Here is a 57,671-nt window from a genome sequence, read left to right as displayed (position 1 = left end):
TCCCTGGCATATAGCCTTCAATATTTACAAATTTCTGTGCACACCCTACAGTATAAATACCTGCACATCTGCTACCTGGCAGATTTGAAAATCCTCTTGGCCTCTCTCTGCATCCTGTAGCAATTATTATAGTTTTCGCACAAATTTTGAAAGTTCCAATTTCAGAGTTCACAACATTAATTTCTTTAGTATCACTTAAATTTAAAACAGTAGTGTTTAATTTATATGAAATATTTAGTTCCTTAATTTTATCTATGAACTTCTGTACAAATTCTGGCCCCGTCAAATCCTCACTAAAAATATTCTTACCAAATCCATTATGAATACACTGATTTAAGATTCCACCTAATTGTTTTTCTCTTTCTAAAATCAAAACTTTACCTTCATAATGTTCTTTAGCTGAAATAGCAGCTGCAAGGCCTGCGAGGCCTCCTCCAATTACTACTATGTCATATTGTTGCATTGTATACCTCCAGTTGCAGGCATCTTAACCTGTTTCTTATTTTTGTATAACTAATATTAAATTTAATAATTCATGTCATTAAAACGTAAAAACCCGTGAAAATAATTTCACAGGTTTTATCTGGCAGGGGTAGTAGGACTCGAACCTACAACCAATGGTTTTGGAGACCACTACTCTACCAATTGAGCCATACCCCTTTATTAACTTTTAAGACGAAAAACATAAAACCTAAAACATAAAAATGGCAGGGGTAGTAGGGCTCGAACCTACAACCAATGGTTTTGGAGACCACTACTCTACCAACTGAGCTATACCCCTAAAATACATTCAAATCATACCATGTTCTATAATAAAATGCAAGAGTTTTTTATATCTTTAGCCCTTTTCTTTTTTTATGTTTTAGGATAAAATATTTAATGAGGTGAAACTTATGGAATACATAGTAACTACAGTTGACGAAACTTATAAAATAGGAGAGTTAATAGGATCACTTGTGAATTCAGGTGACATAATTTGCTTAATTGGTGACTTAGGCACTGGAAAAACTCATTTAACTAAAGGAATTGCAAAAGGCTTAGATATTAAAGACAATATTACAAGTCCTACTTTTACTATAGTAAATGAATATACTGGAAGATTAAAATTATATCATTTTGATGTCTACAGAGTAAATGACCCCGATGAAATAGAAGCTATAGGCTTTGATGAGTATATATTTAGTGATGGAGTTAGTGTTATTGAATGGGCTAATTACATTGAAGAAATAATTCCGCCAAACAAATTAACCATAACTATAGAAAAGCTCCCTGAGCTTTGCGATAATTATAGAAAAATCAGTATTGAGTATTCTGATAAAAGATACGATTATGTAAAGGAGATAATACTATGAAAATTTTAAGTTTAGATTCTGCTACGCAATCTGCAACTTGTGCAATTCTCGACGATAACAAAGTCCTTGGTGAAATAACCTTTAATTATAAAAAACAACATTCCCAAATACTCATGCCTATAATTGATGAATTATTCAAAAATACGCAAATGAGCATAGATGACATTGACGCCTTTGTAGCCTCAAAAGGACCTGGTTCTTTTACAGGCCTTAGAATAGGTATGGCTACCATAAAAGGATTAAGCCAAGGCACAAATAAGCCGTTTGTGACCGTATCTACATTGGATTCTCTAGCATATAACTTAGCTTATACAGATGGAATTATTTGTCCTATACTAGATGCATTAAGAGATAATGTTTATACCGCCCTTTATACCTTTGAGGATAAAAAACTTAATCGTATCAGTGACTACATTAATATATCAATAGACGAATTAATAACTATGCTTAAAGATAAGGATTGTAATATATCTTTTGTAGGAGATGGTACCTTAAAATTCAAAGAAAAACTTATAACAAATTTACCTAATGTAAGTTTTGCACCAGATCATTTAAATCTAGCTAAGGCAACCTCTCTTGGAGAATTAGGCCTTAAACTTTTATCTAACGGAACTTTTGATGACATATATGCATCTGTCCCTATTTACCTACGTAAACCTCAAGCTGAGCGTGAGTATGAAGAAAAAATGAGGCAAAATAAAAATGAATAACAACTTTAAAATTTACCCAATGGATGAATCATCTATTAAATCCATACTCAATATTAGTGAGTTAAGCTTTCCTATTTCCTGGAGCTTAGACTCACTCCAAAGTGAACTAGATAATAAATTTGCTAAATATGTTGTATTAAAAAAAGGCAATACAATAGTAGGTTATGGTGGAATGTGGGTAATTATAGATGAGGCTCATGTAACTAATATTGCAGTTCACCCCGAGGCCCGTGGCATTGGCGCTGGCAATATTATTGTTGAGGCTTTATTTAGGATTTGCAGGAAACATAAAGTCACTGCAATAACCCTAGAAGTTAGAAGTTCAAATTTTATTGCTATAAACTTATATGAAAAATATGGTTTTGAACAAGAAGGTTTAAGACGTCATTATTACGAAGATAACGGTGAGGATGCTGTAATCATGTGGAATCGTAACCTATGAGTAGATAAAATATACAAAAGACTAGCAAATAAATGCTAGTCTTTTGTATTTCTATTAATAATTCTGTTGTTTACTCCTGTATTTACTTTCTATATGCTCTTTATGAAGCATAGGAGAAACACTCTTATATAAGGCTAAAGTCATTCCCGATAATACTATACCTTTAAAAATATTAAAAGGAAGAATCATCCAGACAACAAAAGAATTTAAATTTGTAATGTTATGGTTTATTTTTGATCCCGCCGCTATAATTCCAGTTATTGGAAATTTCAATACCGACTCATATAAAGGTAATATAACAAAATAGTTTAATATCGATGCAAAGATTGACATAACAATTGTTCCTATTAGTAATCCAACAATAGCTCCACCCTTACTTTTACGAATCTTATATATATACCCAGAAACTAATACTAAACATGAACCTACTAGGAAATTTGCGAATTCTCCTACTAGCGCAGTACTACTTGCAAACACTCCATGTAATATATTTTTAACAAGTTCAATAATAACTCCTGCTATTGGTCCTAATGCAAATGCCCCTAAAAGCGCTGGCAAGTCACTAATGTCGATTTTTAGGAATGTAGGAAATATAGGTATTGGTAATTCAATGTACATTAAAAGGAAAGCTATAACAGCTAAAAGTGAAATTTTGATCATTTTAATAAGTTTTTCGTCTCTCATTTTTATACCCCCTATTTAAATATATCTTTAAGGTATGGATATAATAAAAGCCCTGATATATAACTATATCAGGGCAAATTCACATATATCACATCTTCTTTTATCCAGACTTTACTGTCGGCTTCGGGATCTAACCGAATCTGCCTTTACGGCTCGCGGGCTTTACCGCCGGTGGGGAAATTCGCCCCGCCCTGAAGATTATTAAATTTTATTTTATAATTTGATTATATACACGTTTTACAAAAAAAGCAAGATATTCATTATTAATTTTTCATTGATAATGATATTCTTTTTCTTTTTTCATCAACTTCAATTACGCTAACTTCTACTATATCTCCAACACTAACCACATCTAATGGATGTTTTACAAATTTATCTGATAGTTGACTTATATGCACTAATCCATCTTGATGAACTCCAATATCAACGAAAGCACCAAAATCAGATACATTCCTAACTGTCCCCATAAGTTTCATGCCTGGTTTAAGATCCTTCATTTGAACTACGCCCGTCTTTAATATTGGTTTTGGTAATTCCTCTCTTGGATCTCTACCCGGCTTTTTAATTTCTTTAATAATATCTCTAAGAGTTGGAGCACCTGTTTCTAATTTTAATGCAAGTTCATTAAAATTAATGTCTTTTATCCTCTCATCCATATCCTTGAAATTTAAAGATTTAAGATCTTCTTTTGTATAGTTTAGAAAATCCAATAATTTTTTAGTAGCATTATAAGACTCAGGATGAATTGAAGTGTTATCTAAAAATTCATTACTCTCCATAACTCTTAGAAAGCCTGCACATTGTTCATATGCCTTTGCCCCAAGTCTTTTAACCTTTAACAATTCTTTCCTAGCCTTGAACTTACCATTTTCCTCTCTATATGCTACAATATTTTGAGCAATAGCAGCATTTATTCCTGATATGTATGCAAGGAGTGCAGGCGTTGCAATATTAAGATCTACACCAACAGCATTAACACAATCCTCAACAACTCCTTTTAAGGATTCATCAAGTTTCTTAGGCGCTACATCATGTTGATATTGACCAACCCCAATTGCTTTAGGATCAATTTTTACAAGTTCTACTAGTGGATCTTGAAGCCTTCGCCCAATGGAAATAGCTCCTCGAATTGATACATCTATGTCTGGATATTCTTTAGATGCAAGCTCTGACGCTGAATACACTGATGCTCCTGCTTCTGATACTATAACATAATACAAATCTCTTGAACATTCCTGCTTAAGTTCTGTAATAATTTGAGCTAATATTTCTTCTGACTCACGACTAGCAGTTCCATTACCAAGTGACACTACTTCTACATTATGCTTAATTACTAAATCCTTAATAATAGCTATAGATTTTTTAACACCATCCTGACTACCAGCAGTCGCATATACCGTAGCAATATCTAAAACCTTACCTGTATCATCAAGCACTGCTATTTTACACCCAGTTCTAAATCCAGGATCAAAACCCAGCACTACTTTTCCTTTTATAGGTGACTGCATTAATAAAGCTTTCAAATTAGCTTTAAATATATCTATTGCGCCTATTTCACCCTTTTCTGTTAATTCAGATCTTATTTCTCTCTCAATTGATGGGAATATAAGTCTTTTTACAGAATCAATTATACTTAGTTCTATAAATTTATCTGTTTCACTATTACCCTTTAAGCATTTATTTCTTAAATAATCAATAATTTTATCATTATCAGCCTTAATTTTAACAGAAAGTATCTTACTTTTCTCCCCTCTGTTAATAGCAAGAATTCTATGCGGCGGTATAGTTTTAATTCCTTCTTTATACTCATAATACATTTCAAATGGAGTAGTGTCCTCAGAACTTCCCTTAGTTTCTACGCTTCCAAAGTTATGTACTTGGCCCCTAATCCACTTTCTGTAATCAGCTTCATCTGAAATCATTTCACTTATTATGTCACCAGCACCCGCAAGTGCATCTAAAGCATTGCTCACTAATTTATCTTCGCATACGAACCCTTGTGCATAATCATTTATATCACCTTTAAATCCACCACTAAAAATAGTTTCTGCCAGTGGCTTAAGACCCTTTTCTATTGCAATTATGGCTCTTGTTCTTTTCTTAGGCTTATATGGTCTATATATATCCTCTATTTCTGTAAGCGTCTCAGATTTATTTATTGATTTTTCAATTTCTTCAGTCAGTTTTTCTTGTTCACCAATAAGACGTATTACATCCGCTTTTCTTTCCTCTAAATTTCTAAGATATATTAATCTCTCTGTGAAATTTCTAAGTATTATATCATCAAGTCCACCAGTTCTCTCTTTTCTATATCTAGCTATAAAAGGAACTGTATTCCCTTCATCTAATAATTGAATTACACTTTCCGCCTGCTCCATAGTTATTGCAAACTCTTTAATTAATCTACTATTTATATTCTCCATATTTTTTGGCTACCTACAAATCATCATAAACAAAATAAATATCAATATGTATGTTAGTTTATTTATTATCTTATGACTAATAGCCAATCCTCCTCACATAATTTATATTTTTAAGCTTAAACAACTAAAATTAACTTATTTAATCATACCACGATTTCTACCCACATATCTATATAGAATATAGAAATTTTTAGGAGAAATGTATGAAGAAACTAATTAGTTCAATTCTTTTAATATTTTGTCTTTTATTATTATTTTATAGTGCGCATATGTATTATACCTTATACAGGTTCAATCCTACAAATGTAGACCAAAATATAAAGTATATTTCATCCGACCAATTTAAAGGTAGATTGCCCGGTACTTTAGAAAATCAAGAAATCGCTACATACATTAACACCGAATTGAAAAAGAGCGGATTAAAACCTTATAAAGGTAATGAATTTCAAAATTTTAAAGTAAAGTATCCTAAAACAATTAAAGGTAGTCCATATTTAAAAGTATCCGGTAACGACGGGATTTTAATAAAAGATTTTGTTTATAGCAAGGATTTCAAAGAAGATATGGTAAACTTTCGAACAAATCATTTAACCTTTAACAAAAGTAATGTTACCGCAATAAATGATAACTACATAAAAGTAAGTACCGCAGACGGCCCGTTCATATTGTTTGTTCCACCTAACAATGATTTGTCTTTTAGAAGTTCTTTTATTAGTGGATCAAAGTACAACATGTATATTATGGTTACTAATCAATCCCTTACAAGACTTAAAGATTTAATAGCCAAAAATAATACAGTCGATTGCTTTGTTCCATATGAGGTCTCAGAAACCACTGTAAGTAATGTTATGGGATATCTAGAAGGCACGGACACATCTAGTTCTCCAATAATCATCTCAGCCCACTTTGATCATATAGGCACAGATTTAAATGGCACTATATATAATGGTGCTCTAGATAATGCATCCGGACTTTCTTTTATGTTAGAAATGAGCAAGTACTTAACTTCACTCGGCAAACCAAATCGCAGCATTCTTTTCATAGGATTTAATGCAGAAGAATTCGGTTGCCTAGGTTCATCTCAATTTATCACAAAATATAAAGCTTATATAAAAAATAGTAAAGTTTTTAATTTCGACATGATTGGAAGTAACAATCCTATACCTCTATGCATCATGGGGGCAAAAAATGATACAACTAAAACGCCTTTTATAAAATCAATTTCAAAGATATGTGAAAGCGAAAAAATATTTTTCAATTATCTTTTTGAAGATGCAAGTGACCACGAAAGTTTTAGAAAACAAAATATTGACGCTATAACATTTTGTGACAATGATATGACACGTATACACAAACCAAAAGATACTTATGACCATATAAGTTTAACTGCCATAGAAAGATGTTATAATGTAGCATCTAATGCGATAGTTAAATGTACATTTAAAGGAGACTTCATTGTCTTATATTATAAAGAATGTTTTCTCATTTCTATAATTGGGATTCTAATATTTCCTTTGCTTTATAAGAGGAACAATAAAAACACTTAATAGATATTAAGAATAATCACGAATTGTTTCTTGACATATGATTATTTTTATTCTATGATTAATTTTAAAGTACCCTATTATTAGAAGTAACTATGCCCAATAGAACGAAAAGTATTAATAGAAATTAGATCTTTTCGTAGCTATTTTTTTATATCAACTAGGGTGGTGCCGCAGGTAATACTCGGTCCCTTTTCGGGATGCGGGTTTTTTTGTATTTATTTTAAATTTTTTATTAAACAGGAGGAAAATAATTATGGCAAAAGGAAAGAAATTCGTAGAATCTATTACCTCTATGGAAGAAGATTTTGCAAAATGGTATACCGACATTGTAAAAAAAGCAGAACTTGCTGATTATGCTAGCGTTAGAGGTTGCATGGTAATCAGGCCTTATGGTTATGCAATATGGGAAAACATTCAAAAAATATTGGATCAAATGTTTAAAGATACAGGACATGAAAATGTATATATGCCAATGTTCATTCCTGAGAGCTTACTTGAAAAGGAAAAAGACCACGTTAAGGGCTTTGCTCCAGAGGTTGCTTGGGTAACACACGGAGGTAATGAACTACTCGCAGAAAGGCTTTGCGTAAGACCTACTTCCGAAACATTATTTTGTGATCACTATTCAAAAATAATTCAATCGTACAACGATCTTCCTAAATTATATAATCAATGGTGTTCTGTAGTACGCTGGGAAAAAACCACAAGACCTTTCCTTAGAAGTTCAGAATTTTTATGGCAAGAAGGCCATACCGCACATGCAACTGAGGAAGAAGCAAAAGAAGAAACTCTTAAAATGCTTAATATATACGCTAAATTTTGTGAAGAAACCCTTGCTATTCCAGTTATAAAAGGTAAAAAGACAGAAAAAGAAAAATTTGCTGGAGCAAATGAAACTTACACAATTGAAAGTTTAATGCATGATGGTAAAGCACTACAATGTGGAACCTCTCATAATTTTGGCGATGGTTTTGCAAAAGCTTTTAACATCCAGTATTCAGATAAAACTGGTAAACTTGCTTATGTTCACCAAACTTCTTGGGGAATGTCTACAAGACTTATAGGTGCTTTAATTATGGTTCATGGTGACGATAACGGCCTAATACTTCCACCAGCTATAGCTCCAATTCAACTTATGATCGTTCCAGTTGCACAACATAAAGAAGGCGTAATTGAAAAAGCAACAGAACTTAAGAATATGTTATCAAAAGTTGCTAGAGTAAAAATAGATATTAGCGATAAAATGCCTGGATGGAAATTCAGTGAATATGAAATGAAAGGTGTTCCACTTAGGCTTGAAGTTGGACCAAAAGATATTGAAAAAAATCAAGTAGTCCTAGTAAGACGAGATACCCGTGAAAAATTATTTGTTCCTATGGATGAACTAGAATCAAAAATTCCAGAACTTCTAATTGATATTCAAAAATCTCTCTTTGAAAAAGCTAGCGATGCACAAAATATTAGAACCTTTAGTGCAAAAACTGTTGAAGAATTAAAAGAAATTCTTGATAAAACTTTAGGTTTTGTTAATGCTCCTTGGTGTGGAGACCTCGCTTGCGAGGAAAAAGTAAAAGAAGTTGCTGGCGCATCATCTAGATGTATGCCATTTGACCAACCAGAGGATGCAGGTGTTTGCTTATGTTGTGGTAAACCAGCTAAAGCGAATGTTATCTGGGGAAGAGCTTATTAAATACCACGCTTAAATTTAAAATGCAAATAAGAATCGTCTCACTTTTAAAAAGTGAGACGATTCTTATTTGCATTTCCTTTTAAACTTGATTCCATTACAACTATTTAGAACTTTTTATAACTTCATTAGGTGCTTCTACTTTTTGTGTTTGTTGTGTACCATTAATTAGTTCAGTATAATTAAACGAATTTTTCGTAGTAATTTTTGGTAACTTAACATTAACCTTTTTGTTAATGTTTTTGTTATTTACTTCAAATTTTATATCTGCTGTATATATACCCTTTAAAGCACTTTGACTTGTTGTTTTACCAAAAGCTTTCTCTAACTTCGCTGCATCTATAACAATTTCTATGTTACCTTTTGTACTTGTTACATATCCATTTTTATCTATAGTATATGCAATTTCAATTCCTTTATTTCCAAGTATCTTAATATTATCAAGTTTGTCCATGTTTTTATTAAATGCATCTAAAAACTTTTGTGATTGAAGTTTAGTAAACATCTGTTCCATTTGAATTTTTGTATTGTTAATATCTTTAGTTGATGCTCCACTATTCTTCATTGATGTAACCACATAATTTTTTATAAGACTCTGTATTTCTTTATTTTCTGCAGTTATGTTAACTACTTTTCTTATGATTTCTTTGAACTTAGCATCATCAATTTTAACTTTATATACATTACCGTCCTTAGTTACAACACCTTTTAAATTTAATTGTGATGAATACTTTTGAGTAATAGTTAAAATCAATTTTTGTAATTCTTTGTTTCCACTCATCATTTTCTTAAAATCAATACTACCATTTTCTCCTTGAGGGAAATCCATAATCATGTATTTATTTATATTTTTAGATTGAGAAATCATTTTAAATAATTGTGGTGATTTTACAATTTCCTTGGCTACGACATTTTTACCTTTTACGTTCATGTCACTCCATACCTCAGCGTTGTAAGGAGTTCCTCCTACATTTGCTATTGTTTTAATATATTGTTTCGAGACTTTACCATCTTTGCTTCCATCTGTTTTCGCATTGAAAACTACTTGTAAATTATTCAACAATTTACTTACTTGTGTAAATTGTTGTTGTTCACTTTTTGAAAGTCCTTCACCATTTAATTTAAGACTTAGTTTTCCATTACTTTCCGATGACGTTGCCATACTTGTCTTTACTAATGCATCTGAAAGTGTTTTTGCTTGTAACGTTTGAGCGCTCACCGCAGAAGTTGGTAATATAAAAGCTAACATCGATATGCTCACTATAAAGGAATAAACCCTTGATTTTAATCTTGTCATGTAATGTACCTCCCTAAATTTTTTTAATAATTTCACTATATACCATATTTATATATATTTCAACATTTTATTCATTTTTTTCTTATATTAATGTTAAAAGTAAATATTTAAGCTTATTTTTTACATTGTTATCTAGTTTTATTTTTGTAAATTTAATTTAAAACAATTTTAAGCGAAAAATAAATCGTTATTCATTGCGTAAACGATATCAAAACAGCATATCAATAGTCTAAAAACATGTACTTATCTTTTTTCTTGAATGCACGTATTCCTTTTGTTATAATAAAGTTAGTAAAAGTTAGTATTATTATTTGCTTTTATTAATTCATATGTTTGTAGGTGATACTAATGTCGGGATCCCAAATAACTAAAAAAGCTCTTGCTCTATCAATTAAGAAATTAATGGAGACAATACCACTCGCAAAAATTTCAATTCGTCAGATCGCAGATAATTGTGGCGTTAACAGACAAACCTTTTATTATCATTTCAAAGATAAATTCGATCTTGTAAACTGGATTTATTATACTGAGGCCATAGAAAATTTAGCCGGCGGCACAAACTATGAACATTGGACTGATGCCATGTATAAAACTTTAACATATTTAATGAACAATAAATCCTTTTATACTAATGCTCTTAATACTCCTGGTCAAAATGCATTTGATGGGTATCTTTTTAAAAAAACCTATGATCTTATTATGGGAGTAGTAAACGATGTTTCCTCTGGAATAAAAGTTTCAACTACTGATAAAAGTTTTATTGCAGATTTTTACACTCATGCTTTTGTAGGTATAACAGTACAGTGGATAAAAAATAGTATGAAGGAACATCCAAAGGTAATGGTAAATAAATTAAACGAGGTAGTCGAAGGAAGTATGTTAGGTGCTTTAACTAGATATACTATTTCATCACTATAAACATAAACACTTTATAGACAAAAAAAAGGTTGAATCAATTTATTTTGACACAACCTTTTATAATACAAAAAATATAATAACCTTATTAAATACAATTCCTTTTCCATGTTATCACCTCCGAATAATTTAACTATATAACTTCACACAGTGGCAATGTCAAGTGCATTTTGTTTTATGTATTCTTTGTAATTGTCTTATGTGCCTTTTTCTTTTTAGTTGTCTTATGACCAACCCCTCCAGACATTACACTTATATTTCCGTCTACCTCTAATACTGCCAAATCCACCTGTTCTAACACTGACACTCCATGTTCGCGAATAACTTCCATGATTTCATCCATTGGAATCTTAGCTTTGATAATATTTTTTTTGTTGATTTTACCGTTATAAATTAATAGTAATGGTTCTCCTTGTATTAATTTGTTAAATCTAGGAAAACGATACATTATATTTTTAAATAAATAGTCTACGGCAAATAATGATGTTGCTGCTACTATTCCGCCTCCTAAAGTTGAATTCGTACCTACCATTGCATTCTGAACGGCATTACTTATAAGTAAAATGAAAACTAAGTCAATTACCGATAATTGAGCTAATTCGTTTTTACCAAACAATCTTATGGCAAATACAATAAAAATATATACACTTGTAGAACTTAAAACGATTTTTAAATATGGCAATATTATTGCTATCATAATCCACCTCGATTTAACAAATTATTATTTAATATAATAATGACTATATTTGAGTATTATTTTACCATAACTAAAACATCATAGCCAGTATATAAGTAATCCCTTGCTTACAGTTTGAAACAAAGCTTTCTTTTTAGCACTATTATCTACAGCAGTTTCCTATATAATAGAAAAGCAGTAGAATATTTAAAATATTCTACTGCTTTTCTTATTTATAACTATCTTTTTCTATTATCCATCAAAATAAGTTATTTATTACTTTGTCTTAAATACTCTTCAATAAAAACATCAATATCGCCATCCATAACTGCATCTACATTTCCTACTTCTATATTAGTTCTATGATCCTTAACCATACTATATGGATGAAAAACATATGATCTAATTTGACTCCCCCAACCATTTTCTTTCAAATCTCCGGTTAAGTCTTCTATCCGATCCTTTTTCTCACTTTCCTTTAAAATCAAGAGTTTTGCCATAAGCATCTTCATTGCAGTTTGTTTATTACTATGCTGACTTCTCTCATTTTGACATTGCACTACAATGCCCGTAGGAATATGCGTAATCCTTATAGCTGAGTCAGTTTTGTTTACATGTTGACCTCCTGCACCTCCGGACCTATATGTGTCTATTCTAAGGTCATCAGGCTTTATATCAATATCTTGATCCTCAGTAAGTTCAGGAAGAACTTCACAAGATGCAAATGAAGTTTGCCTCTTGCCATTTGCATTAAAAGGCGAAATTCTTACTAGTCTGTGCACGCCCTTTTCAGCCATTAAATATCCATAAGCATACTCACCCGTTATTTTTAATGTAACTGCTTTAATACCTGCCTCATCCGATGGTTGATAGTCTAAAACTTCAACTTTATATCCTTTTTTTTCGCACCATCTTGAGTACATCCTATAAAGCATTTCTGTCCAATCTTGAGCATCACTTCCACCCGCACCGGTATGGAGTGTTAAAATAGCATTATTTTTATCATATTTTCCAGACAATAAAATTTCTAACCTAAACTGATCAGCAATATGCGCTAAATCTTTAAGTTCAACTTTTATTTCCGCTAAAGAGGAATCATCCTCTTCATCGGAGCTCAACTGCGTTAACATTTCTAAATCTTCTATCCTACTAATCAATAAATTAAATCTATCAATTCTATCCTTAATTCCCTTAGCTAACTTAGTGATTTGTTGAGCTTTTTTAATATCTTCCCAAAAACTGGGTTCCTGCATTTTAAACTCGTATTCCTTTAGCTCTTTTTCCATAGATGTTACGTCAAAGAGACACCCTTATTTCTTCGACATTGCCCTTTAATATGTTTAAATCACTCCATATTTCTTCAACTAATATTACCAATATTAACACCCCTTTTATAATATTAAAAAGAGGCATGCAACGTAAATTGTATGCCTCTTTTTTAACTTCTAATTAAATCATCATATTATAACTATTATCTGCCACAACAGTTTTTATATTTTTTCCCTGAACCACAAGGACATTCATCATTTCTTCCTGTTTTAGCTTCTTTTATAGTTGGTTCTTGTTTAACAGAATCATCATGATTGGTTGATGTTATTTGCGCAACCATTTCTCTCTCTGGGGCTCTTTCTATTTGAACATGGAATAAGTATTTAATAGTTTCTGTCTTTATGTTATAAATCATTTCAGCAAACATGTCGCTACCTTCCATTTGGTACGCTTGTGTTGGATCTTGCTGCTTATAAGCTCTAAGTCCAATACCTTGCTTTAAATGTTCCATATCATCAATATGATCCATCCATTTACTATCTACTACTCTTAAAAGAATAACTCTTTCAACTTCTCTTATTTGTTCATCACCAAAATCTTCTCCTCTTTGGGTATAGATTCTCTGAGCAATTTCTAAGAGTTTTTCCTTGATTTCTTCATTAGTTAATTTACCAAGTTCATCTACTGTAACCATATCTTTTGGAAGAAATATTTCCTCAAAATAGCTAATTAATTTTGCAAGTTCTTCGTCAAGTTCTTCTTCAACATCAGTAATATGCGAATCAACTGTGGTAAAAATAACATCTTTTATCATATCTTCAATTTCATCTTTAGTATCTTCACCTTGAAGAACTTCTGTTCTTTGTTTATAGATTATTTCTCTTTGTTGGTTCATTACATCATCATATTGAACAACATTTTTTCTTATATCAAAGTTATTTCCTTCAACCTTCTTTTGAGCACTTTCTATAGCACCACTTACCATTTTGCTTTCAATAGCATCTTCATCAGTTAATCCTAATTTTCCTACAACCCCTTGAAGTCTTTCTGAACCAAATATTCTCATTAAATCATCTTCTAGTGATATGTAAAATCTTGTACTTCCTGGATCGCCTTGACGACCAGCACGACCTCTAAGCTGATTATCAATACGCCTAGATTCATGTCTTTCAGTTCCAATTATCTTAAGTCCACCAACTTCAATAACGCCATCGAAAAGTTTAATGTCCGTACCACGCCCTGCCATATTAGTTGCTATAGTAACCATACCAAGTGACCCTGCATGAGCTATTATTTCCGCTTCTTTTTCATGGTATTTAGCATTAAGTACTTGATGAGGAACCCCTTTTCTCTTAAGCATTTCAGATAATAATTCTGATTTCTCTATACTTACAGTACCTACAAGTACAGGTTGATTTATCTTATGAGTTTCAACTATTTCATCTATTATCGCTTTATACTTTCCTCTTACAGTCTTAAAAACTAAATCTGCATTATCGATTCTTGCTAAAGGTTTATTTGTAGGTATTACTAGTACATCAAGTCCATATATTTCTCTAAACTCATTTTCTTCTGTAAGCGCAGTACCAGTCATACCTGCTATCTTTGTATACATTCTAAAATAGTTTTGAAAAGTAATTGTTGCAAGAGTTTTTGACTCTTTCTCGATTTTCACGCCCTCTTTTGCTTCAATCGCTTGGTGAAGTCCATCACTATATCTTCTACCTTCCATAAGTCTTCCAGTAAATTCATCTACAATAACTACTTCTCCGTCTTTTTCCATATAATCTTTATCTTTTCTCATAATATAGTTTGCTTTCAAAGCTTGAACTACGTGATGCTGTATATTCATGTTTGCTGCGTCAGCATAGTTATCTAAACTGAAAAACTTTTCAGCCTTATCTATACCTTCATCAGACATTATAACAGCACTGGCTTTTTCATCTATAGTGTAATCTTCTTCTTTTACTAATGTCTTTACAAAATGATCTGCCACTTTATAAAAGTCTGTAGATTTTTCTCCTTCTCCAGATATTATAAGTGGTGTTCTAGCTTCATCTATTAATATAGAGTCAACCTCATCCACGATTACAAAGTTTAATTTCCTTTGAACTCTTTCTTCTTTATAAACAACCATATTATCTCTTAGATAATCAAATCCGAATTCATTATTTGTACCATATGTTATATCTGCATTATAAGCCGCTTGCCTTTGAGTTTGATCTATATCATGAATAATTACGCCCACAGTAAGACCCAAAAACTCATGTATTCTACCCATCTCTTCTTTATCTCTTTTTGCAAGATAATCATTAACTGTAATTACGTGAACACCTTTTCCTTCTAGGGCATTCAAATATGATGGAAGCGTAGCCACAAGAGTCTTTCCTTCACCAGTTTTCATTTCTGTTATTCTTCCTTGGTGAAGTATTATTCCCCCAATTAGTTGCACTCTAAAATGCTTCATTTTAAGAACTCTCCAAGAAGCTTCCCTAACTACTGCAAATGCTTCAGGCAAAATATCTTCTAATGTCTTTCCATTACTTAAACTAGTCTTAAATTCTTCTGTTTTTGCTTTAAGTTCTTCATCGCTTAAGTTAGTCATCATTGAATCTAATGCTTCTATTTTATCAACTGTTGAAATTATTCTTTTTATTTCTCTATCACTATAACTACCAAATAATTTTTTAATTAAACTCATATTTTTTCATCCTCACTATTCTTTTTAATACTTCCAAAATATACACTTGTAAAGTATAACACTTAATTTAATTCTATTCAACTTATACAATTGTATACTTTCTATTAATTTTTTATTTTTAATTTTTTATTTTTAATTTTTTATTTTTAAAGTTAAAGCTAAAAAAGGATTAAAGTAAACATGATTACTTTAATCCTTTAAATTTTAAAACTGTGGTTCTATCAGACCATAATTTCCATCTTTTCTTTTATATACTACATTTACTTCTGAATTACCATTCACTTCTGTACTACCATCACTCATATATACAAAGAAACTATGTCCAACTAACTCCATTTGAAGCACTGCTTCTTCTGCAGACATTGGTTTAAATGCGAATTTCTTTGTTTTTACTATTTTAGGTTCTAAACCATTATCTTCACTATTATCATATTGTGGTATACCCTGAAATTTAAGAGATGTTCCTTTATTTCTTTTTTCTAATTTCGTTTTGTTCTTTCTAATTTGTCTTTCTAATTTGTCAACAACAAGATCTAAAGACGTATACATATCATCGTTTACTTCTTCTGATCTCAAAACAACTCCATTAAAAGGTATTGTAATTTCTATAGTATGTCTATTCTTATGGACACTCATGGTTGTCTGAGCTTCCACATCCGGATTAAAATACTTATCTAATCTAGATACTTTCTTGTCTATCATATTTTTTAATGCTTCTGTTACTTCCATGTTTTTTCCTACTATTTTAATTTTCATACGTACAACCCCTTTCTAATATCCACATAACGTTTTATATCTAATCATGCTATATGTTTTGTACCTTAATTCTATTACACTTAACACTAAATAGCAACCTTAAATTCAGAATTTACGTAATATTAAAGCAATTTAAATAACATTCCCTTAATATTCCTAATTATTACTCTATTTCTTTATGTGAATTGTTAATAAACTATAGTTTTTTTGTTTTTCAATCGTTTACACAAACAAAAATATAAAAACTCCTAACATAATATTAGGAGTTTTTATATAGTAAGTTAGTTGACCTGGTCTTTGCCCCCACACTCGCCTGCTGGAGCTTTTGCTACCCAGAATTACCTTCTCACTACTAACACTCTCGCTCGTTAAAACGGCAGGACTAACCTCTAAGCCGCACCATGCTCACTAAACTTTGTTTAACTTACGTGGATCGTTTCGCCTGCGACTGGCCTCGACTTTCAACCACAAACCTAACTTACTACAATCAGTATTATACATTACTTTTGGCTATAGTCAATATAAAAATATTATTTGCTCCGTTCTCTTTTAGCATATGCGCGCAATGAAACGCTGTAGCTCCAGTGGTTATAACGTCATCTAAAAGTAAAATATTTTTATTTTTTATAAACTCACTCCCTTTAATTGCAAAGCATTTTTTCATATTGTCCCACCTTTGATCGCCACTTAGACCTATTTGATCTTTAGTATCTTCTGTTTTAACCAAATTGCATATAACCGGAACACTTAAAAATTGTGATAAGTATTTTGCCAAAAACTCACTTTGATTATATCCTCTATTTTTTTGAGCTTTTTTAGTCATAGGTACATAAGATATTAAATCAAACTGCAATTCATTGTTTTTAACATATTCTAACATATATTTAGCCAAAATTTCGCCACATATAAAATCATTTTTATATTTAAGTCTAATAATCAGTTCTTTAACAATACTCGAATAATAAAACACTGACCTTGCAATGTATTCTTCTTCGCTACTACCTATATAAAAGCTTTCCTCAGAGCGTCTAAGTTTTTTTCTACATACAGTGCACAGTGCCTCACTTTCTTCACTATATCCACTACATATTACGCATGACTCATCACCTGAATATATAATTTGAACTAAACAGTAAAGTATCTTTTTTATATATTTAATAATCCTCTTTCCCACGCTTTCTCATTAAATTTACTAGCCATACTTTTAGCTTTATCCATTTGAACAGTTTGGACATTAGCTAAAAATATAGCCTCACCCCTTTGTATATTCTCAAATCTTCCAACTTTGCTTGATAAACAAAACAATTGTTTATAATCAAATTTCACGTTATCAGCAAAGTAAACTATAACATCAATCGAATGGAATTCTAAATAGTTTTCTTCAAAGTCATTTGTTACGAGTATTCCCTTATCTTTATTCATAAAGTTTACTTTAATATTATTATCGCTTCTACTTTTAATAAATAAAACTATATTTTCACTTAACTTTTTTTTAAAATTACTAAGGTACGCGAATACTGACATAGCCTTTTGTGCATCCGGCACAAATATTATTACCTTTCTGTTAGATATTATTGACCAATTTAAATATTCATAAACTACTAAAGGTATATCCAGACTAAGATTTATTCTAGTAGTTATAATTCTAGGCTCAATAATTGGGATATTAGCATTTTTTATCGGAAACATAATTGTATTATCTTCACTTAAAACATTTTCTACACAGTATGCTATAGCTAAACCGCCTATGTTTCGCATTTTTAGTAATATATTTTTTATTTGTTCTTTATTAAACTTTGGGAAACTCCTAATATCATTATAAATAACCAAATCAAATCTCTCTTGTAATTTTAATGCATTCTCATGGTTGCATATATATAAGTAACCACTTTCACTCCTATAATTTATCGTAGATGAATACACATATTGACCTAGATTGCTAAATTTATTAATATAATAAAGAATATCAATGTTACGTTCATCTTCATTAGTTATATATAATATTTTTTTGTTTTCATTTGCATATGTTACTATAGTTTTTAAGAATATATCAGAGGAATTGTAAAATACAGATACAATATCAATATTATTTTCACCATTTATATAAGCTTTAAAAATCCCCTTACTAATTTCATCTTTTTCCTTACTAAGGTTTAATTTTGCGTAGTAAACCATGTAAAATCTCCTTTATAATAAAATAATCACCTGCGGTGTCGTAATATTAATCTAGACTCAAATTTGCATCTACTATTTGTTTTATTCTAAAGCCCAGTGCGGAATATCTCTCGAAACTTCTGTTATTATCTTTCATGAAACTAATAGCTTTTCTCTCTCCCACTAAAACAACCATATTTTTAGCTCTAGTTATACCTGTATAAAGTAAATTTCTATTCATTAAAAGTGGTGGTCCCATGAACATAGGCATAATTACAACTTCAAACTCACTTCCTTGACTCTTATGTATTGTTATAGCATAAGCAAGCATTAGTTCATCTAAATTTACGCCCTCATATTCTACACGCTTATCATCATCGAAAATGACAACAACATTCTCGTTATCCTCATTAATATCTTCTACATAACCTACATCCCCATTAAATATCCCAGTGCCATCTTCTGCTTTTGCATTCATTTTATGCCACTTCATGGAGTAATTGTTTTTTATTTGCATAACCTTGTCCCCAACCCTAAATATAGTGTTTCTAAATTCTTTTTCTTTTTTACCTTTAATTTTAGGATTTAATATTTTCTGAAGCTCGATATTTAAATTTTCTATGCCCAGTATACCTTTCCTCATGGGTGATAATATTTGAATGTTCTTCATTTTATCCCATTCTTTGTTGAAATTAGGTAGTCTTGTATTTATTAAGGCTATTATGTTATTTAAAATTTTCTCCGGTTCATTGTTTTCAATAAAATAAAAATCTTTACCCTTTTTATTTAGAATAGGCATTTCACCATTATTAATTTTATGGGCATTTACAATAATCATGCTTTCCTGTGCTTGCCTAAAAATCTCTTTAAGTTTAACCACCTTAACACTTTTGCTATCAATAAGGTCTCTCAAAACATTACCCGGTCCCACTGATGGCAACTGGTCAACGTCACCAACTATTATAAGTCTAGTCCCTATTGTAATCGCATTTAACAAACTATTCATAAGCATTATGTCTATCATAGATGCTTCATCAACAATTAATACATCACAATCAAGTGGAGATTCCTCGCTTTTAGTAAACTGTGAACTGTCATCTCCGCCTATCCCAAGCTCTAGCAGTCTATGTATTGTTTTCGCTTCGCGTCCAGTAGCTTCAGTCATTCTTTTCGCAGCGCGTCCTGTAGGTGCAGCCATATACACTTTAAGTCCTGCTTTTTCAAACATTTCTATAATGCAATTGATTATAGTTGTTTTACCTGTACCTGGCCCTCCTGTTATAATTTCAATACTATTTTCCATAGCCCCGCAAATTGCACTCCTTTGAGAAGTCGCAAATTGTATGTTTTTTTCGTTCTCAAAATCATTAATTTTTTCTTCTATATCTATTTCTAATTCTTCATACTCTTCTATAGATAAGGTTATAATTTTTTTAGTTATGCTTAATTCACAATAATAAAAAGGCATAGTAAAAACGCAGTCTTCTTCATCTATATTCTCAATTTTCAATTTCCCGTTCAATACATTATCATAAATATTTTTCTCGATTTCTTCATCAGTAACCCCAAGAATGTTTTTAGATTGCTTATACAATTTTAAAAGAGGCATATATGTGTTTCCCATAGCACAAAATTCATTAACCACATAATTAATCCCACTTTGTATTCTAAAAGGTGATTCTTTGTCAATCCCTAAACTTCGCGCTATCTTATCTGCAATTTTAAATCCTACACCAGAAATAGTTTCAGTTAATACATAAGGGTTATCTTGAACTACTTTTATCGATTCTGCCCCATACTTTTTATATATTTTCACACATTGGCTAGGTGTTACTCCATATGTTTGAAGAAATATCATAATATTTTTCACTTCTCGTTGCTTTGCGTAAGATTCAAATATTAATTGAATTTTTTTTTGTCCTATACCATCAATTTCTTTTAATTTTTCTATTTCATTATCTAATATATTCATAGTCTCTTCGCCAAAGCGCTGTACAATTTTTTTAGCAGTTACAGGTCCAATTCCCTGGATAACTCCTGAAGATAAATATTTTTCTATACCCATAAGTGAACTAGGTATAATTTCCTCACACTGAATTATCTTAAATTGTTTACCAAATTGAGGATGATTAACCCACTCTCCAATTAACTTCAGATTCTGACCTTCACTTATATATGGCACAACTCCAACCACGGTTATTTGTTTTTTATTATCATTTAAATGAGCAATTATATATCCATTGTCTTCATTATGAAATACTATATCTTCGATTGTTCCTTGTATTTCTGACATAAAATCTCCCCTATTTATAAATTTATATAATAATATTATTATATCATATGTGTTATACAACTTTTATCAATAGTATACCTCTATCTTAAGTTTTATCAAAATTCTAATTAATAATCCATAAATTGTATAATAAATATGGTTTTATAATTATCTTACTTTGAAATTAATGATTATATAAGTAAAAAAGGATAACAATTATTAATTGTCATCCTTTTTTACTTATATTATAAATATTTTTTTATTTCATCAACCTTATTTAATTTTTCCCAACTTAAATCCAGATCATTTCTTCCAAAATGTCCATAAGCTGCTACTTGTTTATAAATAGGTTTTCTAAGATCTAATTCTCTTATAATAACAGCTGGTCTTAAATCAAATACTTTTTCAATTATTGCAACTATTTTATCGTCAGAAATTTTTCCTGTTCCAAAAGTTTCTGCTTCTATAGATACTGGCTTGGCTACACCTATAGCATAAGCTAACTGAATTTCTAATTTATCTGAAACCCCTGCAGCTACTAAGTTTTTAGCAACCCATCTTGCAGCATATGCAGCTGATCTATCAACTTTCGTTGGATCTTTTCCTGAGAAACATCCACCGCCATGTCTACCAGATCCTCCATAAGTATCAACTATTATTTTTCTTCCTGTTAAACCAGAATCACCTTGAGGTCCTCCGATTACAAATCTACCTGTAGGATTTATATAATATTTCGTATTTTCATCTAATAATTCACTTGGAACTATTGGTTTTATTACGTTTTCTATTAAATCTTTTTGAATTTGATCATGAGTTGCTTCTTTTCCATGTTGAGTTGAAATAACAATAGTATCTATTCTTACTGGTCTATTGTCTTCATACTCTACAGTAACCTGAGTTTTTCCATCTGGTCTCAAGTATTTTAATGTACCATCTTTCCTTACTTCACTTAATCTTCTTGCTAATCTATGTGCCATAGAAATTGGAAGAGGCATATACTCTGGTGTCTCATTAGTGGCAAACCCAAACATCATACCTTGATCTCCAGCGCCTATTGAATCAACTTTCGATGTACGACCTTCCTTAGACTCTAAATCTTCATCAACACCCATAGCTATATCTGATGATTGTTCATTAATAGATGTAATTACTGCGCATGTACTAGCATCGAAACCATATTTCGCTCTAGTATATCCTATACCTTCAATAGTATTTCTAACAACTTTAGGAACATCTACATAACAATTAGTTGTTATCTCTCCCATAACCAATACCATTCCAGTAGTAACTGCAGTTTCACAAGCAACTCTAGCGTAAGGATCTTGTTCTAATATAGCATCAAGTACAGCATCTGAAATTTGGTCACAAATTTTATCTGGATGTCCTTCTGTAACTGATTCTGATGTGAATAATCTTTTCATATTAATTCTCCTTTCTAATGCTAAATAATAATTTTTATAAAAATAAAACCCCTTCCAAAAATAAGAAGAGGTGTTTTATCCATCTCCCTTATCTTGCAGATTATAACTGCAGGAATTGGCACCATGGTGCATAGCACCGGTTGCCGGGTTTCATAGGGCCTTTTTCCCTCCACCTCTCTTGATAAGAGTTATCAATATTAAGTTTTCATTATACTACCACATGCAATCAGCAGTGTCAATATAGCTTAATCATTTTTAAATTAAATAAGTAAAAAAAGACATCTATTGATGTCTTTTGGTGGAGGAGGATGGATTCGAACCATCGAAACATTACGTAACAGATTTACAGTCTGCCCCCTTTGGCCACTCGGGAACTCCTCCATACGTGGAGCTAGCAATAGGAATTGAACCTACAACCTGCTGATTACAAGTCAGCTGCTCTACCGTTGAGCCATGCTAGCATATACTTATTTGATTATAAAAAATTGTTATGGTGGGAACAACAGGGTTCGAACCTGTGACCCTCTGCTTGTAAGGCAGATGCTCTCCCAGCTGAGCTATGCTCCCAGAATTAAATAAACACAATAAATGGTGGAGGAGGATGGATTCGAACCATCGAAACATTACGTAACAGATTTACAGTCTGCCCCCTTTGGCCACTCGGGAACTCCTCCATATGTGGAGCTAGCAATAGGAATTGAACCTACAACCTGCTGATTACAAGTCAGCTGCTCTACCGTTGAGCCATGCTAGCATATTATTAATATATCGTTTTGCCATGTCGACAAGGATTATTATACAACTTAAAATAATAAAATACAAATTTATTTTCCTTAAATAAACAACTTCTTCTCTATATTACTATATCATTCTCATATTTACTCAGTATTAAACGCTAATACAACTTTTTATTTTTTAAAAGTTTTTTTCATATAACTCGCTTAAATATAGTTAATTCAGTTCTTCTGCCAAGTTCATATCTATAAACCTTCCAGCTACTTTCCGAACTTTGTCATATTCTTTTTCTGATAAATCCTTTTTCAATAATTTAAGCGCTTTAAGAACACCCCCCTCAGCATCTTTAGCATATAGATATTCCTGCACTTTCTTATACTCCTCTTTATCTAACTTCATGCTTACATATAATAGCTTGATTTTGTCAGAAGCAGTTAAATTTTCTTCTATTTTTGATGCGGATACTTTAAATACTGCTTTTTCATTTTTTTCTATATAATTATAATAATTTTCTAGACTATCCTTCTCCTCCTCATTTTTTTTAGTATCTAGATCTGATGAAATTACATTTGAACTACTACCACTCACCTTTTCTTCTGCGTTTTTATAATTACTACTCATTTTTTTATCCTGCATATCATCCTTTATCAGTACTTTAACCCCATCATTATTAGCTGTTCTTGAATTAGAATGTTTTGTATACTCAACCACCTTAGGTTTATGCAAATTATTAACATAGTAATGATATGAACACATGCTAATCACACTTATTAAAGTAGAGAATATAATAATGAATAATGAATTAATTCTTTTCATAACAATATCACCCCAAATAATTATATATATATAGATTATTTGCCAATTAATGATTTTTTTATTCTTTATCATAATAATGCTCGGAGTTTATTCATATAAATGATTCATAGGAAAATAAATAAGAATTGTTTTTCAAAGGCAGAAATGCAAGGAGGTATATTTCTTGAGCAAAGCTAAAACCCATTATAAAGATCCTTTAGCATACTATACAATTTCTAATTTTCTAAAAGACTATATTGACAAAAATACTCTAGTCGTTTGCATAGGTACCGATAGATGTATAGGTGATTGTCTTGGACCCTTGGTTGGTACCTTTTTAAAGAATAGTTCCTTTCCATTGCCCGTTTATGGCACTATAGATAATCCGATTCATGCCTTAAACATAGATAGTAAGTTATCTGAAATAAACGCAAAACATCCAAACTGTACTATCATAGGTGTTGATGCATGTCTTGGCGATATTGCAAATATCGGTGAAATCCAAGCTAGGAATTATCCAATTCATCCCGGTAAAGGTGTAGGTAAGAACCTTCCTAAAGTAGGCAACGTCTCATTAGTTGGTATAGTAGATTCAAGTGATGATAGTGAATTATTCACTAATAGAAACATAAGACTTAGTTTAGTAATGGAAATTGCTAATGTTTTAAGTAGATCCCTTATACATTCATATTATTTATATTCACTTAGCACTGATCAAGATAATTTAATTCCTATTAACATGCCCTAATTAATTTATCTATAGTAATTAATGATGTCTTAATTTTTTTCAAAATATATAAAAATAAGCAATACAATTATTTTAATAATTGTATTGCTTATTTTTATAGCTTGTTTACACAATTTACTTTGATAAATAATTGTTATATCCACCAAATGAATTACCTAACTTATCCACATAATCCAATACTTTACCTGTTCCGAGTGCTACACATGATATCGGATCCTCAGCCAAATATACCGGAACTTTAGTAACCTCTTGTATTAATTTGTCGAGTCCCTTTAACAATGAACCTCCACCAGTCATAATTATACCTTTATCAGCTATATCCGCCGATAACTCAGGTGGTGTTTTTTCTAACACTGAATGTGCACATCCCGCTATTTGCGATACTGCCTCTTTTAAAGCTTCTCTCATTTCCTCAGATGTTACTGCCAGATTTTTCGGAAGACCTGTAACTAAGTCCCTTCCTCTTATCTCCATACTTTCCTCTTCATCTTGTCTATAAGCGCAACCTATGTTGATTTTTAAATCCTCTGCAGTTCTCTCTCCAATCATTAACTTATGCTTTTTCCTAATATATTTTATGATATTTTCATCAAACCTATCTCCAGCTACTTTAATAGATTCACGTACAACCATGCCTCCTAAAGAAATAACTGCAATATCAGTAGTCCCTCCACCAATATCAATAACCATATTACCACTTGCTTTACTAATGTCGAGTCCAGCTCCTATCGCCGCCGCTAAAGGTTCTTCTATAAGTTGAACTTTTTTAGCTCCTGCATTTCTAGCTGCATCTTCCACCGCTCTTCTTTCCACTTCAGTTGACTCACAGGGGACGCAAATCACAACCCTTGGGGCAGATAATCTTCTTTTACCACAAGCCTTCTTTATAAAGTGCTTTAACATTTTTTCAGTTATATCATAATCTGAAATAACACCGTCCCTCATAGGACGTATTGCCACAATATTTCCTGGCGTTCTTCCTATCATTTGCCTAGCTTCTTCTCCAACTGCTAGTACCCTATTATTATTTCTATCTATGGCAACAACAGAAGGTTCTTTTAAAATAACGCCTTTTCCTTTGATATATACAAGTACTGTTGCTGTTCCTAAATCAATTCCCATGTCTGTGCCCATTTTTAAAAAAAACATCTCAAAACTCACTCCTGCTCTTTAGTATATTAGATAATATAAATTATACTAAACTCTATTACATAAAGCCATAAAAATATCCTTTTTTACCAATAATATTTTTTATAGTTTTTAGTTTGAAATGTTTTATCCTTCAATTGCCTTATATTTAAGCCTAGTTGCATCTCCACCTCTAATATGTCTTTCAGCTTTATTTAAATCTAAAATTGTTTTTGCCTGACTAGCAATTTTAGGATTTAATGTTGGTAATCTCTCCGTCATATCCTTGTGGATAGTACTCTTGCTAACTCCAAACACCTTGGCGGTTCTTCTTATTGTGGATTTCGACTCAATAATATACTTAGCAACTTCTAATACTCTGTCTTCAATATAGTCTTTCAAAGTGTTACCTCCTAAACCCTTCTATATTAATAAATATGCAATACCTTGCTTTTAAATTCCATTCCAATTAGTCATCTGACCATATATTTCGGAAAAACAACTAATTGAGATGGACATTGGTTTTTATTTTGTTTTTGCAGGTTGGTATTTATCATATTTTATATATTTAGCAGGATCAATATTCGTATTATTTTGCGAAACTTCAAAATGCAAATGAGAACCATATACTTCTTTATATGAATTTAAACTAGAGTTTCCCACTGTACCAATTTGCTGTTTTTTATTTACTTTATCGCCCTTTTTTACTAATATTTTTTCACTTAAGCTAGTATATTTAGTAACAAGGCCATTTTGATGATCTATTACAACCATATTTCCATTTTGACCTGCAACATCAGTACCAACTTCTTTAACTATTCCATCCATTACCGCAACCACCGGCTCGCCCATTTTAGCTTGAATGTCAACTCCTAAATTTGTTCTATAGCTTCCATCAGTCTTGAACACTACTGAATCAATTTCTTTTGAATATGCCCTTGCGAGTAGCCCATTAGCCACTGGATTTGCAAATTGAGCATTAACTGAGCTAGAAACTGCAGCAGCTGCTACGCTTTTTACGTTAGGCACTGGTTTAAGTTCTTTAGTCTTCGCTATATTTTCTTTTTTCACTTGAAGAGCACCATCGTATTCCTTTTGATTCCCTCCAGTTACATTACCTGCATTAGCTTGTTCCTTTTGTACTGCTTCCTGATTGCTTGCAATTTTACTTTTATTATTTGCTGTTATAGATGCCACTGTAGCTACTATACATAAACAAACAAATAAAATTACGTAGAAGCCCTCCTTCTTGAAAAAGTTTAATGCCTTATTGTTTGCGTTTTTATTCATACAAACACCTCCATTTGTATTTTTGTCCATAATTTAATAAAACATACATTTTTATTAAATTATTTTACTTTTTTTCAAAATTTTAGGCCGGTTATACCTCTATATAGGATAACCAGCCTTATTTATATGGTTTTTATTTAGCTATGGAGGTGCCTTGATAATAATGAGTTAAAATATCAACATATTTTTTCCCATTTTTGGCCATAACCTCTGCTCCATATTGACTCATTCCGACATCATGACCATATCCACTACAATCCATTTCTACACTACTTGAATTAAATTTCATTTTAAAATTAGCTGATTTTAAACCGAGCATTGTTCTAAATTTACTTCCTGTCATAGTTATGCTTCCTACCTTAATGTTCTTAACACTTCCAGCCTGGGTTCTATCAATTATTGTTATTTGGTTTCTAATGTTAAAAGAGGATACCCTAGCATTATCGTAATTTTTATTTATAATTTGACTTAACTCTTTATAATTAAAAGTTTTACTACTTTTACTATTTTTTAATTTTTCCTCACCCGGGCTTGCTACACTCCTTAAATAAGGTACACTCGTACTAAATACATCCTCAGAATTTTCTGTTTCCCCACTACTTGTAGAAAAATAATATGGCTCCATTACCAAATTATCATTATATGTTAAAACTTCACCCGCTGTTGCTTCAACTGCGTTCTTAATCTTATTCCAGTATTCCTCGCCTTTAACTCTACCCCATAGTTTTACACGTTCATCTTTAGTCATATAAACTTGGCAGTGAACTGTATCGCATACATTAGCTCCTTTTCCGTTCTTACATCCCACTCCACCTAATAAAGTAACATGGGCTAAAGCATACGTCCTAGCAGCTACCGCTTGAGCTTTTATAGCTTCTATCTCAAATTCAACAGGCATTTCTGATGCTACAACTCCAGTAACATAATCTTCTAAATTAAGTTCTTTTATAGTATTTTCTTTTGTCATAAACACCCTGATCTTAGTAACCTTTGGCATTAAATCATATTTCATAACACTTTTATTATCTCCTGATTTAGATATATTGCTTTTATTATCTCCTGATTTAACTACAGTGCTTTTATTTTTATCTTTCTGTATATTTATATATTTATTATTTCCAACCCCCACTATTAACACAGACGTAATCACTACAAATGCAACAAACGCAATGATTAATAGAATAATGCTCTTTAAATGTATTTCACTAAAATCCCTTCTCATTTTTTCCTCCCCCTCGTTATAAACAAGTTTTACTTTATACATATTAATTAAACGTAAAAATTATTACTTTTTTAGGACTATTGAGCCTATGTTAGATAATAAAACTTGTACACTTTTAAAAAACATTATAAAAAAATCGGAATATATTGTTATTTAATATATTCCAATTGTTTAGTTTTTATGCTATATTTTTTTATTTTTTATTATTATTTAAAGTTCACCAAAACTTATATTACTTATCATAATGCACTCTTTCTATATCTGCTCCTAATCCTCTTAATTTCTTTTCAATCGACACATACCCCCTATCAATATGATATATGTCCTTTATTGTAGTTGTGCCCTCTGCTGTAAGCCCTGCGAGTATTAGTGCTGCCCCCGCTCTTAAATCTGTAGCTGTCACCTCTGAGCCTGTAAATGTATCTATACCTTCAATTACGGCACTTCTACCGTCTATTTTTATATTTGCTCCCATTCTCTTAAGCTCTACAGCATGCATAAACCTATTTTCAAAAATGGTTTCCGTGATTATACTTGTCCCTTTTACTGTACATAATAAACTCATCATCTGTGCTTGCATGTCGGTGGGAAATCCTGGGTATGGCATTGTTTTTAGATCTATAGGATTTAACTTTTGCCTACCATCTACTATTACACTATTTTTATTAATTTCTATTGCTACCCCCATTTCTGTAAGTTTTGCTATTATTGGCTTTGAATGAATTTCGTCAACTCCATTAATTTTAATTAAACTTTTTGTTATTGCAGCAGTTATCATAAATGTACCTGCCTCTATCCTGTCGTATATCGGCTTATGGACAACTTCTTTAAAATCTTTTACGCCTAGTATCCTTATAGTGTCTGTTCCTTCTCCATCAATTTTTGCTCCCATTTCCCTTAAAAATATTGCTAAATCAACAATTTCTGGTTCTTCTGCTGCATTTCCTATTATAGTTTCACCCTGTGCAAGAGTTGCCGCCATCATTATATTTTCCGTAGCACCAACCGACGGGTAATCTAAATATATGTTGCTTCCTATTAATTTTTTTGCTTTTGCTTCCACATATCCATGACCTACCGACACTTCTGCACCTAGTGCTGACAATCCCTTTAAATGAAGGTCAATTGGCCTAGTTCCAATATTACATCCGCCAGGTAGAGATATCTTAAAACTTCCGAATCTTCCAAGCATTGGCCCCATTATTAAGAAAGATGCTCTCATCTTCCTTACCAATTCATCGTTAGCTCCATTATCAAATATATTAGCAGTATTTATTTTAACCCTTTTATTAATTTTATCTATACTAATATCAGCTCTAAGAGATTTTAATACATCACAAATTACAAATACATCTTCAAGCATCGGAGTATTTTCAATAGTACAATTATTACCATTTAATATAGTTGCTGCAAGTATAGGAAGGACCGAATTTTTAGCTGCACTTATATTCACTTCACCCTCTAATTTTTTCCCACCCTTTATAATCAATCTATCCATTCATTTCCTCCATATTATTGATAATTTTTAATAAGTTGTAATTATTTCAGGCGTACCTATGATAATGTACTTTCCTGATGAATAACTACATACAGCATAATTAAAATCAATTAACTTGTTATTAATTACCTTCTCATCAAATTTTCTGGTATATGCCATAGTACTTAATCCATTATTTAAATTTACCGTCTCAATATTTTCAGTTCCATAAGATTTTAGTATTTTTATTATTTTTTGATTAATAACATTAGTATTATTTGATCCACCATTTTCATTAGTCTCTTCAACTTTTGCCTTTAAGTATTGAAAATGCTTAACATTTTTGCCTCTACAGCCAATGCTAGCACTAACCTTGTTTTTAAGAGATGCTAATCCATTTTCATTACTTACGTTAGTTATATTTATAGTTATAATACTCTCATTTTTGTATTTCCGAGCCTCTACATATCCCTTTGCATTCTCACTTGAAAAATCTACGTTATAGGAATCTTTATTTTCAGTTCTAGTTAATATTGTTTTTTTATTATCAAGATCTAATGTTGAAATTAAATAGTTACAAATCTCTTTCGAATCCTCTTGAGTTTCGAAGCATGTCTTTAACCCATATTCTACCGTTTTGCTTTTAGTTTGGATTAATATTTCATTAAATAAATTAAGATTTTCATGTGCACTAGTTAATTTAATATTAATTTGCATAATAGCCATGCTTAATACTATACATAAAAGCGTTATACCTTTTTTTCTCATTTTAATCCCCCTACCCTTTGATTAAATTGCTGGCAACAATTAAATTCTTGACAATAATTTATCTTTTTATTCTACAACTAGCAGTTTTTATTTTTTTGTCCTATTAATAAAATTATCCCCCAGCACAAATGTGAAGAGGGCTATTTTATTTAAAATATAGGTAGGGTATATAAGATTATATCAAACTTTATATATATCTTTTCTTTATACTACTAATATATAAAATTTCAATTAAAATGTGCTTAAAATAATTTAATACTACTCACTTAGATTATTAAATCAAGTTTAGTTTATTTTTGGGCATAAAAAAATGAAGATAAATTAATATCTTCATTCTTTAGTTTCTATCCTTTTGTCTTAAGTCTCATAATTGACCTTAAAACAGCACCTTCAGCTCGTTTTAAACTGACTTCATCATCAGTATCTAGTCTTTTTTCTGCTCTTTTTTTAGCCTCGTTTGCTCTTTCAACATCTATATCTTCTGGCCATTCACAGGCGCTACACAACATTTCTACTTCACCCTTAAGAACTCTTAAGACACCTGTTGATGTAAAAGCTTTTAACTCTTTCCCATCAACCTGTATAAATGTTGTAACTGTTGGTTTTAATTGAGATATCATAGGAACATGATTCGCAAGAATACCAAATACACCGTCATCACTCTGTGTGTTAAGGCTCAGAATATCACCACTATAAAACTGCTTCTCAGGAGTAATCATAGTAAGCTTTATATGATTTTTCATAAAATAACACCGACCTTTCTATGTACATATCCTTAAAGAATAATTAATAATTTTTACTAGTTATCTTAAATAAAATAAGTAACATAATGGCTAACTGCTATCTAAAAAACATTATTGATTAGCCAAAGTCTTCGCTTTCTCTACTGCTTCTTCTATAGAACCAACAAACATAAATGCAGCTTCAGGTAATTCATCATGTTTTCCTTCAAGAATTTCTTTAAAACCTCTAACGGTTTCTTTTACTGGTACAAATTTACCTTTCATTCCAGTAAACTGCTCAGCTACCGTAAATGGTTGAGATAAGAATCTTTGTACTTTTCTTGCTCTTGTTACTACTAATTTATCTTCTTCAGATAATTCATCCATACCAAGTATTGCAATAATATCTTGAAGTTCTTTATATCTTTCAAGTATATGTTTAACCTCTATTGTAACATCATAATGTTCCCTACCAACTATTCTAGGATCAAGCATTGTTGATGTAGATTCTAATGGATCTACTGCCGGATATATACCAAGTTCAACTATTCCTCTCGAGAGTACTGTAGTAGCATCGAGATGTGTAAATGTAGTTGCCGGAGCAGGATCTGTAAAATCATCTGCTGGTACATACACTGCCTGAACAGATGTAATTGAACCTTGCTTTGTAGATGTAATTCTCTCTTGTAATTGTCCCATTTCTGTAGCAAGTGTTGGTTGGTAACCAACAGCACTTGGTATTCTTCCAAGTAGTGCAGAAACCTCAGAACCAGCTTGCGTAAATCTAAAAATGTTATCTATAAACAATAGTACATCCTTACCTTGATCTCTAAAATTTTCGCACATAGTAAGACCAGTTAACGCAACTCTCATCCTAGCGCCTGGCGGTTCATTCATTTGTCCAAAAACCAAAGCAGTTTTAGAAATAACTCCTGACTCCTTCATTTCATTATAAAGATCGTTTCCTTCTCTTGTTCTCTCACCAACGCCGGTAAATACTGAAAGACCATTATGTTCTTTTGCAATATTATTCATAAGCTCCTGTATAAGAACTGTTTTACCAACTCCTGCTCCGCCCAAAAGGCCAATTTTTCCGCCCTTTTGATATGGTGCTATAAGATCTATTACCTTAATTCCTGTTTCAAACATTTCCGGTTCAACAGTTTGTTCTGCAAAGGTTGGGGCTAATCTGTGAATAGGCATATATTTATCTACCTTAACTTCACCCATCTCATCCACAGTTTTTCCAAGAACATTAAATAACCTTCCAAGAACCACATCTCCAACTGGTACCAATATTGGACTTTCTGTATCAATAGCATCAAGTCCTCGTCTTAAACCCTCTGTACCTTCCATAGCTATCGTTCTTACAATATCATCACCAATATGTTGTTCAACCTCAGCTACAATTACTCTATCTTCCATCTGAATTTCAATACTATTATAAATGTTAGGAAGACTGTCTGAGTCAAACTTTATATCTATAACCGGCCCTATTACTTGAACGACTTTGCCTATATGTCCTGCCATTAATCTCTCTCCTTTCTACTTTAGAGCCTCCGCTCCTCCGACTATTTCTGAAATTTCTTGTGTAATTGAATATTGTCTACTTCTATTATATTTTAAATTAAGTTTATCAAGTATGTCATTAGCATTTTCAGTGGCTGATCCCATGGATTCCATTCTAGATTTATGCTCACTTGCTTTTGAGTGTAACATTGCATTTAGTGTTTTAGCGCCTAAAAACAAGGTCGTTATTTCACATAATGCGTTTTCATCTATTGCTTCAATATTTACATACTCTTTATTCCTATTTTCTTCATCCTCAAAATTTAGAGGAAGTAACTTTTCAATTTTAACTTCATTTTTCATTGCTGAAACGAGTTTTTTATAAACAATATAAACCTCACCTATTTCATCATTATTATACATGTTTAAAGCATGATTAATAACAGTAGTGGCTTCTTTTTGAGTAGGAACATCCGAGATATCGACATATTCAGCCACAGTTTCAATATTAATCTTTTTAAGTATAACTCTTCCTTTATGGCCTACTATAATTATATCGTATTCCTCTTTATTGCCTTTAAGTTTACTTGTCAACTCATTTACTATTGACCAATTAAAGCCGCCACAAAGACCTGTATCCGAAGTCAAAACAACATACATTTTCTTACTACTTTTATTCCCTTTTATATAGATACTATCCTCGTCGTAATTATCTTTAACTTGTTTAATAACTTCCTCAAGCTTATCTACATAATTATTATTAGTATCCAAGTTTTTTCTTATCTTTTGGTATTTAGAAGTCGAAACTAATCCCATTGCTTTTGTAATTTTTGTAGTATTTGTTATGGATTTCATTCTTCGTTTAATTGCAACAAGCCCTGCACCTGCCATGTTTCACCTCTCTTTAGTCTTGACTATATATTATCAATGCCATTTAGCTCTAATAATACATATTCAAGACAAATTAATTATAGCTTAAAGGTGCTATATTAATTGATTCCTTATATTTTTTAATTAAATGCTTATCTTTAAATTTAATTTTTCTTTTTACTTATCATCAATAGAGAATATTTTTTTAAATTCATCTATCGCCTCAGTAAGTTGTTGTTTTAATTTATCATCTAACACTTTGTTTGTAATTATTGTTTTACCAATTTCTGCATGATGTGTATCCATAAACTCAAAAAATTCTTTTTCAAATCGTGTTATTTGAGATACTGGAATATCCGCAAGATGGTTACCAGATCCAGCAAAGAAAATCATAACTTGTTTTTCTACCGGTACTGGAGCATATTGATCCTGCCTTAATATCTCCATTAATCTTTTACCCTTTTCAAGCCTCATTTTAGCATCTTTATCAAGATCCGTTCCAAATTGAGCAAAAGCCGCAAGTTCTCTATATTGAGCAAGTTCAAGTCTTAAAGTTCCTGTAACTTGTTTCATGGCTTTTATTTGAGCATTTCCACCAACCCTAGATACAGATATTCCAGCATTAATTGCTGGTCTTTGTCCAGAATGGAACAATTCAGCTTCAAGGAATATTTGTCCATCTGTTATAGAAATAACATTAGTTGGTATATATGCCGTAACATCTCCTGCAAGAGTTTCTATTATAGGAAGTGCAGTTAATGATCCTCCACCCAATTCATCTGAAAGTTTTGCTGCTCTTTCTAGCAATCTTGAATGGATATAAAATATATCTCCAGGATATGCCTCTCTGCCTGGCGGTCTACGAAGTAATAATGACATAGCTCTATAAGCTACAGCATGTTTAGATAAATCATCATACACAATTAATACATTTTTACCATTATGCATAAAAAATTCACCCATTGTACATCCAGCATAAGGTGCTAGATATTGAAGTGGTGCTGTATGCGAAGCTGTAGAAGCTACAACTATTGTATAATCCATAGCTCCCTCTTCAGATAAAGTGTTAACAATTTGTGCAACTGTAGATTGTTTTTGACCAATCGCAACATATATACATATAACATCTTTGCCCTTTTGATTAATAATAGTATCTGTAGTTAAAGCAGTTTTACCTGTTTGTCTATCTCCAATTATAAGTTCTCTTTGTCCTCTTCCAATTGGTACCATAGAGTCTATTGCTTTAATACCAGTTTGAAGTGGTTCCTTAACTGATTGTCTTTTAATGATTCCAGGTGCTATTACCTCAACTGGTCTCTTCTCTGTAGTTTTAATTGGTCCTTTACCGTCTATTGGTACACCTAATGCATCAACAACTCTTCCTATTAAAGCCTCACCTACAGGAACTTCTACCACTCTACCAGTTCTTTTTACTATATCGCCTTCTTTGATTCCTTCTTCTGGTCCTAAAAGCACACAGCCTACATTATCTTGTTCTAAATTTAACGCCATACCAAATATGCCGCCTGGAAACTCTAAAAGTTCATTTTCCATGCATTCATCTAATCCATAAACCCTCGCAATTCCATCACCTATCTGAATTATTGTTCCAGAGTCAACAGTTTCAATTGTTTTTTTATAACCTTCGATTTCTTTTTTAATTATAGATGTTATTTCTTCTGGTTTTATATTCATAAACTCACCTCTTTTCCTATTTAAACATTAATTTTTTCATTTCATCTAATTTGCTTTGTATTGTACCATCGATAACATCATCACCGATTCTTATATATACTCCACCAATTACTTTTTTATCTAATTTTTCATCAAAAATGATCTTTTTATCATACATCTTTGCTAGTTTAAGCCGTAGATTCTCCCTTTCAGTTTCTACAAGAGGAATTACCGTCTTAACTTCTGCCAGTAGCGTATTTGTACGCTCTAGGTGTATTTTTTCCATTTCTTTAAGGTTTGCTTCAAGGAACAATATTCTATCTTTTTCTATAAGTATAAGCAAAAATGATAACAATCCATCATCAATTTTACCTTTGAAAATTTCAGTAAAGAGTTCCTTTTTTTTAGATGTACCTACTTTAGGATGTTTAATAACTTTTAGAAAATCAACATCATTTTCCATAAGTGAAACAATTTCTCTTAAGTCCTCTAGATATTCTTCTACTTTATTTTTTCCCTCTGCAACTTCATATAGTGCTAATGCGTATCTTTTATATAAGTATTCATACATTTTAGCTACCTACCTTAACAATAAAATCTTCTATTAATTTTCTATGCTCTTTTTCATCAATATGTTTTTCTAGAGCTTTTTCAGATAATATTAAAGATAAATCTATAACTTGCTTTTGAATTTCACTTGTTGCCTTGTCTTTTTCTCTTTCAATTTCAACTCTTGATCTCTCCATTAAAATAGTTGACTCTTTTTTTGCATCATCAATAATTTCCTGAGAAATGTTTTGAGCTTTGACTTTATACTCTTCTACTATTTCTCTTCCTTTTGTCTTTGACTCATGTAATAATTTATCTTTTTCTATTCTTGAAATTTCTGCTTTTTGTTCATTATCTTTAGCATTTTTAATAGATGTATTTATTCCATTTTTTCTATCATCCATTATCTTATTTACTGGCTTACTAAAAAAGTGCTTTAAGACAAATAACAATACAATAAAATTTATTATAGTGAATATAATTGTATTCCAATTTATAGTCAAATTCATAATCTATTAAAGCCCCCTTTAGGCCTAATTTCAAAATTTTTCATTTTGATATGTACCATTTTACTTAAATGCTAAAATTAGTGCTATTAAGAATGCATAAATAGCTGTAGCTTCTGAGAATGCTGCACCTATTACTAATGTACTAATTATAGATCCTCTAGCTTCTGGTTGTCTTGCTACTCCCTCTACAGCTTTAGCTGCAGCATTACCTGTTCCTATTCCTCCGCCAATACATCCTATTGCTGCAAGACCTGCGCCTATTGCAGATGCTCCTGTGATTATTGTTGCTGAATCTATAGCCATAATATATTCCTCCTTAATTTTTAAAAACTAAATTTAATGCTCTGCTATTACTTTTATGTTAATCATAGTTAACATAACAAAAATAATCATTTGAATAAGTCCATCGAACAAATCAAAATAAAAATGCAACGGTATAGGTATTAAAAATTGGGCAAATCCATTTAAACTAGCTAAGCCTGTATATGCCAAATCTATTATCACAACCCCTGCAGTTATATTTCCAAATAATCGAAAGCTTAATGATACTGGTAACATTACTCTTTCCATTAGATTGATAGGTAATATAAATGCATATGGCTCAACATAGCCTTTAAAATAGTGCCCTATACCTATCTTCTTTATAGCAAACCATTGAACAACAAAGAATGTTATTAATGCTAATGCCAACGACACACTATAATCTGATGTTGCAGGTGTAATACCTACCATTCCTGAGATATTTACAATACTAAGGAAGACAACTATTGTTGCTACATAAGGTACAAACCCCATATATTCTTCTCCCATATTGTCTTTGACAAGATTGTTAATAAAGTCCATAATCATTTCTATTATATTCTGCTTCTTATCGGGGATTATTTTCAAGTTTCTTGTAAAGATTGCACATAATATAGCTATTAAGGCTATCATGCACCACTGAACAAATATGCTTCCTGCAATCCCAATACTGTACCCAAAGAATTTAATATGAAATAACGGCGGTATTTTATCCATTAAATCACTTCCTTTCACTGTTCTTGTTGTTTATTCCGTAATACACTAAAGCTATGAACTGCGCACTATATCCGAAGATATATGCAATTATATTGAACATATTGTGTCTGCCAATAGCAAACCCAATAACACTCACTAATAAAACTCTTATAAAAGACCCTATTACTATAATGCCCTTACCTTTTAAATTTTTACTCTCAAGAGAATACTCTACTGCAATACCATTAACATAAAGATTCATTAGTGCTATTATTATCCCTAATAAAAAAAATAATGCATATGATTTAGCTGTAAAATAAATTATTGTAATAAAAATCAAAGAAATAAAGAAATCATATATAGCAATTTTTTTAAACATGTTCCTAAAATCACTATTCACTTTTACTTCTCCTTACTTTCTAACAGTATTGTAATTATAGTCTACTAATTTTCATAAATAAAACTCCAAATTTCTTGATATCTTATGTTTTAAAGCCAAATTAATGATTTTTTTCATCTAAATACCACTATTCCTCTATATAACTCCTTATTATGGTTTAATACGTCTAAATAACTAATTATAAATCTATATTATTCAATTAAACTACATTTTAATAACATTGTGAACTTTCTTAACATTCATAATATTACATTGTACATTCCACTGTCAATGGGTTTTATTAACTTTAGTATGTACATTTCATTCGGGTAAACATTTACAAAACGTTTATATTTTCATATATTACCAGTTAAGTATATTGTTTCTTAGAAACAATTGCAAGTTATAGTTTGTAATATTTCACTTTTTTCTTTTAAGCATTCTCATTTCGTGTTATTATCACCCGATATACTTGTGAATATACATATACCTAATGATATTTTTAAGTATATAGGCTCTTAGATACCTTATACCTTGATAGTTAATATACTCAGACCTAATATCTCGTTACTCATGATTATGAATTTTATAATCTTCACTGCTGTTATTTTAGACTGCTTTATTTATTAGAATTAAAAAAAGATAAATTTAAGAATTTAATTCTTAAATTTATCCACGCAACTTCAAATTGAAACGTTGTTAAAATATTTAATCAGTGCATCCACTATCTTAACCGAACCATTACCATCGCCATAAGGGTTAATTGATTTACTCATATTACTATACTCTTCTACATTTCTAATTAACTTATTAGCTTCGAGTACTATTTTATCTATATCTATTCCAACTAGCCTTACTGTACCAGCACTCAGGGCTTCTACCCTCTCCGTAACATCTCTAAGCACTAAAACTGGTTTGCCCAAATGAGGTGCTTCTTCTTGGATTCCTCCTGAATCGGTCATTACAAGATAACATTTTTTCATTAAATTATGGATTTCCCTAGTATCTATAGGTCTAAGCAGGTGTATTCTAGAAACATCCTTTAAAATACTGTAAACCACATCTTTAACTACTGGATTTGGATGAACAAGATACAATACTTCTACATCTAGATTTTCTTCAACAATTATTTTTAAAGCTTTGCATATATTTTCAATTCCAATTCCCCAATTTTCTCTTCTATGCGCCGTAACCATTATAATTTTTTTGTTTTTAAAATCAATTAAATTTAACTCATGATTTTCAAAAACATAATTTTCTTTTATTGTATACTTCATAGCATCTATAACTGTATTTCCTGTAACAAAAATATTATTTTTGTCTATTCCCTCTCGCAATAAATTTTCTCTGGAGATAGTTGTAGGTGCAAAATGTAGATCTGTTAAGGCACCAGTCAATTTTCTATTAATCTCTTCAGGATAAGGTGAATATTTATTATGACTTCTAAGACCTGCTTCTACATGTCCTACTGGTATCTTTCTATAAAACGCTGCAAGTGCTGCCGCAAAAGTAGTAGTAGTATCTCCATGTACTAAAACCATATCCGGCTTTTCTTTATCAAAAATTTCCTCAAGTCCAGAAAGCACAGAACATGTTATCCCTGTTAAACTTTGTTTTGTTTTCATTATGTTTAAATCATACTCAGGTTTTATGTTAAAGATTTCAAGAACTTGGTCCAATATTTCTCTATGCTGTGCGGTAACACATACTTTACATTTTATTTGAGGAACTTTTTCTAGTTCCTTAATTAGAGGTGCCATTTTTATGGCCTCAGGCCTCGTACCAAATATAACCATAATTTTAATATTTTCCACCAGATACCTCCTATATAAATTAAATTTATTATCACCTATAAGCTACAAAATTACACAATAATATATAACCTACTCCTTTTGATCAAATATACCATATTTCCATGCTACTAAAACAGTAACAACTCCTACCGTTGCTAATAAAAAATATGCCCTTTGTGTGCTCATTTGCATAGCTATGATAGCAATTCCACCTAGAATAGCACTTATAAAGTACATGATAATAACTGCTTGTTTTTGGCTGAGGCCCATAGCCAATAGCCTGTGATGCAAGTGTCCTTTATCTGCTTGCATCATAGGCTTTCCATGAACTTTTCGTCTTATCATAGCAAAAAGTGTATCATAAATAGGTAATGCAAACGCCAAAATTGGCACCGCAATTACAAAAGCCGTCGCAGATTTAATAGCCCCCTCAATTGAAATAGCAGCTAAAAGAAACCCTAATAATTGAGATCCAGTATCCCCCATAAATATAGATGCCGGATTAAAATTATATGGTAAAAAGCCTAAAATCGCGCCACTTAAGACTGCTGTTAAAAATGCAGCTTCGAGCCTTCCACTAAGTATAGAAACTATCATCAGAGTAACACATGATATGAATGCTATACCTGCCGCTAAACCATCTAATCCATCAATTAAGTTAAATGCATTAGTAACACCTACAATCCATATTATAGTCACTGGTATGTTAATCCATCCCATGCTTATAAAAGGATAAAAATCCCTAAAAGGATTGGTTATCATTGATATTTTCACACCTGACATCAATAAACATATAGCCGCTATAATTTGTATAAGGAGTTTATATCTAGGTCTTAAATCTTTAATATCATCAATAATTCCGCCAATAACAATTACAGTCGCGCCAATGATTATACCCGTTTGAGAGGTCGTTAAAATTCCATTATATAAAATCACTCCTAAAACAAAAGCTATATATATGGCGAGTCCACCCATAACTGGTACAGGTTTTGTATGAACTCTTCTTGCATCTTTGGGGATATCAATGGCATTAACCCTTATTGCTAATTTCTTAACTAAAGGTGTAAATACAGCAGAAATTAAAGCTGTAATAATTGCTAAAACATATCTATCACTCATAAAAAGACCTTTCTTTCACAAAAACGGTGTTTTTATTTGATAAATATAAACTAAAACTTATGAAATTAATAGTTAACTTTACTTTACAAGATTTCATAATTAATATCCACCATCACCTTGAATTGAGTCGTCGTTTTCTATCCATTCCTGTACAAATACTATTTTATATTGTATTTTATCTTCTCTAATTATAACTTTCTCTATACCTGCATTAATTATAAATCTTTTACATAAAGAACATGGGGATGCATTTTCAACTAATTCACCGCTACTTACCTCTTTACCTACCAAATAAAGCGTTGCTCCTAACATATCGCTTCGTCTTGATGATATAATTGCATTCTGCTCTGCATGTACCGATCTACAAAGTTCATATCTTGTCCCTCTTGGAACTTTTAACTCTTCTCTTCTACATACGCCTAAATCACAACAATTTTTTCTTCCTCTAGGTGCTCCCGAATATCCGGTAGACATAATCTCATCATTTTTCACTATAATAGCTGCAAAATTCCTACGCAAACAAGTTCCTCGCTCAGATATTGTTTCGCATATATCCAAATAATAATTATGCTTGTCAATTCTTTTCATAATTATACCTCATATAATATATTTTAATTATTTAGATAAAAAATCAAATATAAAATTTATAATCTAATAATCAATCACTATTATTTTACACTAAAACAATAAAAATTTAAAGTGTTTGATAAACTATATATGTTAATTTACTATAAAGTAAAAAAAAGCATATATTATTACAGTTGTGTAATATATGCTTTTCTAAGCGGGCTTAAGCCTATATTAGTTATGATTTTATAATTAATTAAAACCAAACTATATTATTACTCCGTTTATACCAATAGTTATCTCTTTGTATGGAACTATTACTCTAGCTTTAAGCATAGCTTCCTTTACAGAAAAAACAATACCAGCACAACAGGGCACTTCCATTCTAATAACCGTAATACTCTTAATTTCATTATTTTCTAATATTTCAGCAATTTTATCTCTATAATAGTCATTATCATCAAGTTTCGGGCAACCTATTAAAGTTATTCTCCCTTTAATAAACTCCTTATGGAAATTTCCATAAGCATATGCAGTACAATCTGCAGCAATTAATATATCTGCCCCTTTTAGAAATTCCGCATTTGAGTTAACTAACTTTAGCTGTACCGGCCATTGATTTAACATTGAAGTTGCTGATTCTTCTACATTCGTGTTTACTCTAACTTTTGCTTGTACCAAATTAGAACTTGTATTTCTTTTTATAGACTTTTCCATTGTACCAGGGCATCCACAAGGTAAATCACTCTTCTTACCTTCTTTGTTATCACTTTGCTCCTTTTTAATTAAAACAGCCTCAACATCATAACTCATAGCGTCTCTCTGAATTATTTTAATAGCATCAACTGGGCATTCCGGCAGGCAATCACCTAATCCATCACAATATTCATCACTTATTAATTTAGCCTTACCACCCACGAGCTCCATAGCTCCTTCATGACATGCATTTATACACAATCCACAACCATTACATTTACTCTCATCTATATTAATGATATTTCTTTTCATTTTAAAACCTCCTAAATTTCTAAATATATATTTGCTTACTAATTAACTTTTCGATTGACTGTATAGGCTAATTATATTAAAATTACCTATAATAATATGTAACTCATGTTACCAAAATAAAAATTTAAGGGTGATTCGATGGATAATTTAGTAAACAATTTAAAACACTGTATTTTATTTAAAGGTTTAACTTCTCTAGAGCTTCAAAATTTAATTATAAGTATAAACTATTCAATTTCCGATAACACTAAAAATAGTGATGATTATCACACATCTATAGTAGCACTCGAGGGAGATATCTGTGACTCACTAGGAATTGTGATTGAAGGTGAACTAGAGGTTCAAAAACATTACGCTAGTGGAAAGATTGTTACCCTAGCAAAATTAAATAAAGGAAAAATTTTTGGTGAAGCAATAGCTTTCTCAGAGACAAATATATATCCCGCTACTATAATCTCATCCATTGGTTCAACAATACTCTATATTTCAAAAAAAGATGTTATATCTATGTGTAGCTCCTATCCCATAGTATTGAATAATTTCATGCAATTATTATCTAGCAAAATACTTCTGTTAAATCGAAAAATTAAAGAACTATCTTTTGAAACTTTAAGACAAAAAATATCTAACTATTTATTATCTCAATATGAAATTCAAAAAAATTTAGAACTAGTACTGCCAATGTCAAGGAAAAATCTCGCTGAGCATCTTGGCGTACAACGCCCATCTCTCTCAAGAGAACTTGTTAATATGAAAAATGATGGGTTAATAGATTTTAATAAGAATCTATTTCAAATAAAAGATTTAAACGGCATTGAAGATATTCTAATTTAACCTAATTGTCGAATATTCCCGAACTGTTTTTTAAAAGATATTAAATTTTACTTGATAATTGTTATCCGTTGATGTATAGTTGTAATTGTAGCAAAGATAAACACTAATTTTGATTCTACTTAGTAAATTATATAACTAATATATGAGGGAATACAATTTATAATTGTAGTCTTACTCAAAAAAATACGAGGAGGAAATATATATGAAAAAATTTGTTTGTACAGTATGTGGATATATCTATGAAGGGGAAGTTGCACCTGATGTCTGTCCTGTTTGTGGAGCTAAAAGTGATAAATTTATAGAAAAAACTGAAGGTGAGATGGAATGGGCAGATGAGCATAAAGTTGGAGTTTCCAAAGGAGTAGACGCTGAAGTTGTTGAAGGATTAAGAGCTAACTTCGTTGGAGAATGCACTGAGGTCGGTATGTACTTAGCAATGAGTCGTCAAGCTGATAGAGAAGGTTTCCCCGAAGTCGCAGAAGCTTATAAAAGAATTGCCTTTGAGGAAGCTGATCATGCTTCAAAATTCGCAGAAATGCTTGGAGAAGTAGTAACAGGTGATACTAAGAAGAATCTTGAAATGAGAGTTGATGCAGAACATGGCGCTTGTCAAGGTAAAAAAGATTTAGCTACTTTAGCTAAAAAACTTAACTATGATGCTATACATGATACAGTACATGAAATGTGTAAAGATGAAGCTCGTCATGGTCGCGCATTCCAAGGATTACTTACTAGATATTTCAAATAAGATAATATCATATGACTTTTCCCTTCATCACTCCAAATAAGAGCTTGGAACGTGAAAGTTGATTAAAAAATTCTAATGTTTTGCAAATATAAAATTATCTAACACTCACATTCGGCTTACAGCCGGTTCGCTAGACTTCCTTCCAGGAAGTCTCACGAGAATTTTATATTTGCCAAACAAGAATTTCTAAATCAACTTTCAATGTTTCTGCACTTCTTATTTGGAATCACTTCCGAGAAAAGTCATACTGTTATATATACCAAAATAAAAAGCAACTTACAGAAAATTTTCTGTAAGTTGCTTTTTATTTTTACCTTTTGTTTATTTGCCTAAAACTGATTATTTAGTTCCAAATAATCTGTCTCCAGCATCTCCAAGACCTGGTACAATATATCCTTGTTCATTTAATTTTTCATCAATTGAAGCTGCGTATATATCTACATCTGGATGTGCGTCACTAATAGCTTTAATTCCTTCAGGTGCTGCTATAAGACACATAAGTCTTATGTTCTTTGCTCCTCTTTTCTTAAGAGCTGAAATTGCATCCATTGCAGATCCTCCTGTAGCAATCATAGGGTCCGTGATAATTACATCTCTTTCACTAATGTCCTGAGGCAATTTACAAAAATATTCAACTGGTTGAAGTGTTTCTTCATCTCTATACATTCCTATATGTCCAACCTTAGCTGCTGGTATAAGTTTAAGAACACCATCAACCATTCCAAGACCTGCTCTAAGTATAGGTACTATAGCCATTTTCTTTCCAGATAGAACTTTACATTTAGTAGTACAAATAGGAGTTTCGATTTCTACTTCTTCTAATTGTATATCACGTGTAACTTCGTAAGCCATAAGCATAGCAACCTCTTCAACTAATTCTCTAAAATACTTTGAACCTGTGTTTTTGTCCCTTATGTATGCCAATTTATGTTGTATAAGTGGGTGTGTAATTTGTGTTACTTTACTCATATGTGTTTCCTCCTAATATTTTATTTACAGTATTTTTTTTCAATTTCAGTAATTTTGTCAATTCTTCTTTGATGTCTTTCACCTAAGAATTTAGCATTAATAAAAGTATCTACTATGTCTAAGGCTAATCCTATTCCTGTAGTTCGTTCTCCAAGTGTAAGTATATTAGCATTATTATGCTCTCGCGTAGCATGGGCACTAAAAGTATCAGCGCACAGCGCAGCCCGTATTCCAGGTACTTTATTAGCACAAATGCTTACTCCAATTCCTGTACCACATACGAGTATTCCTAATTCAAAGTTTCCTGCTACTACTTCTTGTGCAACCTTTAGTGCATAATCCGGATAATCACAAGAATCTTCAGTATGAGTACCAAAGTCTGTTACCTCAATATTTTTACTCTTCAAATGTTTAATTATTTCTTTTTTCAAGCTTAAACCACCATGATCACTACCCAATGCTATCCTCATTGTAAAGCACCTCCAAAATATTTTTGCTATGATGTATAATATTACAAAAAAAGAAGATATTATCATTCAAATAAATTATTCAAATGCTACTATCTTCCATATCTTATCAAATAATAAATACACATTATTTTTTGAACTATTAATTTGTTTTAAAGAAAATAAAATATTACTAACCTGGGGGACTATTTTGTTTATAATACATATTTTATTGAAAACAGCTTCCAAAATATAGCTTCTTTCCATTTTTTCATTACAAACATATAATATATCCATAGTCATCCTCCTTATATTTTCCTAAAATACATACAAATTATAAGTTTTATCTACCTATACGTAAGTTATATCAAAACCTGCGGATTTCTTAAGCCTATTCATTATAGCATATCCGAGACCCTTTTCTTCAAAGGCTTCTGATAATATTAAATCTACATCTATAGCATCAAAACTTCTTAAAACTTCAAATAGGTTTCTACCAACAGTCTCTAACTGTTTTCTATTTCCTAAAGAAACAACAGTGCCAAAAGGATATTTATCTTTAGTTTCGTCAGTTGCAATAATCCCTACTTTTTTGTTACCCATATTAGTTTGCACTATTTCATTGATTTTTGCAATAGTTTTTTCTATGTCTCCACATATAATTTTTACTGGGGCTTTTGGTGCATAATGCCTATACTTCATACCAGGCGCTTTAGGCTTAAAATCTTTTTTTGGTTTAGACATTACATTCTTATCAATATATATATTCTCATCTATCTCTCTTAGCATCTCAATAGTTATAGCTCCTGGTCTAAGTATACAAGGTGGAGTACATGTACAATCAACTATTGTTGACTCAATGCCTATTTGACTTTTCTCCCCGCCTAAAATATATTCTATCTTCCCACTTAAATCTTCAATACAACTTTCTACTTCTGTAGGACTCGGTCTACCAGATATATTAGCTGATGGAGCCGCAATAGGCGTTCCAGCTGCTTCAATAAGTTTTCTTGCAATAACACTTAATGGCATACGTATGCCTACAGTATCAAGTCCCGCACTTGTAGTACTTGGAATCAAATCAGACTTATTGAAAATTAATGTTATTGGTCCTGGCCAGTATTTACTCATTATTTCCTTAGCTATATTTGGCACTTCCTTAACTAGGGTCTCTATATTACGATTAGCTACATGCACAATAAGTGGATTATCTTGAGGTCTACCTTTAGCCTTAAAAATCTTTTCTACAGCAGTTTTATCTAAGGCATTCGCTCCAAGGCCATAAACCGTTTCTGTGGGGAAAGCAACTAATCCCCCCTCTTTTATAACTAGACCGGCTTCATTAATTGTATCTTGCGCTATATTATTTACATCTAAAATCACAATCTTTGTATCCATCCTTACACCTCTTAGTTTTAGAAACACTTAATCTCTATATTCTTTTATATTTTCTATAGCATCATCTGAAAACACTGCTTGGTTACAAGTTTTATATAAATCATTTAATAAACTATATTTTCTAAATCCACCATTACTAATTATAAAATAATAATATGTTTTTTCTGGATTTTGATTCTTAATTTCAATATACATTTTAGCTACATAAGGGTATTTCATAAAAAAATTTATATCCACAGGACGAATTCTTTTATTTCTAAACCCGGATTTTGTTATTATGATAATTTTCAAATTCCTACCATGACCTTCTGTATGCACTAAATCAACTTTTTTACATATAATTATAAATTTAACTCTTACTATTCCACACCATATACTAATTTTATAACCATTCTGTTTGAAATCAATATATTCTTCATTAATTCTAAGAATTAACACAAAAGTAATCATTACCTCTATGCAAATCAAATAAATTATAAAAAACATACTCATAATATTTGATATCATCAGTACAATTGGTAATAAAACAAAAATAAAGCACATTGATAGCATAAACCTTTTATAAGTTTTTTTTTGCTTTCTAATGGCTTTATTTATATTCATAATTTCACCTTTCACTCATAATAATACTTTAGTTATTATTACCCATTGCTTTCATCTTTTCTGCTTGGTCAGCAGTTATTAAACTATTCAACATTTCATCTATATCTCCATCAAGAAAAGCATCTAATTTATACAAAGTTAACCCGATTCTATGATCTGTTATCCTGCCTTGTGGATAATTATATGTTCTTATTCTCTCACTTCTATCGCCAGTACCTACTTGACTCTTTCTCTCTTCAGCTATTCCTGCTGATCTCTCAGCTTCAGCTCTGTCAAATAATCTGGATTTAAGTATCTTTAGAGCTTTTTCTTTATTCTTTAACTGGGATTTCTCATCCTGGCAAGAAACTACAAGTCCTGTTGGAATATGCGTCATTCTTACTGCTGAATCTGTTGTATTAACGCATTGTCCTCCATTACCAGATGCTCTAAACACATCTATTCTTAAATCATTTGCACTAACTTCAATATCTACATCATCAACTTCAGGTAAAACTGCTACAGTTGCTGTAGACGTATGAATCCTTCCACCTGACTCTGTGTCTGGTACTCTTTGAACCCTATGAACGCCACTTTCGTATTTAAATTTACTATATGTAGATTCACCTTTTATCATAAATACTATTTCTTTGAATCCGCCAATATCAGTTTCATTAGCACTCATAACTTCAACTTTCCATCTATTACGTTCTGCATATCTTGTATACATTCTAAATAGATTTGCTGCAAACAGTGCGGCTTCATCTCCACCAGCACCTGCTCTAATTTCCACAAATACGTTTCTCTCATCATTTGGGTCCTTAGGCAAAAGTAAAATTCTTAATTCTTCCTGCGTTGTTTCCTTAATTTCGTTTAATTCTTTAATTTCCTCTTGAATCATATCTTTCATTTCTTTATCAGATTCTTCTTTAAGCATTTCTTTATTTGTTTCTAAATCTTGTTTTGCTTTTTTATATATTCTATATTTTATAACAATTATTTCAAGTCCAGCATGTTCTTTACATAATTTTTGCCATTCTTTTTGATTAGCAATAACCAATGGATCGCCAATTTTTATTGAGAGTTCATCATATTTATTTTCCGTAAAATCAAGTCTATCTAACATTTTTTTATCACTCCGTATATATATTTTCACATTAGTTAATTATATCATAATCAGATGCAATATACAAATTGCTTCTATCCAATTATTTCCCTCTTATAACAACTATTCCGCTAGATAACTAATCCACTAATGTAGCTTTAATAACCCTATCATTTCCCGATAGATCTTTAATACATTCTATATTATTAAATCCTGATTTAAGCAAGATATCTGTAACTGCTTCCTTTTGATCATATCCTATTTCAAAAGCTAAAAGTCCACCTTTTTCTAAAACTAATATGCTTTCTTTTGTAATTCTCCTATAAAAATCAAGACCATCTTCCCCACCGCATAATGCTATAAATGGTTCATAACCCTTTACATCATCCATTAGAGTAGGTATAACCTCTTTTCTTATATATGGCGGATTCGAAACTATTATTTCAAATTTTATATGTTGATTTATCGCTACTTGTAGCAAATCACTGTGCTCTATATTAATTCTTTTAGACAATTTAAACCTTTCTATATTTAGCTTTGCAACAGTTAAAGCCTCTTCTGATATATCATAAAGCGTTACCATGACTTCTTTAACAAACTCAGCTATCGATATACCAATAGCTCCACTTCCAGTACAAACATCACATATTTGCGTGAGGCCTTTTTCCTTTACATGTTTAATTACTTCCTCAACCAAAATTTCAGTATCAGGCCTCGGTATTAGGACTCCCGGCCTTACTATGAAATCCATACCCATAAATTCACACTCGCCAAGAATGTATTTTATAGGCATTTTATTTTTTCTAATCTGAATTAACCTAAAAAATTCATTTTCTTGTTCTATACTAATCTTAATGTCTCTATTAATCATTATGAACAATTTATCTTTTTTTAAAACTTTACCAAGTAAAAGTTGTGAATCTAACAAATAACTTTCAATATTGACCTTTTTTAAAATTTCATATGACTCTAAAAGCACTTCCTGTATAGTATTTTCATTGCTTATATTAATTTTTCACAACCTCCATTCATTTCATGTAAGTATTATTCATAATTTCTATGTTTTATACTAATCAATCTGCAATTCCTTCTGCAACCTTAAGTGCCCTTATTGCCACTTCCAATTGAGATAAATCTGGTTCTCTTGTGGTTAAGTTTTGTAATTTAAGTCCTGGGTATGCAAGAATTTTAGCTAAGTTACTTTTGCTTTTCCCCATCCATTTAATAATTTCATAACTTATGCCTGAAATGAAAGGAAGTAATATAATTCTATACATTATTCTTTCTCCAATTGAGTTCCAACCAGTTAAAGAAAACACTATAATGCTAACTATCATAACTAGAAACAAAAAATTTGTTCCACATCTCGGATGCAGTCTTCCAAATTTAGCTGCATTTTCTGGAGTTAATTCAACTTCGTTCTCATAACAGAATATAGTTTTATGTTCTGCACCGTGATACTCATACACTCTCTTAATATCTTCCATTTTTCCTATTAGATACACATATAACAAAAATATTAAAACTCTAATAATTCCCTCTACAATATTCATACCCATTGTACTTGTACCTAATTTACTAAACAAATTAGCCACAAAGGTTGGCACAATAAAAAACAATCCTACAGATAGAGCCAAAGAAATTACAAGGGATATCCCCATAACTACATCATTACTTTTTTCTTTGAACAATTTTTGTATGCATTTATCTAATTTTGAAGGTTCACCTTCCTCTTCAAAAAAAGAAGCTGAATAATTCAATGTCTTTATACCTATAATTAATGATTCAATTAAAGAGATGAATCCTCTTATTATAGGTAGCCCTACCAATTTGTTCTTTTTAGTATATGATGTGTAACTTTTTTTCTCAACTACGATTTCTCCTTGCTCAGTTCTCACAGCAGTTGCAATTCCTGCAAGGCCTCTCATCATAACCCCTTCAATTACTGCTTGGCCTCCGACGCTCGTATTTTTAGCCATAGTTACGCCCCCTCTTTAGGTACAATGTGACACTTTCTACATCTTGCTTCGTAGGACTCCGTAGCGCCAATCAATACAATTTTATCTTCATATTTAGCTGGTTTCCCATTAATTAGACGTTGAGTTCTAGTCGCAGGATTACCGCACACTACACAAATCGCCTGAATTTTATCAACAAATTCCGCTATTGCGAGTAGAGCAGGTATAGGTCCGAAAGGTTCACCTCTAAAATCCATATCTAGTCCCGCACATATAACTCTTTTGTTATTATCAGCAAGTGATGTAATTATATCTATAATGCCCTTGTCAAAAAACTGCACCTCATCGATTGCAATAACTTGTGTATCAGCATCTAAAAGATCTAATATTTGCAAGCTATCCTTAACCCTAACGGCTTCTTCTTTTTCTCCACAGTGAGATACCACATCGTCTTTACTATATCTATTGTCAATTTCCGGTTTAAAAACCTGTACTTTCTGCTTTGCAATTTTAGTTCTTCTTATTCTACGTATAAGTTCCTCAGATTTTCCACTGTACATAGGTCCTATAATAACTTCCACCCAGCCATGATTTTTTGGTCCGTACATATTTATACCTCCAGTTTATTCAACCGCCTCTTAAAATTACAGTTAATTCAAATAAAAATTATAACCATATATATTTTATCAAATATATACTATATAATAAAGTAAAAAAATAATTTTATTCTTATTGACTTAATTATTAATTATATGATAAAATTGAATAGTTGACAATACGGGTATATATTTATTTTAAAAAGAGGTGAAAAATATGCAAAAAGAAATACAACCAGAATATCATCACGATACAATCGTTAAATGCGCATGTGGAAACACTTTTACTACAGGATCTACTAAACAAGAACTTAAAGTAGACGTATGTTCTAATTGCCATCCATTCTATACTGGTAAGCAAAAGAATATTGATGCCGGTGGAAGAGTTGATAGATTCATGAAGAAATTTAACATAAAAAATGAAGATGTAGAATAATATAGTAATGGAAAAGATTTAATTATCTTTTCCATTTTTTCATTCATAAAATAATAAGCGGCATATAATAAGATAAAATAATTATACTATCTTTTTATATGCCGTTTAAATAATATTATCTAGCTAATAATTCAAAATTCTTATTTATCATTTCTAAAAATTCCTTATTACTCTTAGTCGTAGATAATAAATTAAGAAGTTTTTCCGTTACGCCCAAAGCATTGCCTTCTCTATACATTATTTTTCTTAAATTATATATAGTCTCCATCTCAATCTTTGTAAGTAATAAATCTTCTCTTCTTGTCCCTGATTTGTAGATGTCAACAGCTGGGAATATCCTTCTTTCTTGAAGTTTTCTATCCAAGTGAACTTCCATATTACCAGTTCCCTTAAATTCCTCAAAAATCATATCATCCATTCTGCTTCCTGTTTCTACGAGTGCTGTCGCAAGTATAGTTAAACTTCCACCCTCTTCAATATTTCTAGCCGCTCCAAAAAATTTCTTTGGCATCAAAAGTGCACTAGGATCAAGTCCTCCAGATAAAGTTCTTCCAGAAGGTGTTATAGTTAAATTGTAAGCTCTAGCAAGTCTAGTTAAACTGTCCAGTAATATAACTACATCTTGGCCTTGTTCAACCATTCTTTTAGCTCTTTCAAGCACCATAGAAGCTACTTTTGTATGATGATCCGGTTCTTCATCAAATGTTGAATATATAACCTCGCCTTTAATAGATCTCTGCATGTCAGTTACTTCTTCTGGTCTTTCATCTATTAAAACAACTATTAATTTTACTTCCGGGTGATTTATAGAGATACTATTAGCGATTTTTTTAAGAAGTGTCGTTTTTCCTGCTTTTGGCTGTGCTACAATTATACCTCTTTGTCCTTTACCTATAGGAGAAATAATATCCATCATTCTTGAAGATAAATCAGCTGCATTAGTTTCAAGTACCAGCCTTTGTGTTGGATAAATAGGCGTTAACTTTTCAAAAGGTCTTCTACCTACTGCTCTCTCTGGATTTTCTCCATTTACCTTTAGTACGTATAATAAAGCCTTAAATTTTTCGCCTTCCTTAGGTGTTCTAACTTTACCTTCTACTTCATCACCTGTCTTTAAATTAAATCTTCTAATTTGAGATGGTGAAACATAAATATCATCAGAACCTGATAGATAATTGTGTCCTCTTAGAAAACCATAACTATTATTTTCAATTATTTCGAGAACTCCTCTTGCCGACCCTGATTCATTTATCATTTCTTGCAATTGTTCTTTTTTATTTTCATTTTGATTTTTAAAACCTGTATCAATATTTTCATTCAAAATAGGTTTAGTAACTTGAACTGGCTTAGTTTCGATATGTTTTTCTGAATTGTCTATACTATTATCTTCAACTGTAGAAGCGCTTTTGGGACTTATCTTTTCTCTTAAAATTACACCATCTTTTTGCATAGAAACTTGTGATGTCTTGTTTATCTCTTCAATTAACTCACTTTTTTTAAGTTTAGAAATATTTTTAATACCAAGTTCTTTACATCGCTGCTTTAGCTCGACTACTGTCATATTTTCGAAATCTTTATTTATCAAAATCTGCACCTCCGAAGGGTATTTCATATGTAATATCTATTTTATAAATATCATGGAAATTTAAAACGAGTATACTATCCAATGAATTTTTTGAAATGATATATTGTGTTAATTATATCCTATTTCATAATTTTAATCCACTCTATTTAAAATTGTCAATTAAGTCTATTTTTTATTAATTGCTTATTCATGTACATTTTAAGGTTTTGCAACATTTCCCATGAATAAAATAGAATCTGTTTTATTGTCCGTAATCACATATATAAAAGGTCTATCTACAATAAATTTTCCCATTTGACTAGGATTAACTGATGATGTTTTATTCATAATTACAGCAGTAGCCGCTGCAGCTTCCGTTCCCTTCTCGTCTACATCTATATAACACTTTTGTTTAACAAGCGATATGTATAAATCATTATCCTTGCTCATCTTTGAAAAATCTGCCCCAGGCTTAAAAGCTCTTTTCATTCCGTAGCCCATTAACATTTTATTTAGCTCTTGCTCATATTCCATGTGAAGTTTTGGCATTTCAACAATACGTACTTCAGCTTTAAATTGTTTTTTCCACTTATTCCAGTTTTCATAGCTCATTTCCTTCATCAATGAATCAACACTGCTGTTTACATTGGGTAGCAAAATATACATACCGAAATTCTTATCTTTATAAGGCATTTTTATTGCTTCAAAATTATTTTCTTTCAAGTATTCTACATTAATATCGCCATTCATCATATCAATCTTTTTACTACCACCATCTGACAAATTAAAGTCCTTCTTTTGAGTATTCTCCTTTGTAAAAGGTACCGCCCAATCCCCCTTAAAATATAGAGTATTAACTAGGACCATTGCAGTTTTGTCATCTAGATCGTCTACAATTTTTTTAATTTTCCCTGCAGTATGATTAGCTATCCACGTATTTATAGTGCCTTTGGTTTTACTCTTAGAAAAATCTACATCACTAATTTCTGATTCATAATAGTTTTTACCCATGTTTTTAAATTCTTCCTTGATTTCAGTACCTTTATCAATCCATATAGAGTTTGCCATTTTAACTTTAAGCGTTTCTATACTGTTAAAATTTGCTATAATATTTTTGTATTCATCATTAATAGTTTTATCATCAACACCTGACAATTCGATGGCCTTCTTCATTTCTTCCTTAGTACTACCACCAGCTCCATTTTGCGTAATAGACAAAACAGTGCTTAAACTCATTGGCGATATAATAGTGTTCATATCTTTATTTCCACTTAGAGTCGACTTTAGCATTTTAAAAGCCATTTTATTATTGGCGACGCTTATTTTATCCACTGGTTGACTAAGTTCTTTTGCTTTTATATTATATTTACTTATAACTTTATCTGGTCCCTTTTGACTGCAAGAACTACTTAACATCATTACAAGAGACATCACTACTATTAATATGCTTTTATACTTCATTTTGTTTTCGCCTCACCTTATTATTTTCCAAATACACCATAAATGTTTTAAAATAGTAAATATGTATTTATAATGTTTATACGAGCCAGGTCCATCTAAAGTTTCACTTATCATAAAATCTCCGCAAAAAAACATCCTATAGGATGGACTTCTTCATTTGTCCACTCTATAGGATGTATATTAATATTACTTATCGTTTTCTATAGCTGCTTTAATAAAATCACTAAATAGTACATGAGGGTTATTTGGTCTAGATTTAAGTTCTGGATGAAACTGAACTCCAACAAACCAAGGGTGATCTTTAATTTCAACTATTTCTACTAATTTTCCATCAGGACTTGTTCCTGTAAGTGAAAGTCCCTGCGCAACTACTGCTTTTCTATATTCATTATTAAATTCATATCTATGTCTGTGTCTTTCATATATTACTTCATCTGCATAAGCTTCATGAGCATTTGAATCTTTTGCTAACTTACATGCATATAACCCAAGTCTCATAGTGCCACCTTTTTCATCCAAATCCTTTTGATCTGGCATTAAATCTATCACTGGATACTTAGTCTCTGGATCAATTTCAGAACTATTAGCTCCGCTTAGTCCTGCTACATTTCTTGCATATTCTATAACAGCACACTGCATACCAAGACATATTCCAAAAAACGGCACTTTGTTTTCTCTTGCATATTTCGTTGCCTCAATTTTACCTTCTATTCCTCTATCACCAAATCCACCCGGAACCAATATTCCGTGAACATCACCTAATATTTCGCTTACATTTTCAGATGTTACATCACAAGCATTTATCCACTTAATTTCTACATTGCAATCATTTGCGAGGCCACCATGACTAAGTGCCTCAACAACAGAAATATATGCATCATGAAGCTCAACATATTTTCCAACTAATGCTATTTTAACATTTCCAGATAAATTCTTTAATCTATCAACCATATCTATCCATGCAGTATTATCTATTTCATGACAATCTAATTTTAATTTTTTACATACTAAGGTATCTAATCCTTCATTATGAAGCATAAGCGGTACTTCATATAAATTTTCAGCATCTAAATTTTGAATTACAGAGTCAGCTTCTAAATTACAGAACATTGCAATTTTAGCTTTCATATCTTCAGATATTTCCTTTTCAGATCTACATACTATGATGTCTGGTTGAATACCTATACTTCTTAGTTCTTTTACAGAATGTTGAGTAGGTTTTGTTTTAAGTTCTCCAGCTTTTCTTAAATATGGTACTAACGTAACATGGATAAAGCAAACATTCTCTTTTCCCACTTCATATTGCGCCTGTCTTATAGCTTCTAAAAAAGGTAAAGATTCAATATCTCCAATAGTTCCACCAATTTCAGTTATAACAACATCCACATCTTTTTCTTTAGCTACTCTATAGACTCTTTCTTTTATCTCATTAGTTATATGTGGTATTACTTGTACTGTACCACCTAAGAAGTCGCCTCTTCTTTCTTTTGATATAACAGACCAATATACTTTTCCTGTAGTAACATTACTACTCTTGCTTAGATTCTCATCAATAAATCTCTCATAATGCCCTAAATCTAAATCTGTTTCTGCACCATCATCCGTAACAAAGACTTCACCATGCTGATACGGACTCATGGTACCTGGATCTACATTTAAATATGGATCAAATTTTTGAATAGAAACCTTAAGACCTCTATTTTTTAAAAGCCTACCTAATGAAGCTGCTGTTATTCCCTTACCTAGAGATGACACTACTCCACCTGTGACAAATATGTACTTAGTACTACTCATAATAACTCCTCCTGTGTTTTATAACTTTTTGTAAATTGCCATTTATTTTTCAAATATTGTTTATGTATTACTATAAGATTTTTGAAAGTTTATATTAATTATTTTTAAAATAGCTTGACAAATGTCGTTTTCAATTTTATAATAGAAATTACCCATTAAATATAATGGTATAGGTTTTTTTAAAAACAATATTAATATCTTATCACATTTTTTTATCATTCACCAGTCTTTTTTTTGTTTTTTTGTTTTTTTTATTTATATTCCTAATATACTTTCTATTTCAAAATACATCTCTCTAAATTCTTTATTAATGAAAAATCGTTCCTCTGCTTTTTTTAATCCATAATTAGCAGCTCTTTTGCCAGAAATCAAAAAATTCTTATAAGCAATTTCAAGGTCATTACATTTATGCTTTTGTAATAATAAGAATAATATATACTTACATTCTCTATCTTTTAATATTTTTAATGATTCATGTCTTTTTATACCTTTCACACAACAGATAGCTTCTATTATCTTTTCATAATCAAGATTTTTCAACATTAAACCACTCCCAAGTTTTTTTGAATTATTACATCAATTAAATTATTGACATTTATCCCTAAAAACTATCCATAATATGAAATTTAAAAATTAAAGCTATATTCTAAAATAGAATATAGCTTTAATTTTTATCTTTATTTGCAAAAGAAGACTCCGTTCTCTGTAGCCGGAGATGAATTTTGTCGCTAAATTATTTTTATATAACTTAATATTATAGGATCTATTACGGCATAATATATATTAGAGATTATAAAAAAGGTGGTGAATATTTTGAGAATAGAAACTAATTCTTCTACAAGAATATATAAAGATAAGCTCAGCTTTGAAAATCTCAACAATCTATCGAATATATTGTATGTTGGTAATGAAGCTAAAATTAAAGCTTATTCAATTCTTGTTTACAATCATGAGAAAGATCTTTCTCAGAGTATTCATTTAACTATTAAAAATATGTTTAATCTTAATACTTATTATACAAACTATGCTGCTTGCGAAGCTAAATGGAATAAATCTTCTAATATTGAATTAAACAAAATGTACATAGATGATTTAAAGCAGAACATTAATCATAGAGAGAAATCTGTTAAAGATTTGACTAATAAAATTAAATTTTGGAGTAAGATTCATAATCATATTATCGATATATCTAAGGCTATTAAAAATAGTAAAAGTCTCCCCAAAAATAAGTATTATAGACCATACTATTTTTATATGTCAGATGATAAAATTTTTGTTGAGGCAAATTATAAAAATAAAACAATTATATATAATATGTACGATTTTGAACATGCTCTTGTCATAAAAAAAATTATCAGATTAACTAATAAACTGAATATGATTAAGCGTGGTATAGGTTATCAAAAACAAAAACTTGCAAGACTTAATACAAGTGCAGTAAAATCATGTTTTGGCACTAAGAAACTATTCAAAGCTCAGCATACGTTATATAATGATCATTTTGTATGGAAAGAAGACTTCTATAAAGCTAGACATAAAACTATAGAACTTCAAGGACTTAACACAGTTACACAAGGAAATGCTTGTGTTAAATACAACTACGAAACGAATTTACT

55 protein-coding genes, 7 tRNA genes, 1 pseudogene and 2 riboswitches (1 of these 65 running past the window's edge) are annotated in these 57,671 nt (G+C 31.1%); of the genes and pseudogenes, 11 read left to right on the top strand and 52 right to left on the bottom strand.

The genetic code is table 11. From position 1 onward, the window contains the following. The 3 genes from KPL44_RS19175 to KPL44_RS19165 form a co-directional block, all read right to left on the bottom strand. A protein-coding gene (locus tag KPL44_RS19175; RefSeq protein WP_216253348.1) for an NAD(P)/FAD-dependent oxidoreductase crosses the window boundary here: on the bottom strand, positions 1–463 show its beginning. It extends 518 nt beyond the left edge of the window; only the first 463 of its 981 coding nucleotides appear in the window; the start codon lies at positions 461–463; its stop codon lies off the left edge, out of view. 121 nt (positions 464–584) lie between these two features. Beyond that, positions 585–660: transfer RNA gene (locus KPL44_RS19170), tRNA-Trp, on the bottom strand. A gap of 45 nt (positions 661–705) precedes the next feature. After that, positions 706–781: transfer RNA gene (locus KPL44_RS19165), tRNA-Trp, on the bottom strand. Positions 782–893: 112 nt separating this feature from the next. On the opposite strand from KPL44_RS19165, the gene tsaE reads away from it, so the two are divergent. From tsaE to rimI, 3 genes are read left to right on the top strand one after another with little or no spacing between them, the layout of a single operon-like run. Then, on the top strand, positions 894–1,352 hold the full coding sequence (tsaE, locus tag KPL44_RS19160; protein WP_216105994.1) for a tRNA (adenosine(37)-N6)-threonylcarbamoyltransferase complex ATPase subunit type 1 TsaE: 459 nt from the start codon (positions 894–896) through the stop codon (positions 1,350–1,352). Then, positions 1,349–2,062 (top strand): tRNA (adenosine(37)-N6)-threonylcarbamoyltransferase complex dimerization subunit type 1 TsaB, encoded by a 714-nt coding sequence (tsaB, locus tag KPL44_RS19155; RefSeq protein WP_216253346.1) that lies wholly within the window; start codon positions 1,349–1,351, stop codon positions 2,060–2,062. Before tsaE ends, tsaB begins: the two co-directional genes overlap by 4 nt. After that, a complete protein-coding gene (gene rimI, locus KPL44_RS19150; protein ID WP_216253345.1) occupies positions 2,055–2,504 on the top strand; it encodes a ribosomal protein S18-alanine N-acetyltransferase in 450 nt (149 codons plus the stop codon). Before tsaB ends, rimI begins: the two co-directional genes overlap by 8 nt. 54 nt (positions 2,505–2,558) lie before the next feature. Here the strand turns inward: rimI and KPL44_RS19145 are convergent, their stop codons facing one another. Continuing rightward, entirely contained in the window at positions 2,559–3,188 is a 630-nt protein-coding gene (locus tag KPL44_RS19145) for an ECF transporter S component (protein WP_152749772.1), read from the bottom strand. A gap of 88 nt (positions 3,189–3,276) precedes the next feature. Continuing rightward, positions 3,277–3,391, bottom strand: a riboswitch (FMN riboswitch). Positions 3,392–3,451: 60 nt separating this feature from the next. Further along, positions 3,452–5,611: a Tex family protein gene (locus KPL44_RS19140; protein ID WP_216253344.1), complete on the bottom strand. Its 2,160-nt coding sequence runs from the start codon at positions 5,609–5,611 to the stop codon at positions 3,452–3,454. Positions 5,612–5,814: 203 nt separating this feature from the next. On the opposite strand from KPL44_RS19140, the gene KPL44_RS19135 reads away from it, so the two are divergent. Continuing rightward, positions 5,815–7,158, top strand: a complete 1,344-nt coding sequence (locus KPL44_RS19135; RefSeq protein WP_216253343.1) for a M28 family metallopeptidase — start codon at positions 5,815–5,817, stop codon at positions 7,156–7,158. 253 nt (positions 7,159–7,411) lie between these two features. Beyond that, positions 7,412–8,848, top strand: coding sequence for a proline--tRNA ligase (gene proS / locus KPL44_RS19130; protein ID WP_216253342.1), 1,437 nt, complete (start codon positions 7,412–7,414; stop codon positions 8,846–8,848). A gap of 100 nt (positions 8,849–8,948) precedes the next feature. On the opposite strand, the gene KPL44_RS19125 is transcribed toward proS, so the two are convergent. Continuing rightward, positions 8,949–10,142 carry a hypothetical protein gene (locus KPL44_RS19125; RefSeq protein WP_216253341.1) on the bottom strand — a complete coding sequence of 398 codons (1,194 nt, stop codon included), beginning with the start codon at positions 10,140–10,142 and terminating at the stop codon, positions 8,949–8,951. A 348-nt stretch (positions 10,143–10,490) separates the two neighbouring features. On the opposite strand from KPL44_RS19125, the gene dhaS reads away from it, so the two are divergent. Beyond that, positions 10,491–11,060, top strand: coding sequence for a dihydroxyacetone kinase transcriptional activator DhaS (gene dhaS, locus KPL44_RS19120; protein ID WP_216253340.1), 570 nt, complete (start codon positions 10,491–10,493; stop codon positions 11,058–11,060). Between the two features lie 172 nt (positions 11,061–11,232). Here the strand turns inward: dhaS and KPL44_RS19115 are convergent, their stop codons facing one another. The 14 genes from KPL44_RS19115 to KPL44_RS19050 form a co-directional block, all read right to left on the bottom strand. Next, entirely contained in the window at positions 11,233–11,754 is a 522-nt protein-coding gene (locus KPL44_RS19115) for a DUF421 domain-containing protein (protein ID WP_216253339.1), read from the bottom strand. Positions 11,755–12,002: 248 nt separating this feature from the next. Continuing rightward, positions 12,003–13,110 (bottom strand): peptide chain release factor 2 gene (gene prfB, locus KPL44_RS19110; RefSeq protein ID WP_216253336.1). Its coding sequence is split into 2 segments (ribosomal slippage): positions 12,003–13,031 and positions 13,033–13,110, totalling 1,107 coding nucleotides; the frame shifts between segments, so codons are not numbered across the junction. 94 nt (positions 13,111–13,204) lie between these two features. After that, complete coding sequence (secA, locus tag KPL44_RS19105) at positions 13,205–15,703, bottom strand: preprotein translocase subunit SecA (RefSeq protein WP_216253334.1); 2,499 nt, start codon at positions 15,701–15,703, stop codon at positions 13,205–13,207. A gap of 204 nt (positions 15,704–15,907) precedes the next feature. Continuing rightward, a complete protein-coding gene (gene hpf, locus KPL44_RS19100) occupies positions 15,908–16,459 on the bottom strand; it encodes a ribosome hibernation-promoting factor, HPF/YfiA family (protein WP_216253332.1) in 552 nt (183 codons plus the stop codon). Between the two features lie 493 nt (positions 16,460–16,952). After that, positions 16,953–17,633 carry a ComF family protein gene (locus KPL44_RS19095; RefSeq protein ID WP_216253330.1) on the bottom strand — a complete coding sequence of 227 codons (681 nt, stop codon included), beginning with the start codon at positions 17,631–17,633 and terminating at the stop codon, positions 16,953–16,955. Further along, complete coding sequence (locus KPL44_RS19090; protein WP_216253328.1) at positions 17,606–18,634, bottom strand: hypothetical protein; 1,029 nt, start codon at positions 18,632–18,634, stop codon at positions 17,606–17,608. Before KPL44_RS19090 ends, KPL44_RS19095 begins: the two co-directional genes overlap by 28 nt. Before the next feature lie 46 nt (positions 18,635–18,680). Next, positions 18,681–20,906, bottom strand: a complete 2,226-nt coding sequence (recD2, locus tag KPL44_RS19085) for an SF1B family DNA helicase RecD2 (protein WP_216253326.1) — start codon at positions 20,904–20,906, stop codon at positions 18,681–18,683. Positions 20,907–21,130: 224 nt separating this feature from the next. After that, positions 21,131–22,306 (bottom strand): methionine adenosyltransferase, encoded by a 1,176-nt coding sequence (gene metK, locus KPL44_RS19080; RefSeq protein ID WP_216253324.1) that lies wholly within the window; start codon positions 22,304–22,306, stop codon positions 21,131–21,133. An 85-nt stretch (positions 22,307–22,391) separates the two neighbouring features. Next, positions 22,392–22,494, bottom strand: a riboswitch (SAM riboswitch). 108 nt (positions 22,495–22,602) lie between these two features. Continuing rightward, positions 22,603–22,687 (bottom strand) — tRNA-Tyr (locus tag KPL44_RS19075). Positions 22,688–22,692: 5 nt separating this feature from the next. Then, positions 22,693–22,767, bottom strand: a tRNA-Thr gene (locus KPL44_RS19070). Positions 22,768–22,797: 30 nt separating this feature from the next. Beyond that, a tRNA-Val gene (locus KPL44_RS19065) sits at positions 22,798–22,873 on the bottom strand. Positions 22,874–22,895: 22 nt separating this feature from the next. Continuing rightward, positions 22,896–22,980 (bottom strand) — tRNA-Tyr (locus KPL44_RS19060). Positions 22,981–22,985: 5 nt separating this feature from the next. After that, positions 22,986–23,060 (bottom strand) — tRNA-Thr (locus KPL44_RS19055). Positions 23,061–23,257: 197 nt separating this feature from the next. Continuing rightward, a complete protein-coding gene (locus tag KPL44_RS19050; RefSeq protein ID WP_216253322.1) occupies positions 23,258–23,857 on the bottom strand; it encodes a hypothetical protein in 600 nt (199 codons plus the stop codon). Between the two features lie 163 nt (positions 23,858–24,020). On the opposite strand from KPL44_RS19050, the gene yyaC reads away from it, so the two are divergent. Beyond that, the gene (yyaC, locus tag KPL44_RS19045; RefSeq protein WP_216253320.1) at positions 24,021–24,584 is read left to right on the top strand and encodes a spore protease YyaC; all 564 of its coding nucleotides are present in this window, start codon (positions 24,021–24,023) and stop codon (positions 24,582–24,584) included. Between the two features lie 114 nt (positions 24,585–24,698). Here the strand turns inward: yyaC and KPL44_RS19040 are convergent, their stop codons facing one another. The 19 genes from KPL44_RS19040 to KPL44_RS18950 all read right to left on the bottom strand — a co-directional run bounded on the left by KPL44_RS19040 (position 24,699) and on the right by KPL44_RS18950 (position 42,164). Next, positions 24,699–25,733, bottom strand: coding sequence for a rod shape-determining protein (locus tag KPL44_RS19040; protein ID WP_216105976.1), 1,035 nt, complete (start codon positions 25,731–25,733; stop codon positions 24,699–24,701). Between the two features lie 126 nt (positions 25,734–25,859). Further along, the gene (spoIIID, locus tag KPL44_RS19035; RefSeq protein WP_216105975.1) at positions 25,860–26,114 is read right to left on the bottom strand and encodes a sporulation transcriptional regulator SpoIIID; all 255 of its coding nucleotides are present in this window, start codon (positions 26,112–26,114) and stop codon (positions 25,860–25,862) included. A gap of 123 nt (positions 26,115–26,237) precedes the next feature. Further along, entirely contained in the window at positions 26,238–27,002 is a 765-nt protein-coding gene (locus KPL44_RS19030) for a M23 family metallopeptidase (protein WP_216253318.1), read from the bottom strand. A 133-nt stretch (positions 27,003–27,135) separates the two neighbouring features. Further along, positions 27,136–28,224 (bottom strand): stage II sporulation protein D, encoded by a 1,089-nt coding sequence (gene spoIID, locus KPL44_RS19025; protein ID WP_216253316.1) that lies wholly within the window; start codon positions 28,222–28,224, stop codon positions 27,136–27,138. 232 nt (positions 28,225–28,456) lie between these two features. Further along, positions 28,457–29,722, bottom strand: coding sequence for a UDP-N-acetylglucosamine 1-carboxyvinyltransferase (gene murA / locus KPL44_RS19020; protein WP_216253314.1), 1,266 nt, complete (start codon positions 29,720–29,722; stop codon positions 28,457–28,459). A gap of 27 nt (positions 29,723–29,749) precedes the next feature. Further along, positions 29,750–30,469: a YwmB family TATA-box binding protein gene (locus KPL44_RS19015; RefSeq protein WP_216253312.1), complete on the bottom strand. Its 720-nt coding sequence runs from the start codon at positions 30,467–30,469 to the stop codon at positions 29,750–29,752. Positions 30,470–30,813: 344 nt separating this feature from the next. Then, on the bottom strand, positions 30,814–31,212 hold the full coding sequence (locus KPL44_RS19010; protein WP_216253310.1) for a F0F1 ATP synthase subunit epsilon: 399 nt from the start codon (positions 31,210–31,212) through the stop codon (positions 30,814–30,816). 111 nt (positions 31,213–31,323) lie between these two features. Further along, entirely contained in the window at positions 31,324–32,721 is a 1,398-nt protein-coding gene (gene atpD / locus KPL44_RS19005) for a F0F1 ATP synthase subunit beta (protein ID WP_216253309.1), read from the bottom strand. Positions 32,722–32,736: 15 nt separating this feature from the next. Continuing rightward, a complete protein-coding gene (gene atpG, locus KPL44_RS19000; protein ID WP_216253307.1) occupies positions 32,737–33,591 on the bottom strand; it encodes an ATP synthase F1 subunit gamma in 855 nt (284 codons plus the stop codon). 156 nt (positions 33,592–33,747) lie between these two features. Next, positions 33,748–35,265 (bottom strand): F0F1 ATP synthase subunit alpha, encoded by a 1,518-nt coding sequence (atpA, locus tag KPL44_RS18995; RefSeq protein WP_216253306.1) that lies wholly within the window; start codon positions 35,263–35,265, stop codon positions 33,748–33,750. Positions 35,266–35,281: 16 nt separating this feature from the next. Next, positions 35,282–35,815, bottom strand: coding sequence for a F0F1 ATP synthase subunit delta (locus KPL44_RS18990; RefSeq protein ID WP_216253304.1), 534 nt, complete (start codon positions 35,813–35,815; stop codon positions 35,282–35,284). Position 35,816: 1 nt separating this feature from the next. After that, positions 35,817–36,296: a F0F1 ATP synthase subunit B gene (locus tag KPL44_RS18985; protein ID WP_407935029.1), complete on the bottom strand. Its 480-nt coding sequence runs from the start codon at positions 36,294–36,296 to the stop codon at positions 35,817–35,819. Between the two features lie 66 nt (positions 36,297–36,362). Next, positions 36,363–36,605, bottom strand: a complete 243-nt coding sequence (gene atpE / locus KPL44_RS18980) for an ATP synthase F0 subunit C (RefSeq protein ID WP_071611079.1) — start codon at positions 36,603–36,605, stop codon at positions 36,363–36,365. A gap of 33 nt (positions 36,606–36,638) precedes the next feature. Next, positions 36,639–37,319 (bottom strand): F0F1 ATP synthase subunit A, encoded by a 681-nt coding sequence (locus KPL44_RS18975; RefSeq protein WP_216253302.1) that lies wholly within the window; start codon positions 37,317–37,319, stop codon positions 36,639–36,641. A gap of 4 nt (positions 37,320–37,323) precedes the next feature. Beyond that, a complete protein-coding gene (locus tag KPL44_RS18970) occupies positions 37,324–37,698 on the bottom strand; it encodes an ATP synthase subunit I (protein ID WP_216253301.1) in 375 nt (124 codons plus the stop codon). Positions 37,699–38,360: 662 nt separating this feature from the next. Further along, on the bottom strand, positions 38,361–39,491 hold the full coding sequence (gene wecB, locus KPL44_RS18965) for a non-hydrolyzing UDP-N-acetylglucosamine 2-epimerase (RefSeq protein WP_331702799.1): 1,131 nt from the start codon (positions 39,489–39,491) through the stop codon (positions 38,361–38,363). Between the two features lie 69 nt (positions 39,492–39,560). Further along, a complete protein-coding gene (locus KPL44_RS18960) occupies positions 39,561–40,589 on the bottom strand; it encodes an MraY family glycosyltransferase (protein WP_216253300.1) in 1,029 nt (342 codons plus the stop codon). A gap of 99 nt (positions 40,590–40,688) precedes the next feature. Next, positions 40,689–41,177 carry a deoxycytidylate deaminase gene (locus KPL44_RS18955; protein ID WP_216253299.1) on the bottom strand — a complete coding sequence of 163 codons (489 nt, stop codon included), beginning with the start codon at positions 41,175–41,177 and terminating at the stop codon, positions 40,689–40,691. A 246-nt stretch (positions 41,178–41,423) separates the two neighbouring features. Further along, the gene (locus KPL44_RS18950) at positions 41,424–42,164 is read right to left on the bottom strand and encodes an ATP-binding protein (RefSeq protein ID WP_216253298.1); all 741 of its coding nucleotides are present in this window, start codon (positions 42,162–42,164) and stop codon (positions 41,424–41,426) included. A gap of 138 nt (positions 42,165–42,302) precedes the next feature. On the opposite strand from KPL44_RS18950, the gene KPL44_RS18945 reads away from it, so the two are divergent. Beyond that, positions 42,303–42,998, top strand: coding sequence for a Crp/Fnr family transcriptional regulator (locus KPL44_RS18945; protein WP_216253297.1), 696 nt, complete (start codon positions 42,303–42,305; stop codon positions 42,996–42,998). A gap of 202 nt (positions 42,999–43,200) precedes the next feature. Then, positions 43,201–43,746, top strand: a complete 546-nt coding sequence (locus KPL44_RS18940) for an NADH peroxidase (protein ID WP_216253296.1) — start codon at positions 43,201–43,203, stop codon at positions 43,744–43,746. Positions 43,747–44,085: 339 nt separating this feature from the next. On the opposite strand, the gene upp is transcribed toward KPL44_RS18940, so the two are convergent. The 9 genes from upp to KPL44_RS18895 all read right to left on the bottom strand — a co-directional run bounded on the left by upp (position 44,086) and on the right by KPL44_RS18895 (position 50,812). Next, positions 44,086–44,715 carry a uracil phosphoribosyltransferase gene (upp, locus tag KPL44_RS18935; RefSeq protein WP_171297718.1) on the bottom strand — a complete coding sequence of 210 codons (630 nt, stop codon included), beginning with the start codon at positions 44,713–44,715 and terminating at the stop codon, positions 44,086–44,088. A gap of 20 nt (positions 44,716–44,735) precedes the next feature. Further along, positions 44,736–45,185: a ribose 5-phosphate isomerase B gene (gene rpiB, locus KPL44_RS18930; protein WP_216171529.1), complete on the bottom strand. Its 450-nt coding sequence runs from the start codon at positions 45,183–45,185 to the stop codon at positions 44,736–44,738. 75 nt (positions 45,186–45,260) lie between these two features. Beyond that, positions 45,261–45,458, bottom strand: coding sequence for a hypothetical protein (locus KPL44_RS18925; RefSeq protein ID WP_216253294.1), 198 nt, complete (start codon positions 45,456–45,458; stop codon positions 45,261–45,263). 54 nt (positions 45,459–45,512) lie between these two features. Then, on the bottom strand, positions 45,513–46,559 hold the full coding sequence (locus KPL44_RS18920) for an L-threonylcarbamoyladenylate synthase (protein WP_216253292.1): 1,047 nt from the start codon (positions 46,557–46,559) through the stop codon (positions 45,513–45,515). Positions 46,560–46,586: 27 nt separating this feature from the next. Then, a complete protein-coding gene (locus KPL44_RS18915; protein ID WP_216253291.1) occupies positions 46,587–47,162 on the bottom strand; it encodes a hypothetical protein in 576 nt (191 codons plus the stop codon). Positions 47,163–47,190: 28 nt separating this feature from the next. Further along, positions 47,191–48,267, bottom strand: coding sequence for a peptide chain release factor 1 (gene prfA / locus KPL44_RS18910; protein ID WP_216253289.1), 1,077 nt, complete (start codon positions 48,265–48,267; stop codon positions 47,191–47,193). Positions 48,268–48,385: 118 nt separating this feature from the next. Continuing rightward, a complete protein-coding gene (gene prmC, locus KPL44_RS18905) occupies positions 48,386–49,234 on the bottom strand; it encodes a peptide chain release factor N(5)-glutamine methyltransferase (protein WP_216253361.1) in 849 nt (282 codons plus the stop codon). A gap of 85 nt (positions 49,235–49,319) precedes the next feature. Then, entirely contained in the window at positions 49,320–50,225 is a 906-nt protein-coding gene (locus tag KPL44_RS18900; protein ID WP_216253286.1) for a DUF1385 domain-containing protein, read from the bottom strand. A 2-nt stretch (positions 50,226–50,227) separates the two neighbouring features. Beyond that, positions 50,228–50,812 carry a thymidine kinase gene (locus KPL44_RS18895; RefSeq protein WP_216253284.1) on the bottom strand — a complete coding sequence of 195 codons (585 nt, stop codon included), beginning with the start codon at positions 50,810–50,812 and terminating at the stop codon, positions 50,228–50,230. A gap of 205 nt (positions 50,813–51,017) precedes the next feature. Here KPL44_RS18895 and rpmE point away from each other — a divergent pair, with 205 nt between their 5' ends. After that, a complete protein-coding gene (gene rpmE / locus KPL44_RS18890) occupies positions 51,018–51,236 on the top strand; it encodes a 50S ribosomal protein L31 (RefSeq protein WP_151553952.1) in 219 nt (72 codons plus the stop codon). Positions 51,237–51,351: 115 nt separating this feature from the next. Here the strand turns inward: rpmE and rho are convergent, their stop codons facing one another. The 4 genes from rho to KPL44_RS18870 all read right to left on the bottom strand — a co-directional run bounded on the left by rho (position 51,352) and on the right by KPL44_RS18870 (position 56,598). Further along, positions 51,352–52,821 (bottom strand): transcription termination factor Rho, encoded by a 1,470-nt coding sequence (rho, locus tag KPL44_RS18885; RefSeq protein WP_216253283.1) that lies wholly within the window; start codon positions 52,819–52,821, stop codon positions 51,352–51,354. A gap of 198 nt (positions 52,822–53,019) precedes the next feature. Then, on the bottom strand, positions 53,020–54,261 hold the full coding sequence (locus tag KPL44_RS18880; protein ID WP_216253281.1) for a serpin family protein: 1,242 nt from the start codon (positions 54,259–54,261) through the stop codon (positions 53,020–53,022). 186 nt (positions 54,262–54,447) lie between these two features. After that, positions 54,448–56,055 carry a CTP synthase gene (locus KPL44_RS18875; RefSeq protein ID WP_216253279.1) on the bottom strand — a complete coding sequence of 536 codons (1,608 nt, stop codon included), beginning with the start codon at positions 56,053–56,055 and terminating at the stop codon, positions 54,448–54,450. Between the two features lie 255 nt (positions 56,056–56,310). Continuing rightward, positions 56,311–56,598, bottom strand: a complete 288-nt coding sequence (locus KPL44_RS18870; RefSeq protein WP_216253277.1) for a ribose-5-phosphate isomerase — start codon at positions 56,596–56,598, stop codon at positions 56,311–56,313. A 270-nt stretch (positions 56,599–56,868) separates the two neighbouring features. On the opposite strand from KPL44_RS18870, the pseudogene KPL44_RS18865 reads away from it, so the two are divergent. Next, positions 56,869–57,671 (top strand): annotated as a pseudogene (locus tag KPL44_RS18865) (hypothetical protein); the annotation flags it as partial.

Source organism: Clostridium sp. DSM 17811, assembly GCF_018861905.1.
Classification (GTDB): domain Bacteria; phylum Bacillota; class Clostridia; order Clostridiales; family Clostridiaceae; genus Clostridium_AD; species Clostridium_AD frigoriphilum.
Note: the sequence above shows the minus strand (reverse complement) of the source record. Positions and strands in the feature narration are given on the sequence as shown.

What these genes read in the sequence shown, in the direction of transcription:
- KPL44_RS19125 (WP_216253341.1), bottom strand. Translation starts at nt 10,142, where the DNA reads ATGACAAGATTAAAATCAAGGGTTTATTCCTTTATAGTGAGCATATCG.
- atpE (WP_071611079.1), bottom strand. Translation starts at nt 36,605, where the DNA reads ATGGCTATAGATTCAGCAACAATAATCACAGGAGCATCTGCAATAGGC.
- atpD (WP_216253309.1), bottom strand. Translation starts at nt 32,721, where the DNA reads ATGGCAGGACATATAGGCAAAGTCGTTCAAGTAATAGGGCCGGTTATA.
- murA (WP_216253314.1), bottom strand. Translation starts at nt 29,722, where the DNA reads ATGGATAGATTGATTATAAAGGGTGGGAAAAAATTAGAGGGTGAAGTG.
- KPL44_RS18900 (WP_216253286.1), bottom strand. Translation starts at nt 50,225, where the DNA reads ATGGCTAAAAATACGAGCGTCGGAGGCCAAGCAGTAATTGAAGGGGTT.
- dhaS (WP_216253340.1), top strand. Translation starts at nt 10,491, where the DNA reads ATGTCGGGATCCCAAATAACTAAAAAAGCTCTTGCTCTATCAATTAAG.
- spoIID (WP_216253316.1), bottom strand. Translation starts at nt 28,224, where the DNA reads ATGAGAAGGGATTTTAGTGAAATACATTTAAAGAGCATTATTCTATTA.
- KPL44_RS18940 (WP_216253296.1), top strand. Translation starts at nt 43,201, where the DNA reads ATGAAAAAATTTGTTTGTACAGTATGTGGATATATCTATGAAGGGGAA.
- rpmE (WP_151553952.1), top strand. Translation starts at nt 51,018, where the DNA reads ATGCAAAAAGAAATACAACCAGAATATCATCACGATACAATCGTTAAA.
- rimI (WP_216253345.1), top strand. Translation starts at nt 2,055, where the DNA reads ATGAATAACAACTTTAAAATTTACCCAATGGATGAATCATCTATTAAA.
- KPL44_RS18960 (WP_216253300.1), bottom strand. Translation starts at nt 40,589, where the DNA reads ATGAGTGATAGATATGTTTTAGCAATTATTACAGCTTTAATTTCTGCT.
- KPL44_RS18920 (WP_216253292.1), bottom strand. Translation starts at nt 46,559, where the DNA reads ATGGATACAAAGATTGTGATTTTAGATGTAAATAATATAGCGCAAGAT.
- atpG (WP_216253307.1), bottom strand. Translation starts at nt 33,591, where the DNA reads ATGGCAGGTGCAGGGCTTGTTGCAATTAAACGAAGAATGAAATCCATA.
- prfA (WP_216253289.1), bottom strand. Translation starts at nt 48,267, where the DNA reads ATGTTAGATAGACTTGATTTTACGGAAAATAAATATGATGAACTCTCA.
- tsaE (WP_216105994.1), top strand. Translation starts at nt 894, where the DNA reads ATGGAATACATAGTAACTACAGTTGACGAAACTTATAAAATAGGAGAG.
- KPL44_RS19145 (WP_152749772.1), bottom strand. Translation starts at nt 3,188, where the DNA reads ATGAGAGACGAAAAACTTATTAAAATGATCAAAATTTCACTTTTAGCT.
- KPL44_RS19040 (WP_216105976.1), bottom strand. Translation starts at nt 25,733, where the DNA reads ATGTTTTTTTTAAAAATGGGCACAGACATGGGAATTGATTTAGGAACA.
- KPL44_RS19050 (WP_216253322.1), bottom strand. Translation starts at nt 23,857, where the DNA reads ATGAAAAGAATTAATTCATTATTCATTATTATATTCTCTACTTTAATA.
- upp (WP_171297718.1), bottom strand. Translation starts at nt 44,715, where the DNA reads ATGAGTAAAGTAACACAAATTACACACCCACTTATACAACATAAATTG.
- proS (WP_216253342.1), top strand. Translation starts at nt 7,412, where the DNA reads ATGGCAAAAGGAAAGAAATTCGTAGAATCTATTACCTCTATGGAAGAA.
- KPL44_RS19015 (WP_216253312.1), bottom strand. Translation starts at nt 30,469, where the DNA reads ATGAGAAAAAAAGGTATAACGCTTTTATGTATAGTATTAAGCATGGCT.
- KPL44_RS19030 (WP_216253318.1), bottom strand. Translation starts at nt 27,002, where the DNA reads ATGAATAAAAACGCAAACAATAAGGCATTAAACTTTTTCAAGAAGGAG.
- hpf (WP_216253332.1), bottom strand. Translation starts at nt 16,459, where the DNA reads ATGAAAATTAAAATAGTAGGAAAAAACATGGAAGTAACAGAAGCATTA.
- metK (WP_216253324.1), bottom strand. Translation starts at nt 22,306, where the DNA reads ATGAAAAGATTATTCACATCAGAATCAGTTACAGAAGGACATCCAGAT.
- KPL44_RS19090 (WP_216253328.1), bottom strand. Translation starts at nt 18,634, where the DNA reads ATGGTTTACTACGCAAAATTAAACCTTAGTAAGGAAAAAGATGAAATT.
- KPL44_RS19115 (WP_216253339.1), bottom strand. Translation starts at nt 11,754, where the DNA reads ATGATAGCAATAATATTGCCATATTTAAAAATCGTTTTAAGTTCTACA.
- tsaB (WP_216253346.1), top strand. Translation starts at nt 1,349, where the DNA reads ATGAAAATTTTAAGTTTAGATTCTGCTACGCAATCTGCAACTTGTGCA.
- KPL44_RS18950 (WP_216253298.1), bottom strand. Translation starts at nt 42,164, where the DNA reads ATGAAAAGAAATATCATTAATATAGATGAGAGTAAATGTAATGGTTGT.
- atpA (WP_216253306.1), bottom strand. Translation starts at nt 35,265, where the DNA reads ATGAATATAAAACCAGAAGAAATAACATCTATAATTAAAAAAGAAATC.
- KPL44_RS18975 (WP_216253302.1), bottom strand. Translation starts at nt 37,319, where the DNA reads ATGGATAAAATACCGCCGTTATTTCATATTAAATTCTTTGGGTACAGT.
- recD2 (WP_216253326.1), bottom strand. Translation starts at nt 20,906, where the DNA reads ATGTCAGAAATACAAGGAACAATCGAAGATATAGTATTTCATAATGAA.
- KPL44_RS18870 (WP_216253277.1), bottom strand. Translation starts at nt 56,598, where the DNA reads ATGTTGAAAAATCTTGATTATGAAAAGATAATAGAAGCTATCTGTTGT.
- KPL44_RS18880 (WP_216253281.1), bottom strand. Translation starts at nt 54,261, where the DNA reads ATGAAGTATAAAAGCATATTAATAGTAGTGATGTCTCTTGTAATGATG.
- KPL44_RS18895 (WP_216253284.1), bottom strand. Translation starts at nt 50,812, where the DNA reads ATGTACGGACCAAAAAATCATGGCTGGGTGGAAGTTATTATAGGACCT.
- KPL44_RS18925 (WP_216253294.1), bottom strand. Translation starts at nt 45,458, where the DNA reads ATGGATATATTATATGTTTGTAATGAAAAAATGGAAAGAAGCTATATT.
- KPL44_RS18945 (WP_216253297.1), top strand. Translation starts at nt 42,303, where the DNA reads ATGGATAATTTAGTAAACAATTTAAAACACTGTATTTTATTTAAAGGT.
- secA (WP_216253334.1), bottom strand. Translation starts at nt 15,703, where the DNA reads ATGAGTTTAATTAAAAAATTATTTGGTAGTTATAGTGATAGAGAAATA.
- KPL44_RS18915 (WP_216253291.1), bottom strand. Translation starts at nt 47,162, where the DNA reads ATGAATATAAATAAAGCCATTAGAAAGCAAAAAAAAACTTATAAAAGG.
- KPL44_RS18875 (WP_216253279.1), bottom strand. Translation starts at nt 56,055, where the DNA reads ATGAGTAGTACTAAGTACATATTTGTCACAGGTGGAGTAGTGTCATCT.
- rpiB (WP_216171529.1), bottom strand. Translation starts at nt 45,185, where the DNA reads ATGAGGATAGCATTGGGTAGTGATCATGGTGGTTTAAGCTTGAAAAAA.
- KPL44_RS18955 (WP_216253299.1), bottom strand. Translation starts at nt 41,177, where the DNA reads ATGAAAAGAATTGACAAGCATAATTATTATTTGGATATATGCGAAACA.
- KPL44_RS19010 (WP_216253310.1), bottom strand. Translation starts at nt 31,212, where the DNA reads ATGAAAAATCATATAAAGCTTACTATGATTACTCCTGAGAAGCAGTTT.
- KPL44_RS19135 (WP_216253343.1), top strand. Translation starts at nt 5,815, where the DNA reads ATGAAGAAACTAATTAGTTCAATTCTTTTAATATTTTGTCTTTTATTA.
- KPL44_RS19140 (WP_216253344.1), bottom strand. Translation starts at nt 5,611, where the DNA reads ATGGAGAATATAAATAGTAGATTAATTAAAGAGTTTGCAATAACTATG.
- KPL44_RS18990 (WP_216253304.1), bottom strand. Translation starts at nt 35,815, where the DNA reads ATGTATGAATACTTATATAAAAGATACGCATTAGCACTATATGAAGTT.